Source organism: Pseudomonas sp. Z4-7 (assembly GCF_051131965.1).
GTDB lineage: Bacteria > Pseudomonadota > Gammaproteobacteria > Pseudomonadales > Pseudomonadaceae > Aquipseudomonas.
On sequence record NZ_CP071642.1, the window covers coordinates 1860001 to 1917671 of the forward strand.

A 57671-nucleotide genomic window follows, 5' to 3' on the forward strand; every position below is an offset into this window, starting at 1 on the left:
AGACAGACACGTCGAGCAGGTACGAAAGTAGGTCTTAGTGATCCGGTGGTTCTGTATGGAAGGGCCATCGCTCAACGGATAAAAGGTACTCCGGGGATAACAGGCTGATACCGCCCAAGAGTTCATATCGACGGCGGTGTTTGGCACCTCGATGTCGGCTCATCACATCCTGGGGCTGAAGCCGGTCCCAAGGGTATGGCTGTTCGCCATTTAAAGTGGTACGCGAGCTGGGTTTAGAACGTCGTGAGACAGTTCGGTCCCTATCTGCCGTGGACGTTTGAGATTTGAGAGGGGCTGCTCCTAGTACGAGAGGACCGGAGTGGACGAACCTCTGGTGTTCCGGTTGTCACGCCAGTGGCATTGCCGGGTAGCTATGTTCGGAAAAGATAACCGCTGAAAGCATCTAAGCGGGAAACTTGCCTCAAGATGAGATCTCACTGGGACCTTGAGTCCCCTGAAGGGCCGTCGAAGACTACGACGTTGATAGGCAGGGTGTGTAAGCGCTGTGAGGCGTTGAGCTAACCTGTACTAATTGCCCGTGAGGCTTGACCATATAACACCCAAGCAATCTGTAGACTCGAAAGAGGCCAGATTGCGGTGTGTGAAGACGCAATGAACCGAAAGTTCGAGTCAAAACCCACAAACTATCGCATACCCATTCGCTGGAACGTGACCGCAAGGCACGCGCTGGCTACCGAATTTCTTGACGACCATAGAGCATTGGAACCACCTGATCCCATCCCGAACTCAGAAGTGAAACGATGCATCGCCGATGGTAGTGTGGGGTTTCCCCATGTGAGAGTAGGTCATCGTCAAGATTAAATTCCGAAACCCCTATCTGCTGACGCAGGTAGGGGTTTTGTTTTGCCCGCAAGAAAATTGACCTGAGGACATCCTCTTCGACACCATCAATCAAGCCCCACGTACCGGGCAGCTCAGGTCTCCTTCTTCGCAGTTGAGGTACGTCTTGAACGCCTCTACTCGCGCCTTCGTCAGGGCTGTAATGCAGTCATTCTGAATCATCGGATAGACGCTCCCCCCTTCGGCACCAGAAGCAGAAAAGCTGCATTCGGCGTCACGGAAGTCAATCCAGGCTCGCTGTGCCTTGACCAGCAATTGCTTGGCCTCGGCATTGTCTTTCAAACGCGCTGTGATCTGTTTGTACAGACTGTTCAGTTCCTTGTCGGCGGCCTTGGTCTCTTGGGCTGCACACTGGTTTATGTCGCCTTGGGTCGTGGCGTTGGTACAAACGTCAGCCTGGACAGCGCCAATGAACAACAGCGGAATCAGGGGCAGCAACAAACGGGTGTACATCATCAATCTCTCCATGAGGGGTAAAAACTGCTGGAGGAGTGTAACCAAACAAGGCGTTGATACAACTTTACGGTTGGCCTTGTGGTCTTACAGGCCTAATGTTGAACACAGGAGGTGACGACCCATGCATCTATCTGATCGTATCGAAAGAAAGATCTTGTTGAAGGCGCCGCGTTCGCAGGTCTGGCGAGCCATGGCCAATGCTGAAGCCTTCGGCCAATGGTTTGGCGTGGATCTCGCGGGCAAGCGGTTTGTCGCCGGTGAGCGCACCCAAGGGCAGATTACCTATCCGGGTTATGAGCATCTTGTGTGGGATGTCCTGGTGGAGCGTGTCGAACCCGAGCGAGTGTTCTCGTTTCGCTGGCATCCTTACGCTGTGGAGCCGCAGACCGACTATTCCCAAGAGTCCGAGACGCGTGTGCTATTCGAGCTTGAAGACATGGGCGGTGGCACTCTGCTGAAGGTAGTGGAGTCGGGGTTCAATGACATTCCCGAGGCGCGTCGACTCAAGGCTTTCCGAATGGACAGTCGTGGTTGGGATGAACAGATGGCCAATATTGAAGAGTATCTGAACAAGCCATGATGGATCCCAAGGACCAAACGCCGGTTACCTGACCGGGCTAAGGGTTTCCGGAAGGGGTGATATGGCGAATGTCTTACACGGCTTGGTAGCTATGTCCTCTGTTTCACTTTGGATCCGACGCGTAATCTAGCCTCATCCACTGAAGCACAGGAAGTGCTCAGGATCAGGGACGATCGACCTTGCAAGGATGGCTACCGACAGGGAGTCGTAATGGTCTTGGAAAAACCCGCTTCGGCGGGTTTTTTTTCGCCTGTAGAAAAGTAACAGTGGCGCATAGCGAAACGCTTACGTTGCGACGCTGCTTTCTCGTCTTTTTCTGCCTATTGATCCCCTCTAATCTATATCCATCCACTGAGTACAGGGAGTGCTTGGGGTCATGGATGATGGGACCCGGCATGGAGTGCCTGACAGGAAGTCAATCTGGTCCTTGAAAAACCCGCCTAGGCGGGTTTTTTTTCGTCCAAAGAATAGCGCCATCATGCCAGGCGCCGTCCCATGGTGCGGTCAGCGCCATCAGCAGCGAGAGTCTGGTCACCGGGAGTACGGTCAGCGCCATCAGCAGCGAGAGTCTGACCGCCAGGAGTGCGATCCGCGCCGTCTGCTGCTACTGACTGCGAAGGCTCAGGCGACTGGGTAAAGAATCGATCCTGTTGCTGGCTTGGCAATGCGAAAGCGCTGGCGCTCAGGACAAGGCTGGTAACGGCGATCAGGGAATTGAAAGTTTTCATGGCAATGACTCCGGTCGTATCAAAGGGTTGAGTGCCGGGTCGTTCAGATGTCGAAATCTGCTGAACCCGTTGCAGCCCGGACGGTTGTCTTGCTGCATGGGTTCAGAGTAGGGGCGAGGTGGCTAGGGTCGTTAGTCGGATACTGCCCTCGGTTTGCCTGATCCTGTTTGTATGCAGAATCAGGCGCTGCTCGCTTGCAACGCCTGGGCGCGAAGGCGAGCGACGTCCTTGCTCGGTGAGGCGCCGAATAGACGGCTGTATTCACGGCTGAACTGCGAGGGGCTCTCGTAGCCCATTTTGTAGCCGATTGACGAAACATCGCTGTTCTCCGCCAGCAGCAGTCGTCGGGCTTCCTGCAGGCGTAACTGTTTCTGATACTGCAGCGGGCTCATGGCGGTCACGGCCTTGAAGCGATGATGCAGTGCCGAGGGACTCAGATTGATCATCTGCGCCAGGCTGTCGATGCTCAATGGTTCGGCGTAGTGGGTGTTAAGCCACTCGATGGCGCGGCTGATGCGGTGGGTCTGGGTGTCAGGAATAGCGATTTCGTGCAGCCGCCTGCCCTGGGCGCCCCGCAACAGTCGATAGAAAATCTCTTTCTGGGCCAGTGGCGCGAGGGTGGCGATGTCGTCCGGGCTGTCGAGCAGTCGCAGCAAACGCAGCATTGCGTCGAGCAGCGGCTCGTCGATGCGGTCCAGGAACAATCCGCGATCGGCTCTTTCGCTCGGTACGCCAATTGGGCTGGCATCGGCGATCAACTGGCAGATCTGTGCCGGGTCGATGTCCAGGCGTATGCACAGGTATGGTTGCTCGGGGCTGGCCTCGATCACCTGGCCGGCCAGCGGCAGCGTCACCGAGACCACCAGGTAATTGAGCGGATCGTAAACATAGCGCTCGTCAGACAGCGTGACTTCCTTGCGCCCCTGGACAATCACGCACAGCCCGGGCTTGTGCACAACGTGCAAGGCCTCGGTGGGTTGATCGCTGCGGATCAGGTGCAAGGCCTCGATGGCCGTTGCGTGGACACCATATTCCGGTGCGAAGCGCTTCATCAGGTTCGCCAGCTCGGCGCGACGCTGATCTACGCCGTTAATGGGCGTGATGGTGATGGACGTGGATACCGACATGCCGATCAATCTCCCTGACCAATTTAATGGATCGCGCTAGTAAAGCTGATTGCGGCCGTAACGACCAGAGGCGTTATCGTTACAGGATCGTGCAAATGCGCAGGAGAATCCGGCTAACCGAAGCGCCTGACACCCTCCTAATCTGGACCTGTCAAAACGCTCCCACCGGGGGCCAACGCATCCAGACGAGGAAACCATCATGTCCGATATTCAAAACAAAGTAGTGGTCATCACTGGCGCCAGCAGCGGGATTGGTGAGGCGGCAGCACGGTTGTTGGCGGCCCGCGGGGCTTGCGTGGTGCTTGGCGCCCGGCGCGTGGAGCGCTTGCAAGCGCTGGTGCAAGAACTTGAAGCCGCCGGTCACCGGGCTGCCTGCAAAGCCGTGGACGTGACCCGTCGCGACGATGTCCAGAGCCTGATCGATTTCGCCGTCGAGAAATTCGGCGGGCTTGATGTGATCATCAATAACGCCGGCGTCATGCCGCTCTCCAAGCTTGAGGCGCTGAAGGTCGAGGAATGGGACCGCATGATCGACGTCAACATCCGTGGCGTGCTGCACGGCATCGCCGCCGGCCTGCCGTTGATGCAGCGCCAGCGCAGCGGACAATTCATCAATATTGCCTCCATCGGTGCGTACACCGTCAGCCCGACTGCCGCTGTGTACTGCGCGACCAAGTTTGCCGTACGGGCGATTTCCGAAGGCCTGCGCCAGGAGGTGGGTGGGGATGTCCGCGTGACGGTGATTTCCCCCGGCGTGACCGAGTCGGAACTGGCCGAAAGCATTTCCGACGAAGGCGGACGGGCCGAGATGCGCGAGTTCCGCAGGATCGCCATCCCCGCCGAGGCCATCGCTCGGGCAATTGCCTATGCGATCGAGCAACCGGCGGACGTGGACGTCAGCGAACTGGTAGTGCGGCCGACGGCCAGCCCATTTTAAAACCTGGCGACCACTAAGAGACGTCCCATGAGAAAGGCATTTGGAGATCAGGACAAATTCGTCGGCCTGTGGGTGACGGCCGATGGCGTGATTCGCCATCGGTTGCTTCCGGGCGGGCGCTACGACGAAGCACGTGGCACTCGCGAGAGTGCCTACGAGGGCGACTATTGGCTGCAGGACGACCATATCGAATACCACGACGATACGGGTTTCACCGCCGACGGTGATTTTCGCGATGGCGTGCTGTATCACGCCGGAATGGTCCTGTATCGCCAGGAGGAATAGGCCATCCAAGCCAGGCACCGGATTGCTGTGTCTGGCTGAACCTGCCGCTACGCTGATTCCAAGCGTGCCGCAGCCCGCTGGGTGATCTGCGAGCGCACGCGGAACGATTCCGCCGAACGCCGGTTGGCCTCTTCGAGCACCAGCGTCGGCGCGGTGTCCGGAGAACCTGCGGCGAACGGCGGAGCAGGTGCGTATTCAAGCTGCAATTGGACCAGCTCGGCGGTGTCCTGGTCGAACAGCTCGGCCGCCAGGGTCAAGGCAAAATCGATTCCCGCGGTGATGCCACCACCGGTAAGCAGATTGCCGTCGCGGACCACACGGTCCTTGACCGGCGTCGCCCCGAGCGGCTGCAACAAACTGTGGAAGGCCCAGTGGGTGGTGGCGCGTTTGCCGCGCAACAATCCCGCCGCGCCCAGTACCAGCGCACCGGTGCACACCGAGGTGATGTATTTGGCATGAGTGGCCTGGCGCTTGATGAAGGCCAGGGTCTGCTCATCTTCCATCAACGGACCGACGCCGCTACCACCGGGGACACAAATGACGTCGAGCTTCGGACAGTCCTCGAAGGTGGTGGTTGGCAGCAGGACCAAGCCCGTGCTGGAGGTAACCGGCGCCAGGTCTTTCCAGATCAAATGCACTTTCACATTTGGCAGCGAAGCCAGCACGTCAAAAGGCCCGGTGAGGTCCAACTGCTGAACCTGGGGAAATAACAGAAAACCGATCTGCAACGTCATGTCGCTTGCTCCTTTGGATGATTGCCCGAGAGGGTGGACGGTTTGACTTTAGACTCGTAGGATCTGGCGTATTCGCCAATAAGCCCTCGAATCACGCCAATATGCCAAACACAGCAAAAACCGTTCATGTGCTGGCCTTCGCCAACGTACAAGTGCTGGATGTCACCGGGCCTCTGCAGGTCTTCGCGTCGGCCAATGATCTGGTTCGCGGGCAAGGCTTGCCGGCGCCGTATGCGCCGACTGTTATTGCTGCGGGTGGCGGGGCGGTGATGTCGTCGGCGGGGTTGGCGCTGATGGCCGAACCACTGCCCAGCGAGGGCAGTGACACCTTGTTGATTGCCGGCGGTTGGGGCGTGTACGAAGCCGCGAGAGATCCTGCGCTGGTGGCCTGGGTCAGGGATCAGGGAGCGCGTTCGCGAAGGGTCGCATCGGTGTGTACCGGGGCGTTTCTGCTGGCGGCCAGTGGCTGGCTGGACGGACGCCGGGTGGCGACCCATTGGACCCGTTGTGAACAGCTGGCCCGGCAACATCCAGAACTGCAGGTCGAACCCAATCCGATTTTCATCAAGGATGGTTCGGTCTGGACCTCGGCTGGAGTCACGGCCGGCATTGACCTGGCGTTGGCGCTGGTCGAAGAGGACCTGGGCCGGGCGATGGCGCTGGAAGTCGCGCGGCATCTGGTGGTATTCCTCAAGCGCCCCGGGGGGCAGTCGCAGTTCAGCGCTACCTTGGCGTTACAGGAGCAGGGCGGTCGTTTCGATAAACTGCACGCCTGGATCGCCGAAAACCTCACTCGCGACCTGGGCTTGTCGAGCCTGGCCGCCGAGGCCGGTATGAGCGAGCGCAGCTTTGTCCGTCATTACCGCGCCGAGACCGGCCAGACCCCGGCCCGTGCGGTGGAACTGATCCGCGTGGAAACTGCCCGGCGGCTGCTCTGCGACAGTGGGGTGCCGATCAAGCGCGTCGCCCTGCAATGCGGCTTCGGCAGCGAAGAAACCTTGCGTCGCAGCTTTCTGCGGGGCATGGGCGTGACGCCCCAGGCTTATCGCGAGCGGTTTGCGCTCAGCCCTCAAGCAAATCCAGCAATGCCCTGAGCGTGGCTTCAGGTGCTTCCTGAGGAATGTTATGGCCGACGCCGGCCAGCACGCGGCGCTCGTAGCGTCCGGTGAAATGCGCGGCATCTTCGTCGTGCTCGGGCGCAGGTCCCACGCCGTCATCTGCGCCGCACAGGGAAATACTCGGCACGCTGATGGCCGGTTGCGCCGCCAACTGTTCCTCCATCCATTCAAGGGTCGGATCTCCCGGCGCGTACATGAAGCGATGGCGATAGGAGTGAATCACCACCTCGACAAAATCCGGGTTATCAAACGAAGGCGCGCTCAGCGGATACAGCTCCGCACCGCGCGCCCAGGTCGGCGACCACAGGCGCCAGAGCAATTGGCACAGCTCGCGTCGGTTCTGCTTCAGGCCTTCGACGCCTCGGTCGGTGTGGAAGTAATACTGATACCACAAGCGGTATTCGGTTTCCGGGTCCAGTGGCTGGGTCGATCGAGGAATATTCTGCAGGTTGTAGCCATCGCCGGTGACCAGGCAGCGAACGCGCTCGGGCCACAACGCGGCGACAATGCATGCGGCGCGGCCACCCCAGTCATAGCCGCACAGCGCTGCCTGGGGTATGTCGAGTGCGTGCATCAGGTCCAGCAGGTCCTGGGCCAGTGCCGCTTGCTGGCCGGAGCGGGCAATCGCGGGATTGTTGAACCGGGTCGGGCCGTAGCCGCGCAGGTACGGCACGATGACTCGATAACCGCGTTGGGCCAAGGGCGGGGCAACCTCGTCAAAGGCCCGCGGATCGTAGGGAAAACCGTGCAGCAGGATGATCGGCTCGCCGTTGGCGGGGCCGTGTTCCTCATAGGCGATGCGCAGCAGCGGCGTTACCGCAAAATTGATCCTGGGCGCAGATGTCATGTCGGTCTCCGGCTTCACTCGGTTGGGGTCAGGCGGGTTCCTGGTTCACATATTTGGCCCGGTCTGGCGTGAATGTCACGATCATGCTCGTGTTGGAGCAGGTCAGGGTGCGTTCCTCGGCCAGGTCGATGTCCAGGTCTTCGCCGCGCAGGCCCTGCCATTGGGCCAGGTACTTGAGGCAACCGAACTTGGCGGTCTTCTTCAGGCTGCGGCTGACCCCGCCTTTCCAGCCCAGCACCGGTAGCTCTCCGGCGAGACAACGTTGCGCCAGTTCAGGGAACCTCTGCGCCCGGTCGCGGCCGACTTCCCAGCATTTGATCAAGCCCTTGTCCGGGCCGTCCCAGAGTTCTTCGCGGCTCAGCCCGGTGCGGGGTTCGGTGGTGATGGGACGTTGGATATGCGTCATGGTCGGATCCTTGAGTCGGGTTCTTATCGGGCAGCTCCGCTGCACCCGTGAGTGCGTCGATCTTAGGAGAGGGGGACGGGGCTGGCAACCAGGTGTCACTCAAATGCGTTTGGCTTTGGCGAAAAGCAGATCCACCGTGGCGAGGGAGCTTGCTCCCGCTCGGCTGCGCAGCAGTCGTCGCTTTTCAATCCGGAATTTTTGGGGTCGCTGCGCAACCCAGCGGGAGCAAGCTCCCTCGCCACGGGGGACAATCCAAATTTCCCCTCACGGCTGCCAATGATTTTTCTCCCCGCTCAACCTGCGGTCCAGGAAACTCGCCGCGCTGATCAGCGCCAGATGGCTCAGCGCCTGGGGCAGGTTACCCAGGTGATAACCATGGCTGTCGAATTCCTCGGCATACAGCCCAAGCGGATTGGCGTAGCGCAGCAATTGTTCGAATTCCAGTTGGGCTTTCTCCACGCGGCCGGCGCGGGCCAGGCACTCGACGTACCAGAACGAGCAGGCGACGAACGAACCTTCGGTGCCGCTGAGACCGTCGATGGAGCCGTCGTCGGTGCGGTAGCGATAGACCATGCCATCGCGCACCAGGTCTTTCTCGATCGCGTCCAGCGTCGACAGCCAGCGCGGGTCGCGGGCACTGACGAAGCGCACCAGCGGCATCAGCAGCATCGAGCCGTCAAGGGCGGTGCTGCCCAGGCGCTGGACGAAATGCTGGTGTTCGTCGTTCCAGAAATTCGTCCAGATGTCTTCATAGATGGCCTGTCGAGTCTCGTCCCAACGGGCGAACGGGGCGGGCAGGGAGCGTTTGCTCGCCAGGCGGATGGCACGGTCCACCGCCACCCAGCACATCAGCCGCGAATGCAGGAAATGCTGCTCCTCGCCGCGCATTTCCCAGATGCCCACGTCCTTGTCCCGCCAGATTTCGCACACCTGGTCGACCACATCGACCGTGTGTTTCCAGCCCTGGTGGGAGATGGCTTCGCCGTATTTGTTGACCAGGTACACCGCATCCATCAACTCGCCGAAGATGTCCAACTGCACCTGCTGGTAGGCGAGGTTGCCGATGCGCACCGGTCGCGCGTTGCCGTAGCCGCTCAGGTGCGTCAGCTCGGTTTCCGGCAGTTCGAGCCGGCCGTCCAGGCCGTAAAGAATGTTGAGCTTGGTCGGTTGTTCGCGGCAGTCGCTGACCCGGCCGCGCAGCCAGCGCATATAGGCGTTGGCTTCGTCGACAAAGCCCAGGCGCATGAACGCGTAGACGGTGAACGAGGCGTCGCGGATCCAGGTGTAGCGGTAATCCCAGTTGCGTTCGCCGCCGCGTGTTTCCGGCAGGCCGAAGGTGGCGGCGGCGAGGATCGCGCCCTGTTTGCGCGAGGTCAGCAGCTTCAGCGCCAACGCCGAGCGGTTGACCATTTCCCGCCAGCGGCCACGGTAGTTGGATTGGCCGATCCAGCCGCGCCAGAACGCCAGGGTTCTCTCCAGGCACAGGGCACTGGTGTCGTCCACCAGGCGCGGGTCGTCGATGCCACCCAAGAGAAATTCAGCGGTCTGGCCTTGGCCCAGGGTGAACTCGGCCACCGCCGCCTGGCCATCCAGGGTCATGGGCTGGTCGGCGCACAGGCGCAGGCTCGGTTGCTGCGGGGCCTCGAAGATGACGTGATCGCCGTCCTGGCGCGCGGTAGTCGCGGCGCGTGAATAATCATGGCGCACCGCGCAGCGCATGCGAAACGTCGCGCTGCCGACCGTCATGCGCACTCGGCGCATCAAGACCGGCAAATCATCCTCGCTGTCGCCAATGGGCAGCAGATCGGTGATCTCCACCACCACGCCATCGCTCAGCCAGCGGGTCTGCAGGACATTGGTGTCGGGCAGGTAGATTTGCTGGCGACGGGCATCCGGCAAATCCGGAGCAAGCTGGAAGATGCCCGCTTCGGGGGTGTCGAGCAGCGAACAGAAGATCGACGGGCTGTCGAATTCCGGCCAGCAGAAAAAATCCACGCTGCCCCGATCGTTGACCAGCGCCGCCGTGCGCATGTCACCGATGATGCCGTGGTTTTCGATCGGGCTCTGCGGTTCGTCATGATCAGCCATTGCCGCGGAACCCCGGATAGAGGCTCATCCCGCCATCGATGAACAGCGTGGTGCCCACCACATAATCGGACAGGTCCGACGCCAGCCAGACCACCGCGTTGGCGACATCCTCCACATTGCCGACCCGGCCGTAGGGGATCAGCTGCAACAGCTCCTGTTCCTTGTCGCCCTCCATGGCCTCACGGTTGATGGCCGTGCGGATGGCGCCGGGGGCGATGCTGTTGATGCGGATGCGCTGGTGACTCGTTTCCTGGGCCAGGGTCTGCATGAGCTGATCGATGCCGCCCTTGGACGCCGCGTAATTGACGTGGCCGGCCCAGGGGATGCGCTGGTGCACCGAACTCATGTGGATGATCTTGCCGGCGGCCCGGGACACACCCTGGCGAATGCCCTGGCGGTTGAAAATGCGCAAGGCCGCGCGGGCGCAAAGGAACTGGCCGGTGAGGTTGACGTCGATGACGGTGTTCCAGTCGTCCAGGCTCATGTCGACGGCGGCGGCATCTTTTTGCAGGCCGGAGTTGGCGACCAGGATGTCCAGCGTGCCGAACGCGTCCAGGGTCTGGGCGAATAGCCGCTCGACGTCCTGTTCCTTCGACACATCGGCGCCGATGGCGATGGCTCGGCCACCGCTGTCGTTGATCTCGCGGGCCAGGTCTTCGGCGGGGCCGGCGCTGGAATGGTAATTGAGCACCACGGCGGCACCGGCCGCCGCCAGTGCCCGGGCCGAACCTGCGCCAATGCCGGAGCTGGCGCCGGTGACCAGAGCAACTTGTCGGGCAAGAGAAATCTGCATGGGATAGCACCTTGAACTGAGGGCCTTACTTGCTGACTGACGACAGGCGCGCAGAGTTCATTTGCAGGCGGCAGTCTTCACATATCACCCACAGTTTTGCGCTTTCCCCGGCACCGTCCTTTGTGGCAAGTTGCAGGCCCTTGTTGAGGCGGCGTCCCATGGCAAATCCTTATCGTGAACTGTTCAGCGCACCTGGCAGCCGTGGCTTCGTGCTGGCGGGAATGATCGCGCGCATGCCGATATCGATGACCGGGATCGGCGTGATCACCATGCTTGCGCAGCTCAAGGGCGGCTACGGATTGGCCGGCGCGGTGGCGGCGACGTTTGCCTTGGCGACGGCGTTCTGCGCGCCGCAGGTGTCGCGGCTGGTCGACCGTTTTGGCCAGGGACGGGTCTTGCCATTAGCGGCGCTGCTGGGTGGCGGGGCGTTGCTGATGCTGCTGTTGTGCACGCGCTTGCAGGCGCCCCAGTGGACGCTGTTCCTGTTCGCCGCCCTGGCCGGTTGCATGCCCAGCATGTCGGCGATGGTGCGGGCGCGCTGGACCGAGGTGTATCGCGGCCAGCCGCAGCTGCGCACTGCCTATGCGCTGGAGTCAGTGTTGGACGAGGTCTGCTTCATCGTCGGACCGCCGCTGTCGGTGGGGTTGTGCGTGGTGGCGTTCCCGGAGGCCGGGCCGCTGGCCTCGGTGTTACTGCTGGCGATCGGCGTGACGGCGTTTGTCCTGCAGCGCGGCACCGAGCCGCCGGTGCACCCGCATCAGGCGCATCACCAAGGCTCGATCATCAGCTCAAGCGACGTGCTTTTGCTGCTGCTGTTGATGGTCGCCATGGGCGTCATCGTCGGGGTGGTGGACGTAGTCAGCGTGGCGTTCGCCCAGCATCAGGGGCAACCGGCGGCGGCGAGCATCGTGCTGTCGGTCTATGCCATCGGCTCGTGCCTGGCCGGCCTGGCGTTCGGCGCGCTGCGCTCGAAACTGCCGTTGCCGCGATTGTTCCTGTACGGCGGCGTGGCGACGGCGCTAACCACGCTGCCGCTGTTGCTGGCGAGCAATATCCTCGGGCTGTCGCTGGCGGTATTTGTCGCGGGGTTGTTCTTCGCGCCGACGCTGATCGTCGCCATGGCCCTGGTGGAACGCATCGTGCCGCCGGCGCGGCTCACCGAAGGCCTGACCTGGCTGGTGACCGGGCTGAGCATCGGCGTGGCCATCGGCGCGGCCGGCTCGGGTTGGCTGGTGGATACGTATGGCGCGCGCAGTGGTTTCTGGCTGGCGATTGCGGCTGGGGCAGTGGTGCTGGGAGCGGCGGTGCAAAGTTATCGCCAGCAAAAATAAACGCACACCTTCTTGTGGCGAGGGAGCTTGCTCCCGCTGGGTTGCGTAGCGACCCCAAGGTTTGCGCCTGCTGCGCAGTCGAGCGGGAGCAAGCTCCCTCGCCACGAAAGCAAACTTCGGACGCTACCAACCCCGCCCCGAATTCACCCAGAAATTCACTGACAGCGAGGTGGACACCGACTCCACCTGATGAAACCAGCCCTCCGGCAAAAACAGCAAATCCCCAGCCTCCAGCGTCACCCGCAGGAAGGTCACGTCGCGGGCGTGGGGGAAACGCTCGTAGTCCGGCGCGTCCGGGTTGAAGTCGCAACCGTCCAGCCCGCCCTGGGGCGCGGTCGACCAGGTGCCCAGGGCCTCGCGGTGGTGGGGGGCGGCGAGGGTGAAGGTTTTCTGGCCCCAGACCTGGGCGAACAGGTTGTCGGTGTCGTCGCGGTGCAGCGGTGTGAGGGTGCCCTTGGGGCCGATCCAGATGCGCGGCGGAATGAACAGTGACGGATCGAAGTAGGGCGGGTACTTAATCAGCTCCATCAGCTGCGCCGGCAGTATATTGTTGCCCATGTAGGCTGGCGGCTCGCCGTCTGCACCCTTGGCGGCCGGGTTGTCGAGGGACTCGATGAAATCGGCCATGGAGGTCGAGCGGAAATCCCGCTCCGTGGAAAAGGTTTTTTTCACGTAGTCGCCGTGGCGGGTGATGCCTTGCAGCTGGGCAAAATGAACCAGGGATTCTTCCCGGCTGAGCTTGAACAAGGGCCAGTCCTGCAGCGCGTCGCTGATCACCAGCGGAATGCCATGGGGCAGGTAGCGTGCCTGGAAATCCCTCACCGACAGTTCGCTGCGCGGCCGCCGCTCGACGCTGCGTTGGGTCGGCAGGCTCGCGGTGAGGGTTTCGCTGAAGCGCGGCGGGGTCGGGTAGCGTTTGTTCATGTCGACCTTTTCCGCCGGGCGGCTGCCATTGCGGGCGTGATCGATGATCTGCGGCAGCAACGTCGCCAGGCCCATGTTGCCACCGATCTTCAGGCGGCCGCTGGCGAACAGTTCCTCGACATTGGCCAGGCCGGCCATGATCCCGAGAAAGTCCTTTTCCGCGATTTCGATGGTCACGTCGGGGCTGCTGTGCCGACCAGCCTGGGTGTGGCTGCTGGCTTTGACCTCGGACCAGTACGCCTGATGCGGGCCGAACACGAATTGGAAAACGCCGTCGATACCAACGGCGCCGGCGTTGGCGAACAGTTTGCCCAGGATGGTTTGCAGGTCCACGGCGGTCACTCTTGTGGGTTTTGGTCTTAGCAGGTAACGAGGGCCTGGATCAGAAATTTAGCCCTCGCGCCTGACCATCGCCCTAGCGTGTCGCGACGATGAACACCCTCGGGAACGGCAGCAGGACCGACCCATCGTCCAGGGCCGGATAGGCCTGTTCGATGGCCTTGAGGTATTGCTTCAGATAGTCCTCGCGCTGCGCTTCGTCCAGCGGCTCGAGGAATGGCCGCAGGCCGCTGCCCTTGAACCACTCCACGACCCCCGAGGCGCCACCGGCCAGCGGGTGATGGTAGGTGGTGCGCCACACATCGACGCGGGTGCAGTGGGGTTTGAGGATCGAGTAATAAGTGCTGGCATCCTCCACCTCGGTCCGCGAATCCGCCGCGTCGGCCAGTTGACTGGCCCAGGGGCCGCTGGCGGCAATGTCACGCATCAAACGGTGGGACGGTTGGTGCAGGGTGTCAGGCATCTGGACTGCCAGGCTGCCGCCAGGGGCGAGTTTGTCCACCAGCGACGGCAGCAGGGTGGCGTGGTCGGGCAGCCATTGCAGCACGGCGTTGGCGAAGATCACGTCGAAGGGGCCGCTTTCGTTCCAGCGCCCGATATCGGCGGTGTCGAATGTCACGCCGGGCAAGCGCTTACGGGCGGCTTCGACCATGTCGGCGGAACTGTCCAGGCCACGAACCGTTGCGTCGGGAAAGTGATCGACCAGCAGTTCGGTGGAGTTGCCGGGGCCGCAGCCCAGGTCGATGACCTGACGCGCCTGTACCGGCGGGATGGCCGCCAGCAGATCGCGGGACGGGCGGGTGCGTTCCTGTTCGAACGCGACATATTGTCGGGCGGACCAGCTCATTGTGTTCTCCTTAAGGGCAGACCAGGCCATCGGGCGTGCAGTATAAGACGCATCCGGGCGAAGGGCCGGTGACTAATTCTCCATGGCCCGGCCTCGTTATTCCTTTAATACAAACGATCGGAGAAAACCGCAGTGACCCAACTGACCCTGCTGTGTCTGCCGTATTCCGGCGCCAGCGCGATGGTTTACAGCCGCTGGCGGCGCAAGGTGCCGCAGTGGCTGACGGTGCAGCCGGTGGAGTTGCCGGGGCGTGGGGCGCGTTTCGCCGAGCCGCTGCACACCGACATGGGGCCCTTGGCCAAGCAATTGGCGCGGGAGCTGGCTCTGACCCTCCAGGCCCCTTACGCCTTGTTCGGCCACAGCCTGGGCGCGCTGCTGGCCTGTGAAATCGCTCATGCCTTGCGTGAGCTGGGCTGCCCGGAGCCGGTAGCGCTGTTTGCCTCGGGCACCGCGGCGCCGACGATGCGCGCCGACTACGACCGGGGTTTCGCCGAGCCGAAAACCGATGCCGAACTGATCGACCAGCTGCGTACCCTCAACGGTACCAGCGAAGAGGTGCTGGCCAATGAAGAGCTGATGGCTTTGACCTTGCCGGTACTGCGCGCGGACTTCCTGCTCTGTGGCCGCTACCAGCCAAGGCTTCGGTCACCGCTCAACTGCCCCGTGCACGTACTCGGCGGCACCGCCGACAAGGCCACCACCGAACAGTTGATCGGCTGGAGCCGCGAAACCAGCGGCAGCTTCTCCGTGGATATGCTGGCGGGCGGGCACTTCTTCATCCACGAACACGAGGCCAGGGTGCTGCGGCTGATCAAGGATCAGCTGAGCGTGCATCACCGGCGACACGGGTTGGCGATCAGCGCATAACCGATTCAAGACCCGCTTTTGTGGCGAGGGAGCTTGCTCCCGCTGGGCGGCGAAGCCGCCCCAAAAGAGATGGCGCATTAAGCCAGGCAGACCGCATCAGCCGGTTTACGACTGCTGCGCAGCCGAGCGGGAGCAAGCTCCCTCGCCACGGTTTTTCTTCATTCCTGACACTTGTTCCCAATCGCTAATTTTTCCGGTTTGCATTCGTTTCATAGGGACGACTTGCCTTTGTGCCTCTGTGCCCACTGATTCCGGATACCCCAGAAATGAATGCTGAAGACGCCTTGAAACTTGCTCGCCGGTTTATCGGGTTGCCCCTGGACAAGCGCCAGATGTTCCTGGCAGCGCTGGACAAGGAGGGCGTGGATTTCAGTCGCTTCCCCATTCCCCAAGGCGTCGAAGCCGACGACCGCCAGGCCCTGTCCTATGCCCAGCGCCGCATGTGGTTTCTCTGGCAACTGGACCCCGACAGCGGTGCCTACAACCTGCCCGGCGCGGTGCGGCTCAAGGGCGCGCTGAGCCTGTCGGCGCTGGAGCAGGCCTTCGCCAGCCTGGTGGCCCGCCATGAAACCCTGCGCACAGTGTTCCAGCGCCAGGCCGACGACAGCCTCCTGCAAGTGCCCACCCATGCGCCGCTGATGATCGAGCAACAGGACCTCAGCGGCTTGCCGGCAGGCGAGCGCGAGCAGGCAGTGCGCCAAGCCGCCGAAGCACAATCGATGCGCCCCTTCGACTTGTCGCGCGGCCCCTTGCTGCGGGTCGAACTGCTCAAGCTTGATCAGCAGGAGCACGTGTTGCTGCTGACCTTGCATCACATCGTCTCCGACGGCTGGTCGATGAACGTGCTGATCGACGAGTTCATCCGCTGCTACGACGCCCACGAGGCAGGCGTGGCCCCGCAATTGGCCGACCTGCCGATCCAGTACAGCGACTATGCCCTGTGGCAGCGTCGCTGGCTGGAGGCCGGCGAGCAGGCGCGGCAGCTGGCGTACTGGCAGGCACAACTGGGTGATGAACATCCGGTGCTGGAGTTGCCCACCGACCATTCGCGCCCGGCGATGCCCAGCTATCGCGGCAGCCGCTATGAATTCGCCGTCGACGCCGCATTGGCGGAGCAACTGCGCAGCACAGCCCAGCAGCAGTGCGTCACGCTGTTCATGCTGCTGCTCGGCGCGTTCAATGTGCTGCTGCATCGCTACAGCGGCCAGTCCGATATCCGCGTCGGCGTGCCGATCGCCAACCGTAACCGGGATGAGGTCGAAGGGCTGATCGGCTTCTTCGTCAACACCCAGGTACTGCGTACCGAACTGGATGGCCAGCTCCGTGTCGACGAGTTGCTGCGCCGGGTCAAAGAAACCGCGCTCGGCGCCCAGGCCCATCAGGACCTGCCGTTCGAACGCCTGGTCGAAGCGCTCAAGCTGGAGCGCAGCCTCAGCCATACGCCGTTGTTCCAGGTGATGTACAACCATCAGCCGCACGTGGCGGACGTCACCACGATCCGCACGGCGTCCGGGCTGGAACTGGGCATGATCGAATGGCAGGCGCGCACCACCCAATTCGACCTGACCCTGGACACTTATGAAAAGGCCGGCACGCTGCACGCGGCGCTGACCTACGCGAACGACCTGTTCGAGGCGCCGAGCATCGCGCGCATGGCCCGGCATTGGCTGCGATTGCTCACGGCGATGATCGCTGATCCGTCCCGGCGCATCGGCGAACTGCCGCTGCTCGACGCTGACGAACACGCCACCCTGGTCCACGGTTGGAACGCCACGGCGCAACGCTACCCGACCGAGCACTGCATGCATCAACTGATTGAAGCCCAGGTGGCGCGCACCCCGGACGCACCGGCGCTGGTATTTGGCAAGCAAACCCTGAGCTACGCCGAGCTCGATGCCCGCGCCAACCGACTGGCTCACCTGCTGCGTGAGCGCGGCGTGCGGCCGGACAGCCTGGTGGGGATCTGCGTCGAGCGCTCGCTGGAAATGGTGGTGGGCCTGCTGGCGATTCATAAGGCCGGCGGCGCCTATGTGCCGCTGGATCCTGAGTACCCGCAGGAGCGCCTGGCCTACATGATCGAGGACAGCGCCATCGGCTTGCTGCTGACCCAGCGCTCGCTGTCGGCGGCGCTGCCAACCGACGGCGTCGAGGTGATCGAACTCGACCAGGCGGCCGGCTGGCTCGACGGCTACAGCGACCATCGTCCCGACATCACGCTTGATCCGCTGAACCTGGCCTACGTGATCTACACCTCCGGCTCCACCGGCAAACCCAAGGGCGCTGGCAACAGTCACGCGGGGCTGGTCAATCGCTTGTGCTGGATGCAACAGGCCTATGCCTTGGATGGCAGCGACGCGGTGCTGCAGAAAACCCCGTTCAGCTTCGACGTGTCGGTGTGGGAATTTTTCTGGCCGCTGATGACCGGAGCCCGACTGGTAGTCGCCGCGCCGGGCGTGCACCGCGATCCGCTGCAACTGATCGAGACCATCAAGCGCCATGGCATCAGCACGCTGCACTTCGTGCCGTCGATGCTGCAGGCGTTCATTCATGAGCCGGGCGTGGAAAGCTGCCAAGGCTTGAAGCGCATCGTTTGCAGCGGTGAAGCGCTGCCGCTGGACGCGCAACACCAGGTCTTCGCCAAGCTGCCGAACGCCGGCCTCTACAACCTGTACGGCCCGACCGAAGCGGCCATCGACGTGACCCACTGGACCTGTGTCGATGAAGGCGCCGATTGCGTGCCGATCGGTGTCCCCATCGCCAACCTGCGCACCCATGTGCTCGACGCCGATCTGTCGACGGTGCCGTGGGGCGTGGCGGGCGAGTTGTACCTGGGCGGGGCGGGGCTGGCGCGCAGTTATCACCAGCGTCCGGCGCTGACCGCCGAGCGTTTCGTGCCGTGCCCGTTCCATGCCGGCGCACGGCTGTACCGCACCGGTGACCGCGTGCGCCAGCGCGCCGACGGTGTGATCGAATACCTCGGCCGTCTCGATCATCAGGTCAAGTTGCGCGGCCTGCGCATCGAGCTCGGTGAAATCGAAGCCCGCCTCATGCAGCATCCGCTGGTGCGCGAGGCCGTGGTGCTGGTCCAGGACGGCAAGCACCTGGTGGGTTATCTGGTGTTGGAAAACAGCGAGCCGCACGAGCAGTGGCAGCAGGACCTGAAGGCTTGGCTGCTGGCGAGCCTGCCGGAATACATGGTGCCGACCTATCTGATGCCGTTGGCCAGATTGCCCGTCACCGCCAACGGCAAGCTCGACCGCAAGGCCCTGCCACAACCGGACGCCGCGCCCCGGCAAACATTCGTCGCCCCGCAGGATGCGCTGCAAGTTGCCCTGGCCGAAATATGGCAGGACGTACTCGGCGTGGAGCGCGTCGGCCTCGAAGACAACTTCTTCGAGCTGGGCGGTGACTCGATCATTTCCATCCAGGTGGTAAGCCGCGCGCGGCAGGCCGGCATCCGCATTCATCCCCGTGATCTGTTCCAGTACCAGACCGTGCGCAGCCTGGCGCTCGTCGCCACTCGTGACAGCCACAGTGCTGTGGATCAGGCGCCAGTCACCGGCGATGCTGTGCTCGGGCCGATCCAGCGGCAGTTCTTCTCCCAGGCGATGCAGGCCCGTGACCACTGGAACCAGTCGCTGTTGCTGACCGCCCGCGAGCCGCTGGATGCACAGCGGCTCGACGCGGCGCTGACCTGCGTCATCAACCACCACGACGCCTTGCGTCTGCGCTTTGTCGAAGACGCCGACGGTTGGCGGCAGGGCCACGGGCCGCTTGTGCAAAACGCCGATCTTTGGCAACGCGAAGCCCGATCCATCGAAGACCTCGCTGCACTGTGCGACGAGGCGCAGCGCAGCCTGAAGCTGCAGGACGGTCCGCTGCTGCGCGCCATGCTGGTGGACCTGGCCGACGGGAGCCAGCGGCTGGCGCTGATCATTCATCACCTGGTAGTGGACGGTGTGTCGTGGCGCGTGTTGCTGGAAGACGTGCAGCAAGCCTACGAACAATTGGCGGCGGGCGGCGCGGCCACGTTGCCGGCCAAGACCAGCGCGTTCCAGAGCTGGACCGCGCGGCTGAGTGCCGAAGCTTCGCGCTTCGACGATCAGTTGGCTTATTGGCAAGCCCAGCACCAGGGCGCGGCAGACATTCCTTGTGACCGTCCGCAGGGCAGCCTGCAAAATATCCACGGCGCGAAGATCGAATGGCGCCTGGACGCCGAGCTGACCCGGCAGTTGCTGCAACAGGCCCCAGCGGCCTATCGCACCCAGGTCAACGACCTGTTGCTGACCGCGCTGGCCCGCACCATCAGCCACTGGAGCGGGCAGCCGGGCACGCTGGTGGAACTGGAAGGCCATGGCCGCGAAGAGCTGTTCGACGACATCGACCTGACCCGCACGGTCGGTTGGCTGACCAGCCTGTTCCCGGTGAAGCTCACGGTTACCGACGACCTCGGCGGTTCGATCAAGACCGTCAAGGAGCAACTGCGCGGCGTGCCGGACAAAGGCCTGGGGTATGGCGTGCTGCGGCATCTGGCGGCGCCTTCGGTACAAGCGACATTGGCCGGTCTGGCGCAACCGCGCATCACCTTCAATTACCTCGGCCAATTCGACCGCCAGTTCGACGAAACGGCGCTGTTGCTGCCATCCGGCGAAGGCAGTGGAGTCGCCCAGGACCCGACCGCGCCGCTGGCCAACTGGCTGACCGTGGAAGGCCAGGTACATGGCGGCGAGCTGGCGCTGAGCTGGGGGTTCAGCCGTGAAATGTTCGACAGCGCGACCGTGCAGCAACTGGCCGATCAATACGCCCTCGAGCTCAAGGCGCTGATTCGACACTGCGTCAGTCTGGCGACGCCGCAAGCGACGCCGTCGGACTTCCCGCTGGCGCAAATCAGCCAGGCGCAGCTCGACCATCTGCCGGTGGCGGCTGGCCAACTCGACGATATCTACCCGTTGTCACCGATGCAGCAGGGCCTGTTGTTCCACACGCTGTACGAGCAGGCGGCGGGCGAGTACGTCAACCAGCTGCGGGTGGACGTGCAAGGCCTGGATGCCGAGCGATTCCGTGCGGCGTGGCAGGCCACCGTCGCTGCGCAAGACATCCTGCGCAGCGGCTTCGTCTGGCAGGGCGAATTGCCGCAGCCGTTGCAGATTGTCCACAAGCAGGTGCGCCTGCCGTTCACGGTGCTCGACTGGCGCGAGCGTGCCGAGCAGAGCCAGACTCAGGCCCGAGCCCTTGCCGCGCTGGCTGACGCAGAACGCGCGCATGGTTTCGATCTGAGCCAGGCACCGCTGTTGCGCCTGGTGCTGGTGCAGACCGGTGCCGAGCAATGGCATCTGATCTACACCCATCACCACATCCTGATGGACGGCTGGAGCAATTCGCAGTTGCTCGGCGAGGTCATGCAACGCTACAACGGCCACGCGCCGGGCCGCAGCGCCGGACGTTATCGCGATTACATCGCCTGGCTGCAACGCCAGGACGGCCAGCTCAGCCAGGACTTCTGGAGCGAGCAACTGGCCGCGCTGCAAGAACCGACCCGGCTCGCCCGCGCGGCCTCGGGCGATGCAGGCCAGAGCGGCCATGGCGATCACTTCCTGACGCTGGATGCGCCACGCACCAAGGCACTGGAGACCTTCGCCCGCCGGCAGAAAGTTACCGTCAACACGCTGGTGCAAGCGGCGTGGCTGCTGTTGCTGCAACGCTATACCGGGCACCAGACCGTGGCATTTGGCGCGACCGTGGCCGGGCGGCCGGCGGATCTGCCCGGTATCGAGCAGCAGGTCGGCCTGTTCATCAACACCTTGCCGGTGATCGGCACGCCGCGCCCCGACCAGACGGTCGGCCAGTGGCTGCAAGCGGTGCAGGCGCAGAACCTGAGCCTGCGGGATTTCGAGCACACGCCGTTGGCGGACATCCAGCGTTGGGCCGGGCAGGGCGGGGAGGCGCTGTTCGACAACCTCCTGGTGTTCGAGAACTACCCGATCGCCCAAGCCTTGCAGCAGGGCACCGACAGCGATGTCACCTTTGGCGACGTGGCCAATCTTGAGCAGACCCACTATGCCCTGAGCGTGGCGGTCACCCTCGGTGAACAACTGGCGTTGCACTACAGCTACGAGCGTCGACAGTTCGCCGACGAGGTCATCAACCAGATCAGCGCTCACCTGCTGCACCTGCTTGAGCAGTTCAGCCAGGACGCCGAACGCAGCCTGGGCGAAATCGCCTTGGCCAGCGTCGCTGAACACGCGCGGCAACAGGCCGACAATCACCCGCAGCCTTATCCGGTGGACATCGCCGTGCATCAGCGGATCGCCGCGTTGGCGACCGAGCGCCCGCAACGCACGGCGGTGATCTTCAATGGCCGGCACTTCAGTTACGGCGAGATCGACCGGCGCGCAAACCAACTGGCCCATGCCTTGATCGCCCGTGGCGTCGGCGCCGAAACCCGCGTCGGCGTGGCCCTGCCGCGCAGCGAAAACGTGATCGTCGCGCTGCTGGCGGTGCTCAAGGCCGGCGGCGCCTACGTGCCGTTGGACATCAGCTATCCCCGGGAGCGCCTGGCCTACCTGATGGAAGACGCCGGCCTGGCCTTGTTGATCAGTGACACCTCGGTGGCGGCGCAATTGCCAGTGGCCGAATCGCTACCGCTGCTGGAGCTGGATCGGGTCGATCTGCGCGAGCTGCCGGTCGGTGCGCCGCAGGTGCGACTCGATCCGCAGAACCTCGCCTACGTCATCTACACCTCCGGCTCCACCGGCAACCCCAAGGGCGTCAGCGTGGCCCACGGTCCGCTGGCGATGCACTGCCAGGCCATTGGCGAGCGTTATGAAATGCGCGACAGCGATTGCGAGTTCCATTTCATGTCGTTCGCTTTCGACGGGGCCCACGAGCGCTGGCTCACCAGCCTGACCCACGGCGCCTCGCTGCTGGTTCGCGATGACAGCCTGTGGACCCCCGAGCAAACCTACAACGCCATGCGCGAGCACGGCGTGACGGTGGTCGCGTTCCCGCCGGTGTACCTGCAACAACTGGCCGAGCACGCCGAGCGTGAAGGCAACCCGCCGAAGGTGCGCATCTATTGCTTCGGCGGCGACGCGGTGGCCAACGCCAGCTTCGAACGGGTCAAGCGCGCCTTGCAGCCTGAGTACATCATCAACGGCTACGGCCCGACCGAAACCGTGGTCACGCCGTTGATCTGGAAGGCCGGCCGCGAGGTGGCTTGTGGTTCGGCCTACGCGCCGATTGGCAGCCGCATCGGCGACCGCAGCGCCTACGTGCTCGATGCCGACCTGAACCTGCTGCCCCAGGGCATGCCCGGTGAGCTGTACCTGGGCGGCACCGGCCTGGCCCGGGGTTACCTGAACCGTCCGGGGCTGACCGCCGAGCGTTTTGTCGCCGACCCGTTCAGCGCCGGCGGCTTGCTGTACCGTACCGGCGACCTGGTGCGCCAGCGCGCCGACGGCACCTTCGATTACCTCGACCGTATCGACAATCAGGTGAAGATCCGCGGTTTCCGCATCGAGCTGGGGGAAATCGAAGCCAGCCTGCAAGCCCTCGACGGCGTGCGCGAAGCGGTGGTCGTAGCCCAGGAGGGGGCTGCCGGCAGCGGCAAGCGCCTGGTGGCCTACGTCGTGGCTGATCAATGGGGGCCGGATGACTTCGCAGAGAATCTGCGCGAACAACTCAAGGCGACCTTGCCGGCGCACATGGTCCCGGCCTATCTGCTGTTGCTCGAACGGCTGCCGCTGACCCCCAATGGCAAGCTCGATCGCAAGAACCTGCCCAAGCCCGACGCCAGCCAATTGCAGCAAAGCTACAGGGCACCGCGCAGCGCGCTGGAGCAGCAACTCGCGGTGATCTGGCAGGACGTGCTCAAGCTTGAGCGGGTGGGCCTGCGGGATAACTTCTTCGAACTGGGCGGCGATTCCATCGTCTCGATCCAGGTGGTCAGCCGCGCCCGTCAGGCCGGGATTCACTTGACGCCCAAGGACCTGTTCCAGCACCAGACGCTTGAGATGCTGGCGACCGTGGCCCGCCAGGGCGAAGCCGCACAAGTCATCGATCAGGGCCCGGTGACGGGTGAGCTGGCGCTGTTGCCGGTGCAACGAGTGTTCTTCGAGCAAACGGTGCCGCAGCGTCATCACTGGAACCAGGCGGTGCTGCTCAAGCCGACCGAGCCTCTGGAGGCGTCGACTCTGAACCAGGCGCTGAGCGCGCTGGTGCTGCATCACGATGGCCTGCGCTTGAGCTTCACGGAGCAGGGCGAAGGCTGGAAGGCGGCTTACCGTCCTGCGGACGTTCACTGCGAAGACCTGCTCTGGACCGTGGACGCACCTGATGCCCCGGCCTTGCACAGCATCGCCAACGAAGCCCAACGCAGCCTCGACCTGCAAGACGGGCCGCTGCTGCGGGCGGTACTGGCGACCTTGGGCGATGGCAGCCAGCGCCTGTTGCTGGCGGTGCATCATCTGGTGGTTGATGGCGTGTCGTGGCGCATTCTGTTCGAGGATCTGCAACGCGCCTACCGACAGCTGTCCAGCGGCGCAGCGTTGCAGCTACCGGACAAAACCACCTCAGCGCAGGTCTGGGCCGAGCGCCTGCAAGACCATGCCCGCAACCCGGCGCTGCAGCAGCAACTGGCCTTCTGGCAGGCCCAGCTCGAAGGCATCGATGCGCGCTTGCCGATGGATCATCCACAGGGCGGCCAGCAGAACCGCCTTGCGCTGACGGTGCGTACGCGACTGAACGCCGCTCTGACCCGACAACTGCTGCAAGACGCGCCCAAGGCCTATCGCACCCAGGTCAACGACTTGCTGCTGACGGCTTTGGCGCGGGTCATGGTGCGCTGGACCGGCGCCGACAGTGCGCTGATCCAGCTCGAAGGCCACGGCCGCGAAGCGCTGTTCGACGACGTCGACCTGACCCGCACCGTCGGCTGGTTTACCAGCCTGTACCCGGCCCGACTCACGCCGCAGGCCGACCTTGGGGATAGCCTCAAGCAGATCAAGGAGCAATTGCGGGCGATTCCCGACAAAGGCCTCGGTTTTGGTGCCTTGGCGCATCTGGCGGATGACGCTACGCGGTCGATTCTGGCGCGGCTGCCGACGCCAGGCCTGACCTTCAACTACCTGGGCCAGTTCGACGCCAGCTTCGACGCAGCCGACGGCGCCTTGTTCGTGCCGGCCAACGAAGCGGCCGGCGATGAGCTGGACGCTGAAGCACCGTTGTCGAATGTGCTGGCGTTGAACGGCCAGGTGTTCAATGGCGAACTGAACCTGGGCTGGACCTTCAGCCGCGAGCAGTTCAACGAGGCGACCATCCAGGTCTTGGCCGACGAGTATGCGCTTGAGTTGCAGCGGCTCATCGAGCATTGCTGCCAGGGCGGACATCACGGCGTGACGCCATCGGACTTCCCGCTGGCGAGCCTGAGCCAGCAACAACTGGACGGGCTGCCGCTGCCGACGGCGCAGATCGTCGACCTGTATCCATTGTCGCCGATGCAGCAAGGGATGCTGTTCCACGGCGTGTATGGCGACGCCACCGGCGACTACATCAACCAATTGCGCTTGGACGTGGAAGGGCTGGACCCGCAGCGTTTCCGCCAGGCCTGGCAAGCGGCGGTGGACGCCCACGACATCCTGCGCACGCGGTTTGTCTGGCAAGGGGATCTGCCGGCGCCGGTGCAGGTGGTCAGCAAATACCTGGAGCTGCCTTACAGCGTGCAGGATCTGCGCAGCGATCCGTTGCCTGTCCAGACCTTGCAGGCCCTGGCCGATGCCGAACGCGAGCAACTGGACCTGAGCGCGTCGGCACTGATACGCCTGATGATCGTGCGCCTCGACGAACAGCGTTATCACCTGATCTACAGCCACCACCACATCCTCATGGACGGCTGGAGCAATTCGCAGTTGCTCGGCGAAGTGCTGCAACGCTACAGCGGCCAACCCGTCACTGTGTCCGGCAGCCGCTACCGCGACTACATCGCCTGGCTGCAATGCCAGGACGCGGCGGCCAGCGAAGCGTTCTGGAAACCGGCGCTGCAACAGCTGGAGACGCCGACGCGATTGGCCGACGCGGTGGCCAAACCGGCCGACATGGGGAGTGGTTACGGCGATCATATCCACGTGCTGGACGAAGCGTCGACCCGTCGCCTGGAAGCTTTCGCCCGTGCCTCTAAAGTCACCGTCAACACCCTGGTGCAAGCGGCGTGGCTGCTGCTGTTGCAGCGCTACACCGGAAAAACCACCGTGGCTTTCGGCGCAACCGTGGCCGGGCGTCCGGCGGACTTGCCCGGCATCGAGCAGCAGATCGGCCTGTTCATCAACACCTTGCCAGTGATCGCCAGCCCTCGGGCCGAGCAGACCTTGGCCAGCTGGCTGCAAGCGGTGCAGGCGCAGAACCTGGCCCTGCGCGAATTCGAGCACACCGCGTTGCTGGATATCCAGCGCTGGGCCGGGCAGGGCGGCGATGCGCTGTTCGACAGCCTGCTGGTGTTCGAGAACTACCCGATCGCCCAGGCGCTGGAGCAGGGCGCGCCGGACGGTTTGCGTTTTGGTTCGCCAGTGACCCAGGAGCAGACCAACTATCCATTGACGCTGCTGGTGGGGTTGGAGCGGCAATTGTCAGTGCACATGAGTTATCAGCGGGCGAGCTTTGCTCAGGATACGGTTGAGCGGCTGGCGGCGCATCTGGCGCAGTTGCTCGGGCAGATGACTACTCAAGGCGAGCGCTGCCTGGGTGAATTGTCGATGCTGGAATTCGATGAGCATCAACGCTTGACCCACGACTGGAACCCGGTCGATGCGCCGTTCGAACAGGACCTGTGCATTCATGAAGTCATTGCGCGCCAGGCCGACGCTTCGCCGGATACCCTGGCGGTGACCTTCAATGAAATCCGCCTTAGCTACAGCGAACTCGACGGCCGCGCCAATCGCCTGGCCCACAAACTCATCGAACTGGGCGTCGGCCCGGAAGTGCGGGTCGGCGTGGCGATGCCGCGTTCCGAGCAATTGCTGATCGCCTTGCTGGCGGTGCTCAAGGCCGGCGGCGCGTACGTGCCGCTGGACCCGGATTATCCGGCCGAACGCGTGGCCTACATGCTTGAGGACAGCCGCGCGCGGGTGTTATTGACCGAGCAGGCGGTGGCGCAGACGCTGACGGTTCCGGCGGGGACCGAAGTGCTGATGCTGGACCGGATTGAGTTGAGCTCATATCCCTTCAACGCACCGGGCACAACGGTCACCCCAAACAACCTCGCCTACGTCATCTACACCTCCGGCTCCACCGGCAAACCCAAGGGCGTGGCCATCGCCCATCGCAACGTGCTGGCGCTGATCGACTGGTCCAGAACCGTCTACAGCCGCGACGACATCCAGGGCGTGCTCGCTTCCACCTCGGTGTGCTTCGACCTGTCGGTGTGGGAGCTGTTCGTCACCCTCGCCAACGGCGGCTCGCTGATCATCGCCCGCAACGCCCTGGAACTGCCGCACCTGCCGGCCCGCGATCAGGTGCGCCTGATCAACACCGTGCCCGCGGCGATCGCCGCGTTGCAGCGCAGCGGCGAGATCCCGGACAGCGTGCGCATCATCAATCTGGCCGGAGAGCCGCTGAAGCAGAGCCTGGTGGATGCCCTCTACCCGACACCCAAAACCTGTGGGAGCGAGCTTGCTCGCGATAGCGGTGGGTCAGTCGATGAGGGGCTAACTGCCAGGACGCCATCGCGAGCAAGCTCGCTCCCACAGGTGGTGGGTGAACAGGTGGGTGGGGTTGAGCATGTTTATGACCTGTATGGCCCCTCGGAAGACACGACCTATTCCACCTGGACCCGCCGCTCCCCCGGCGGCACGGCGAACATCGGTCGCCCGCTCAAGCACACCGCCAGTTACCTGCTGGACGCCACCCTGCAACCGGTGCCGCAAGGCGTCTCGGCGGAGCTGTACCTGAGCGGCGCGGGCATCACCCGGGGTTACCTCGGGCGCGCCGCGATGACCGCCGAAAAGTATGTCCCCAATCCGTTCTCGACCACCGGCGAACGCCTGTATCGCACCGGCGACCTGTGCCGCTATCGCGCCGATGGCGTGCTCGAATACCAGGGCCGACTCGACCATCAGGTGAAGATCCGCGGCTTCCGCATCGAGCTGGGGGAAATCGAGGCGCGGCTGCTGCAACAAGCCGAGGTAAACGACGTCGCCGTGCTGGCCCAGGAAGGGCCGGGCGGGCAGCAGTTGGTGGCTTACGTGGCGGCCTCGACCGACGCCGATACCCTGCGCGATCAACTCAAGGCCAATCTCAAGGAGCACCTGCCCGACTACATGATCCCGGCCCACTGGCTGTTCCTCGATCACCTGCCATTGACCCCCAACGGCAAGCTCGACCGCAAGGCACTGCCGGGCATCGAGGCCGGGCGCTCAGAAAACGCTTACGAAGCACCGGTCAGCGACCTTGAACTGCAAGTCGCAGCGATCTGGGCCCAGGTGCTCACCGTCGAGCGCGTGGGCCTGCACGATCACTTCTTCGAGCTGGGCGGCCACTCGTTGCTGGCGGTCACCGCCGTTTCACGCATGGCTCTCGAACTGGGGTTGAGCCTGACCCCGCAGCTGTTATTCCAGCACCCCGTCCTGAAGGATTTCGTCGCCCGACTCGACAGCAGCGACGGGCCGATCAACGAACAGAAACTGAACAAGCTGGACGCCCTGCTTGATGAAATGGAGGAAGTCTGATGGACAAGAGTGTTGCTTTGAGGGTTGCCAAGCGCTTTATCACTCTGCCGCTGGACAAACGCCGGCTGTACCTGGAAAAGATGCTGGAAGAGGGCGTCTCGCCGGCCAACCTGCCGATCCCCGAGGTGCGTTCCGGGTTTGAACATGTTCCGCTGTCCTACGCCCAGGAGCGCCAGTGGTTCCTCTGGCAGATGGACCGCCACAGCTCGGCTTACCACATCCCCAGCGCCTTGCGCCTCAAAGGGCAATTGGACGTGCCGGCGCTGGAGCGCAGCTTCAATGCCGTGGTCGAGCGCCACGAAAGCTTGCGCACCACGTTCGCCGAGCACGGCGAGCAAACCGTGCAGATCATTCATCAACATATGCCCTTGAGCATCGCGGTCGAGGCGCTGCCCGCCGGTTCTACGGTCAGCCAGGACGAACGCATCAAGGCCTGCGTCGAAGGTCAAACCGCGCGTCCGTTCGATCTGCGCCGAGGGCCGTTGCTGCGGGTTTCGCTGTTGAAAATTGCCGAAGACGACCATGTCCTGGTGCTCATCCAGCACCACATCATTGCTGATGGCTGGTCGATGCAGGTGCTGGTGGATGAACTGGTCCGGCACTACGCCGCCGACATTGGCGGCCAGCCGCTGGCCTTGCCGGACCTGCCGGTGCAATACGCCGACTACGCCATTTGGCAACGCCACTGGCTGGAGGCCGGCGAGCGTGAGCGGCAATTGGCCTATTGGGTCCAGACCCTCGGTGACGAACAACCGGTGCTGGAACTGCCGTTCGATCATCCGCGCCCACCGGTGCAGAGCTTTCGTGGCGCGCGCCTGGATTTGACCCTGAGCGCGGAACTGGCCACCGCGCTCAAGCAGTTGGCCCAGCGTGAAGGCGCCAGCCTGTTCATGGTCTTGCTGGCCTCGTTCCAGGCGCTCCTGCACCGCTACAGCGGGCAATCGCAGATCCGCGTGGGCGTGCCGACGGCCAACCGCAACCGGGTCGAGACCGAAGGGCTCATCGGCTTTTTCGTCAACACCCAGGTACTCAGTGCCGACGTTGACGGGCAATTGCCGTTTGATCAGTTGCTCGCCCAGGTCAAGCAATCGGCGATGGCGGCACAGGCCCATCAGGACTTGCCATTCGAGCAATTGATCGAGGCCCTGCAACCTGAGCGCAGCCTGAGCCACAGCCCGATCTTCCAGGTCATGTTCAACCACCAGAACGCCGACGCCACTCGAAGCCGGCAGATGCACCTGCCGCAGCTGCGGGTCGAGGATCTGGTATGGGAAGGGCGCACCGCCCAGTTCGACTTGACCCTGGGCACCTATGAAACCGAGCAGGGCATCGCTGCGGAACTGACCTACGCCACCGACCTGTTCAATGCGCAGACCATCGAGCGCCTGGCCGGGCACTGGCAGAACCTGCTGCACGGCATCGTCGATGCGCCACGCCAGCGTATCGGCGAACTGCCGCTGCTCGACCTGGCGCAACAGCAACTCACGCAGCAGCAATGGCTGCGGGTCGCCGACCACACTGACGAAGCCGTTTGCGTGCACCAGCGCATCGCCGAACAGGTGCGCCGCAACCCCGAGGCGCTGGCGCTGACCATCGACGACCAGGCCCTGAGCTACGCACAACTGGACGCGCGCGCCAACCAATTGGCCCATCGCCTGATCGACCTGGGCGTGATGCCCGGCCAGTTGGTGGGCATCGCGGTCGAGCGCAGCGTCGAGATGATTGTCGGCCTGCTGGCGATCCTCAAGGCCGGCGCCGCCTATGTGCCGTTGGATCCGGCGTACCCCGAGGATCGCCTGGCCTACATGATCGAGGACAGCGGCATCGGACTGCTGCTGACCCAGGCCCGTTTGCAGGCGCGCTTGCCGATCCCGCCAAGTCTTCGGACTCTGTTGCTGGACCAGCCGGACGCGGCACTGCAAGCAGCCCCGCAAACCTGCCCGGTGGTGCCGCTGACTGGCGAACACCTGGCCTACGTCATCTACACCTCCGGCTCCACCGGAAAGCCCAAGGGCGTGATGGTGCGCCATGGCGCCCTGAGCAATTTCATCCACAGCATGATCGCCGAGCCGGGTCTCGTGCCCGGCGACCGCATGCTGTCATTGACGACGTTCTCTTTCGATATTTTCGGCCTGGAAATCTACGGGCCTCTGTCAGCCGGGGCCGGCGTGGTGCTGACCGGCCAGAACGTGCACCAGGACCCGCAAGCGGTGCTGGCGCTGATCGAACAACACGATGTCAGCGTGCTGCAAGCGACGCCGTCGAGCTGGCGTATGTTGATCGATCATGAGCAGGCTTCGCTGCTGGCCGGGCGGACCTTCCTCTGCGGCGGCGAAGCGTTGCCGCTGGAACTGGCGCAGCGCTTGCTGGCGCTCTCGCCGAACGTCTGGAACCTCTACGGCCCGACCGAAACCACCATCTGGTCGGCGCTGCATCCGCTGAGCCCGGAGCGCGACCGTCCGTTCCTCGGTAAACCGCTGGACAACACCGCGCTGTACATCGTTGGCAGCGACCTGACCCTCAACCCGCCCGGTGCGCCGGGGGAGCTGCTGATCGGGGGCGCCGGCCTGGCCCGTGGTTATTTTCAGCGTCCGGCGCTGACCGCCGAACGCTTCGTGCCGGACCCGTTTTCCGCCACGGGCGAGCGCCTGTACCGCACCGGCGACCTGTGCCGTTATCGCGCCGAAGGCGTGGTCGAGTACCTCGGCCGGATCGACCATCAGGTGAAGATCCGCGGCCTGCGTATCGAGCTGGGGGAAATCGAAGCCGCGCTGCTGGCCCAGGACCGCGTGCGCGAAACCGTGGTGGTGGCCCACGAAGGCCCGACCGGCGCGCAATTGGTTGCCTACGTGGTGCCCGCCAGCGGCGCAGTGCCGGAGCCGGACGCGCCGTTGCGCACCGCACTCAAGGCGGCCCTCAAGGCGCAGTTGCCGGAATACATGGTGCCGGCGCACCTGTTGTTCCTGGCGCAACTGCCGCTGACGCCCAACGGCAAGATCGATCGCAAGGCCTTGCCGGCGCCCGAGGCCAGCGATTTGCAGCAGGCCTACGTGGCGCCGCGCAGCGAGGTCGAGCAACAGGTCGCGGCAATCTGGCAAGACGTGCTCAAGCTTGAACGCGTGGGGCTGGAAGACCATTTCTTCGAACTGGGCGGGCATTCGCTGCTGGTGACCCAGGTGGTCTCGCGGGTCCGTCGGGTGCTGGGCATCGAGGTGCCGCTGCGCAGCCTGTTCGAACACAGCACGTTGCAGGCGTTCGTCGCCGCCTTCGATACCACCACTGGCGAACAGGCCCCGGCCATGACGCCGGTGCCTCGCGACGCGCCGTTGCCGTTGTCCTTTGCCCAGGAGCGCCAGTGGTTCCTCTGGAAAATGGACCCCGACGGCGCCGCCTACAACATCCCCACCGCGTTGCGGATGCGCGGCGCATTGGACAAGGGCGCGCTGCGCAAGAGCTTTGCCGCACTGGTCCAGCGCCACGAAAGCTTGCGCACCGCATTCGTGGAAGAGGATGGACGCACTTGCCAGGTCATTTGTGAGCAGGGCGAAGTCGACTATATCGAGGAGCGTCTGGAAGGGCGTGATATCCAGGCCTTCCTTGAACAGCAGACGCAACGCCCGTTCGATCTGCTGAACGACGCGCTGCTACGCGTGGCGCTGTTGGAAGTGGCCGAGGAGGATCACCTGCTGGTGCTGACGCTGCATCACATCGTCTCCGACGGCTGGTCGTTACAGGTGATGGTCGATGACCTGATGAGCCTGTACTCGGCTTTCGTCCAGGGTCAACCGGCACAGCTGCCGCCCTTGGCGGTGCAATACGCCGACTACGCGGTCTGGCAGCGGCAATGGATGGCGGCCGGTGAACGCGACCGCCAACTGGCCTACTGGTCGGCGCAACTGGGCGGCGAACAGCCGCTGCTGGAACTGCCCACCGACCACCCGCGCCCAGCGCAACAAAGCCTGCGCGGGGCACGCCTGTCGATCGTGCTGGATCGCGCCTTGAGCGATGACCTCAAGGCCCTGGCCCGGCAAGAAAACGTCACCCTGTTCGTGCTGTTGCTCGGCTCGTTCCAGGCATTGCTGCATCGCTACAGCGGCCAGGCCGACATCCGCGTCGGCGTGCCGATCGCCAACCGCCAGCGACTGGAAACCGAGCGGCTGATCGGGTTCTTCGTCAACACCCAGGTCCTGCGCAGCGAGTTCCATGGCGACCTGACCGGCGCCGCTTTGCTGCAACAGCTCAAGCAGACGGCCATGGCCGCGCAGATGCACCAGGACCTGCCCTTCGAGCAACTGGTGGATGCCCTGCAGCCGCAGCGCAACCTGAGCCACAGCCCGCTGTTCCAGGCGATGTTCAACCACCGCAACGAAACCGCCTCAGTGTTTGCCAAGGCCTTGCCGGGGCTCGACGTCGAACCCGTAGGCTGGACGCAGCGCACCGCGCAATTCGACCTGAGCCTGGACACCGTCGAAAGTCCCCAGGGCCTGCACGCTGCCCTGACCTACGCCACCGACCTGTTCGAGCCGGCGACCATCGAACGCATGGCCGCGCATTGGCTCAACCTGTTGCGCAGCCTGGTGCAGGACCTGCACCGCCCGGTGGCGCAATGGTCGCTGCTGGACGAGGACGAGCGTCGACACATGCTCATCGACTGGAACGCGACGGCCCGGCAATACCCGCTCGACCGCAGCGTCCAGGCGCTGATCGAGGAACAGGTGCGCCGGACCCCGGATGCGCCTGCATTGGTCTTTGGCGGGCAGCGCCTGAGCTACCGCGAACTCAACGCCCGGGCCAACCGCCTGGCCCATCGCTTGATCGACCTGGGCGTCGGTCCCGATGTGCTGGTGGGCATCGCCGTCGAACGTTCCGTGGAGATGGTGCTCGGGCTGTTGGCGATCCTCAAGGCCGGCGGTGCCTACGTGCCGTTGGACCCTGAGTACCCGCAGGATCGCCTGGCCTATATGTTCGAAGACAGCGGCATCGGTTTGCTGCTGACCCAGCAACACCTGCTTGATGCTTTGCCGATTCCGCAAGGACTGCGCAGTCTGCTACTGGACCTGCCCGCTGAGGAGTCGCATGCCGGTTGTGAGGAGAATCCCGACGTCAAGGTGCACGGCGAAAACCTGGCCTATGTCATCTATACCTCCGGTTCCACCGGCAAGCCCAAGGGTGCGGGCAATCGCCATTGCGCCCTGGTCAACCGGCTGTGCTGGATGCAGCAGGCCTATGGCCTCGATGCGACTGACAGTGTGTTGCAGAAAACGCCGTTCAGTTTCGACGTGTCGGTGTGGGAATTTTTCTGGCCGCTGCTGACCGGCTCGACGCTGGTGGTGGCCGCGCCGGGGGCCCATCGCGACCCGGCGCAACTGATCGAGCTGATCACCGCGCAGCGCATCACCACGCTGCACTTCGTACCGTCGATGCTCCAGGCGTTCGTGCAGGACCCGCGCGTGGCCGAATGTACCAGCCTCAAGCGGATCGTCTGCAGCGGTGAAGCGCTGCCGGTGGATGCCCAGCAGCAGGTGTTCGCCAAACTGCCGAACGCCAGCCTGTACAACCTCTACGGCCCGACCGAGGCGGCCATCGACGTGACCCACTGGACCTGCGTCGAGGAGGGCCGCGACAGCGTGCCGATCGGACAGCCGATCGCCAACATCGGCACCTACATTCTCGACGATGAGCTGTCGCCGGTACCGGTCGGCGTGATTGGCGAGCTGTACCTGGCGGGCGAAGGGCTGGCGCGCGGTTACCATCGGCGCGCGGCGTTGACCGCCGGACGGTTCGTCACCGCGCCGTTCGGCGCTGGCCAGCGCTTGTATCGCACCGGCGACCTGGCGCGTTATCGGGCTGATGGCGTGATCGAATACGCCGGCCGAATGGACCATCAAGTGAAAATCCGTGGCTTGCGCATCGAGTTGGGCGAAATCGAAGCGCGCCTGGCCGAACACGAGGCGGTACGCGAAACCGTGGTCCTGGCCCAGGACGGCACGTTGCTGGTGGCCTACGTGGTGCCGGCGCGCGCCGAGCTGCTGGTCGCCGATGACGCCGTTCGCCAGGCGCTGCAAGTGCGCCTCAGGGAACATCTGAGTCAGTCCTTGCCCGACTACATGGTGCCGCAACACTGGGTGTGGCTGGAGAAAATGCCGGTCAGCCCCAACGGCAAGCTTGAGCGCAAGGCCCTGCCGAAGGCCGATCCGAGCGCCAGTGCGAAGAGCTACAGTGCCCCGGTCAGCGCCGTGGAAAACGCTTTGGCCGCGATCTGGCAAAGCGTGCTCGGGCGCGAACGCGTAGGGCGGACCGACAATTTCTTCGAGCTGGGCGGCGATTCGATCATTTCCATCCAGGTGGTGAGTCGCGCCCGTCAGGCCGGGATTCATTTCAGTCCCAAGGACCTGTTCCTGCACCAGACCATCCAGGGCCTCGCCGGGGTGGCAACGACCGGAGACAACGGGCCGGTGATCGATCAGGGCCCGGTGGTGGGGCAGACGGTATTGCTGCCGTTCCAGCAGTTGTTTTTCGAACAGGCCATGGCCGAGCCTCATCATTGGAACCAGTCGGTGTTGCTCAAGAGCTTGCGCGCCGTGGATGCCGCGCATCTGGAGCAGGCGTTGCAGGCTCTGGTCGAGCATCACGATGCGTTGCGCCTGGCCTTCGTCTGCGAGGCAGGCACCTGGACCGCTCGCCACAATACCCTGGCCGAACAGCGCACGCTCTGGCAGCGCTCGCCGCTGTTGTGGACCGCCGAGGTGGCCGATGCGCCGGCCCTTGAACGCCTGGCCGAACAAGCCCAACGCAGCCTCGACCTGCAAGATGGAGCGCTGCTGCGCGGGGTGCTGGCGAGCCTGGCCGACGGCAGCGAGCGACTGTTGCTGGTGATCCATCACCTGGCGGTGGACGGCGTGTCCTGGCGTGTACTGCTGGAGGACCTGCAACAGGCGTACGAGCAGTTGCAGGCCGGCCAGACGCCAGCGTTGCCGGCCAAGACCACGGCTGCGCAGACCTGGGCGCAACGGTTGCAGGCGCATGCCGGCAGCGCGACGTTGCAGTCCCAGCTGAAGTATTGGCAAGAGCAACTGCAAGGCGCCGGTCATGACTTGCCTTGCGACCATCCAGAGGGCGATTTGCGCAGGTGCCACGCGACCCAGGTCCAGACGCGGCTGGACAAGGACCAGACGCGACGCCTGTTGCAGCAAGCGCCGGCGGCTTATCGCACCCAGGTCAACGATCTGCTGCTGACGGCCCTGGCCCGGGTGATCGGCCGCTGGACTTCCCAGGCCTCGACCTTGATTCAGCTGGAGGGCCATGGCCGTGAGGCGCTGTTCGAGGATGTGGACCTGAGCCGCAGCGTCGGTTGGTTCACCAGCCTGTTCCCGGTGCGCCTGGCCCCGACGGCCACCACCGAAGGTTCGATCAAGGCGATCAAGGAGCAACTGCGGGCGATCCCAGACAAAGGGCTCGGCTTCGGCGTGTTGCGTTACCTGGGCGATGAACCGACGCGGCGCACCCTCGCGGCGCTGCCGGTGCCGCGCATCACATTCAACTATCTGGGCCAGTTCGACAGCGGCTTTGCCGACGACGCCGACGGCCTGTTTGTCCCGGCCAGCGAATCGGCGGGCACGGCGCAGAGCCCGTTGGCGCCGCTGGACAACTGGCTGACGCTCAACGGCAGCGTCTATGCCGGCGAGTTGAGCATCGACTGGACGTTCAGCTCGCAAATGTTCGATGAGGCGACGATCCAGGCGCTGGCCGAGGATTACGCTGGGGAATTGCAGGCATTGATCGACCACTGTTGCGAGCCGCGGCACCACGGGTTCACGCCGTCGGACTTCCCCCTGGCCGGATTGCAACAGCAACAGTTGGACGCCTTGCCGCTGGTGGCGCGCGACGTGGAGGACATCTATCCGCTGTCGCCGATGCAGCAGGGCATGTTGTTCCACACGCTGTACGAGCAGCAGGCCGGCCACTACATCAACCAGATGCGCGTGGATGTCGAAGGGCTGGACGTCGAGCGCTTCCGCCAGGCCTGGCAAGCGGCGACCGATGCCCACGACGTGCTGCGCAGCGGTTTTGTCTGGGAGGGTGATTTCAAGCGTGCATTGCAGGTGGTGCACAAGCGCGTAGCGGTCGCGTTGCAGCTGCATGACGCACGTACGCAGGCTGACCTGCCTGAGCACCTGAATACCCTCGCAACGGCCCAGCGCGAGCAAGGTTTTGCCCTCGATGCGGCGCCGTTGTTGCGGTTGGTGGTGGTGCGCGTGGCGCAGGAGCGTTATCACTTGATCTACACCAGCCATCACATCCTGATGGACGGCTGGAGCAATTCGCAGCTGCTCGGCGAAGTGCTGCAACGCTACAGCGGCCAACCCGTCACTGTGTCCGGCAGCCGCTACCGCGACTACATCGCCTGGCTGCAACGCCAGGACGCGGCGGCCAGCGAAGCGTTCTGGAAACCGGCGCTGCAACAGCTGGAGGCGCCAACACGACTGGCCGATGCGGTGGCCAAACCGGCCGACATGGGCAGTGGTTACGGCGATCATATCCACGTGCTGGACGAAGCGTCGACCCGTCGCCTGGAAGTTTTCGCCCGTGCCTCTAAAGTCACCGTCAACACGCTGGTGCAAGCGGCTTGGTTGCTGCTGTTGCAGCGCTACACCGGCAAAACCACCGTGGCTTTCGGCGCAACCGTGGCCGGGCGTCCGGCGGACTTGCCCGGCATCGAGCAGCAGATCGGCCTGTTCATCAACACCTTGCCAGTGATCGCCAGCCCTCGGGCCGAGCAGACCTTGGCCAGCTGGCTGCAAGCGGTGCAGGCGCAGAACCTGGCCCTGCGCGAATTCGAGCACACCGCGTTGCTCGACATCCAGCGCTGGGCCGGGCAGGGCGGCGACGCGCTGTTCGACAGCCTGCTGGTGTTCGAGAACTACCCGATTGCCCAGGCGTTGGAGCAGGGCGCGCCGGACGGTTTGCGCTTTGGTTCGCCAGTGACTCAGGAGCAGACCAATTACCCATTGACGCTGCTGGTGGGGTTGGAGCGGCAGTTGTCAGTGCACATGAGTTATCAACGGGCGAGTTTTGCTTCGGATACGGTGGAGCGGCTGGCGGCGCATCTGGCGCAGTTGCTTGGGCAGATGACTGCTCAAGGCGAGCGCTGCCTGGGTGAACTGTCGATGCTGGAATTCGATGAGCATCAACGTTTGACCCATGACTGGAACCCGGTCGATGCGCCGTTCGAACAAGACCTGTGCATTCATGAAATCATTGCGCGCCAGGCCGACGCTTCGCCGGATGCCCTGGCAGTGACTTTTGCCAACACGCGCCTGAGCTACAGCGAACTGGACGGCCGCGCCAATCGCCTGGCCCACAAACTCATCGAACTGGGCGTCGGCCCGGAAATGCGGGTGGGCGTGGCGATGCCGCGTTCCGAGCAATTGCTGATCGCCTTGCTGGCGGTGCTCAAGGCCGGTGGCGCGTACGTGCCGCTGGACCCGGATTACCCGGCCGAGCGCGTGGCCTACATGCTTGAGGACAGCCGTGCGCGGGTGTTGCTGACCGAGCAGGCGGTGGCGCAGACGCTGACGGTTCCGGCGGGGACCGAAGTGCTGATGCTGGACCGGATTGAGTTGAGCTCATATCCCTTCAACGCACCGGGCACAACGGTCACCCCAGACAACCTCGCCTACGTCATCTACACCTCCGGCTCCACCGGCAAACCCAAGGGCGTGGCCATCGCCCACCGCAACGTCTTGGCGCTGATCGACTGGTCCAGAACCGTCTACAGCCGCGACGACATTCAAGGCGTACTGGCGTCAACCTCGGTATGCTTCGACCTGTCGGTGTGGGAGCTGTTTGTCACCCTCGCCAACGGCGGCTCGCTGATCATCGCCCGCAACGCCCTGGAACTGCCGCACCTGCCGGCCCGCGATCAGGTGCGCCTGATCAACACCGTGCCTTCGGCGATCGCCGCGTTGCAGCGCAGCGGCGAGATCCCGGAAAGCGTGCGCATCATCAATCTGGCCGGTGAGCCGCTGAAGCAGAGCCTGGTGGATGCCCTCTACCCATCACACCTCACCTGTGGGAGCGAGCTTGCTCGCGATAGCGGTGGGTCAGTCGATGAGGGGCTAACTGCCAGGACGCCATCGCGAGCAAGCTCGCTCCCACAGGTTGTGGGTGAACAGGTGGGTGGGGTTGAGCATGTCTACGATCTGTATGGCCCCTCGGAAGACACCACTTATTCCACCTGGACCCGCCGCACCGCCGGCGGCACGGCGAACATCGGTCGCCCGCTCAAGCACACCGCCAGCTACCTGCTGGACGCCAACCTGCAACCGGTGCCGCAAGGCGTCTCGGCGGAGCTGTACCTGAGCGGCGCGGGCATCACCCGGGGTTATCTCGGGCGCGCGGCGATGACCGCCGAGAAATACGTGCCGAACCCGTTCTCGACGACAGGCGAACGCCTGTATCGCACCGGTGACCTGTGCCGCTATCGCGCCGATGGCGTGCTCGAATACCAGGGCCGACTCGACCATCAGGTGAAGATCCGCGGCTTCCGCATCGAGCTGGGCGAAATCGAGGCGCGGCTGCTGCAGCAAGCCGAGGTAAGCGACGTCGCCGTGCTGGCCCAGGAAGGGCCGGGCGGGCAGCAGTTGGTGGCTTACGTGGCGGCCTCGACCGACGCGGACACTTTGCGCGATCAACTCAAGGCCAATCTCAAGGCACACCTGCCCGACTACATGATCCCGGCCCACTGGCTGTTCCTCGATTACCTGCCGCTGACCCCCAACGGCAAGCTCGACCGCAAGGCCTTGCCGAGCATCGAAGCCGGGTCTTCACAGGGCGGTTACGAGGCGCCGGCCAACGAGCTGGAGCACCGGATCGCCGGCATCTGGCAAGAAGTGCTGGAAGTGGAACAGGTCGGGCGCAACGACCATTTCTTCGAGCGCGGCGGTCACTCCTTGCTGGCGACGCAGGCCGTCTCCCGGCTGCGCAAGCTCACGCGTTATCCGCTGAGCCTGCGCGACCTGTTCGACCATCCGCAACTCAAGGCACTGGCGGCACTGATGAGCGAGACCGGCGACGGCGCGGAGCGGGCCGGCGATTCCAGCCAGGTCCGACTCAAGGCCCATGGGCCACGGCAATCGGCACCGCTGTCGCTGGTGCAGCGGCGGTTGTGGATCGCCGAGCAGCTGGCCGGCGGCACCTCGGCCTATGGCATGCCCATGGCGCTGCGGTTGTGCGGCGAGTTGTCGGTCGAGCGGCTGATGAGCAGCTTTGCCGAAGTGACACGCCGTCACGCCGTGCTGCGCACCGCGTATGTCCAGGATGACGAAGGCGATCCGCTGGCGCTGATTGCCGATGAGGTCCGGCTGGATTTCCCGCTAGTCGATCTGTCCGACCTGTCGCCCGGTGCCCGGCAGGAGCAAGTGGCCCAGGCGATCCTGGACAACGCCAGTACCCCGATTGATCTGGAGCAGGCGCCATTGCTGCGCGGGCGGATCCTGCGCCTGGGGCCGACCGAGCACGTGTTGTTGTACGCCATGCACCACATCATTTCCGATGGCTGGTCGATGGGGCTGTTGATCAATGAACTGGTGCAGATCTACGAAGCGTCCCTGCGCGGCGAGCCCATGCCGCTGGCGCCGCTGGAGGTCCAGTACCACGACTTCGCCTTGTGGCAGCAGGCGCTGGAAGACCAAGGCGTGCTGGCGCGCCAGGGCGATTATTGGAAGCAGCGGCTCGACGGTTACCACGGGCGTCTTGATTTGCCTTTGGACAATCCACGCGGCCAGACGGCCTCCTTTGCCGGCGATGCGCTGCAGTTCGAGCTGCCTGCCGGGCTGAGCGCGGCGTTGCGCCGGGTGTCGAGCGCGGCCGGCGTCACGTTGTACAGCACGTTGCTGGCGTCGTTCCAGGTGTTGTTGCATCGCCTCTGCGACGCGCAGGATCTTGTCGTCGGCGCTGACGTGGCCGGGCGCGAACAACCCGAGCTGGAGCGCTTGATCGGCTTCTTCGTCAACGTCCTGCCGTTGCGTTCGCACTTTGCCGCCGATGTCGGCTTCAACCGGTTCCTGGCGCAGACCCAGGACCATCTGCTCGGCGCGCTGGAACATCAGGACCTGCCGTTCGACCAGATCGTCGAGGCCGCGGGCGTGCCGCGGCACAAGGGCATGAACCCATTGCTGCAGGTGTTGTTCGTGATGAACAACGTGCCGGTGCGCACGCGTTCCATGGCCGGCTTGAGCGTCGAGTTCCTGCCGGCGCTGCAGAACCATTCTAAATTCGACATGGCATTGTTCGTTGACGAAGAAGAAGGGCAATTGCGCGGTAATTGGCAATTCGCCACAAGCTTGTTCGGACATGAGCGCATCCAGTACCTGATCCGGGCCTGGACGGCCCTGCTGGAACAGATCGTCGCTGATCAGGACATTCAATTGGGAGCTATCAGCATGCCAGTCGACAACGTGGCGACAGCCGCCACGCCTGCCAACGTCCCGGGGCCCAAGGCCGACAAACTGGGCAAGTTTCTCAAGCGTTCGGCGACCCCGGCCGCGCGGCCACGTCCGGCGTTGGTGCGCGAATCGCTGGTGGCGGCGCCCCAGCGTTTCCCGCTGATGCTGGAGCCCGGCGAGCCGCACCTGGACGTCATCGAGTGGATCCGGCAGAACCGGCCGTTGATCGAGCAGAAGCTGGCCGAGCACGCCGGCATCCTCTTCCGTGGCTTCGAACTGGACGGTATCCAGGGCTTCGAAGCGTTCGCCGAAGCGATCCAGCCGGGGCTGTACGGCCAGTACGGCGACCTGCCGAAGAAGGAAGGCGGCAAGAACACCTACCGGTCCACGCCGTACCCGGAACGCAAGATGATCCTGTTCCACAACGAGAGCTCCCATCAGGACCGTTGGCCGCGCAAGCAGATGTTCTATTGCGAGCAGGCCGCACCCGTGGGCGGCGCGACCCCGGTGGTGGATTGCCGCCTGATGTACGAAAAGCTGCCGGCGGACCTTCGCGAGAAGTTCGAGGACAAGGGCTTGCTGTACGTGCGCACCTTCACCGACAAACTCGACGTGTCGTGGCAGCACTTCTTCAAGACCGAAGATCGCCTTGAAGTGGAGGCCCGTTGCCGGGCCGGCGGCATCCAGTGGCGCTGGCTCGATAACGATGAACTGCAGACCCGCACGCCGGGGCCGGCGATCATCACGCACCCGATCACCGGGGAAAAATCCTTCTTCAACCAGGTGCAGCTGCATCACATCCATTGGCTGGAGCCGGACGTGCGCCAGGACCTGTTGTCGATGTACGGCCTGGAGCGCATGCCCCGGCACGTGTACTACGGCGACGGCACGCCGATCGAAGACGAGGTGATGGCGCGTATCGGTGAGTTGTACGAAGCCTGCGCGGTGCGTTTCGACTGGCAGAAAGGTGACGTGATCCTGTTGGACAACATGCTCGTGGCCCACGCCCGCGACCCGTACGAGGGGCCGCGCAAGATCGTCGTCGCCATGGGCGATATGTACGACCACGCTAGCCTGGAGCGTCCAGCGGGCGCCGGGCGATCGGTCCGTGGCGCATTCAATACCGAGGAAAGCGGAGCATGAACGAGGTGACGATGGACACGCAGGAAGCGGGTTTTGCCCTGACGCCCGAACAGCAACGGGCACTTGAGCAACTGTCGGGCACGGTGACCTGTGGCGAGGCCTTGCGTTGGCTGAATGTGGTCATTGACGATGATCTCGACCCGCAGCGATTGCAGGTCGCCTTCGACACGCTGGTGGCGCAGCAACCGATGTTGCTGGCGCGACTGACCAAGGTCGGCGGTTTCCACGGTTTGCGTCAGGTGGCCCATGCGGGACGTTTCCCACTGACGATACAGGCCAGCGAACAACCGGCCGAGGAAGTCCGGGCGCAGATCAGCGAGACGCTTGGCCGGGCTTTTGTGCTTGGCGAATCGGCCAGCGTCCAGGCGGTGCTTTATCGTCTGGCGTCTCGGCAATGGCAATTGCTGCTGGGCGTCGCCCGCCACAGCGCTGATGCGCCGTCGATGAACCTGCTGCTTGAACAGCTACGGCAGGCTTACGCCGGCGATGGGGCGGAGGAAGAAGCGCCCGGTGAGTTTGCCCAATACCTGGAGTGGCGCAGCGAAGTGGTGCTGGATGAAGATGCCGGCACTGCAAGAAATTACTGGCAGCAGCATTTGCACGGCCTGCAGACGGCGATCGACACGCCGTGGCTGGCTGCGCGTCGTGCCGGTGGTGGAACAGCCGATGCGCAGATTTCGCTGATCTTCGAGCCGGCCCGACGCGACGCCTTGCAGCGGTTGGCCGAGCAGCTCGGCCAACCGCTGGCGACGTTGCTGCAAGGCGCATGGTGGGTGCTGCTGGGACGCCTGGGTGGTCTTGAGCAAGCGCTGGTCGGCGTGCGCCACGACAGCCGTGGCGACTATGACTACTTCGCCAATGCCTTCGGCGTGTTCGAAAAGAACCTGCCGCTTTGCGTTCCATTGCCCGCCGACGCGCCGTTCAGCGAGTGGCTGGCGGAGCTGGCGACGCGTCTCGAAGCCCATCGCACCTGGCAGGAATACTGGACGCCGGAACTGGCGTCGGAGGCGGCGTATCCGGCCTATGGCTTCGCGATTGCCCCGGCAAATCCTGTTCGCAGCAGCGCTGGCCTGACGTGGGCGACTGAGCCCTTGCCTGGGCGGGATGCGTTCGAACTGCTGCTGCAGATTCAACTGGACGACACCCAACAACTGGTTGCGGTCGACCTCTGCTACGCCCGCTCGGGTTATTCGCAAGCCGCGGTCCGCAGCGTGCTCGAACAATACGAGGTGCTGCTGGCCTCGATCCTCGTGGCTGCGCACACGCCACTGGCGCAGCTCAACTTGCTCGGCGACACCGAGGAGCAGCGTTTGCGGGCGATCAACCCGGCGATGCAGGCATTGGTGGATAACCGCTACCTGCCGCAGCGCATCGCCGAGCTGGCGCTGCAGACGCCGGACGCCATCGCCCTGAGCGAGGCTGGTCAATCGCTGAGCTACGGTCAGCTGAAAGATCAGGTCGAGCGCGTCGCGCAGGGCCTCACGGACCAAGGCCTGGGCGAAGGGTCGATTGTCGCCCTGGCCTTGCCGCGCTCGGCGGAACTGGTGACCGCGATGCTGGCGAGCTGGCGCATCGGCGCGGCTTATCTGCCGCTGGATATCCAGTGGCCCCAGGCCCGTCAGGCGTTGATGCTGGAGCAGGCCGGTGCCGCTGTGTTGCTCACCGATGCAACACATTTGCCTGCCTGGCAGGCGCAGCCGTTCAAGGCGCTGGCAATCGCCGAGCTTGATCGTTCTTCAAACACGCCGTTGCCGGCCCTCACGACCAAGGGCAATGACATTGCCTATGTGCTGTTCACCTCAGGTTCCACCGGCGTGCCCAAGGGCGTGGTGATCGAACATCGGCAATTGCTCAACTACACCGCCCAGGCCAGCCAGGCGTTGGGGCTGAGCCGGTGCAAACACGTAGCTTTGAGCTCTACCGTGGCGGCGGACCTGGGCAATACGGCGCTGTTTGGCGCGTTGTTCAATGGCGCGACCTTGCATTTGGCCAGTGATGAACAGATGCAGGACGGCGCGCTCTTTGCCGGGTTCCTGCGAGAACAACAGATCGACTGCCTGAAAATTGTCCCGTCGCACCTCGCGGCGTTGCTCGACAGTGAGCAGGCGATGCTGCCGCAGCTGCTGGTGCTTGGCGGCGAGCCGATTGCGCCGACGCTGGTCGAGCGTATCGCCCGGTTGCGCAGCGATTGCCGGGTGTTCAACCACTATGGGCCGACCGAAGCCACGGTCGGAGTGATGATCCATAGGTTGGCGCTGGATGGCGCTGCCGATGATTGTTCGGCGCTGACCCAGGTGCTGGGCAATAACCAGGTCTACGTGCTGGACGCTGACAGGCGCCTGGCGCCGGTGGGTGTGCTGGGCGAGGTGTACCTGGGCGGTGCGCAGTTGTGCCGGGGCTATGTGAATGCCGAGGCGGACAAGCAGACGTTCATCCCGAGCCCGTTCGACCCGGCGCAGCGCCTGTATCGCACCGGCGACCTGGCGCGTTATCGCCCGGACGGCGGGATCCAGTTGCACGGTCGCCGCGATCAACAGGTCAAGGTGCGCGGGTTCCGCATCGAACTGGCGGAAATCGAGGCCGAGCTACTACGTGTATCGCAGGTGGCCGAAGCGCTGGTATTGCCCGCCGAGCAGGGCTTGTTGGCATTTGTCGTGCCTCGGCAAGGCCTGTCTTCGGGCGTGCTCGATGCCGTGCGCGCCGAACTGAGCGCGCGCCTGCCCGGCGTGATGGTGCCGCAGCAGCTGCAACTGATCGAACGTTTCCCGCGGCTGGCCAACGGCAAGATCGATCGCAAGGCGTTGCAGCAGTTGGCGGTCGTGATCAGCGATGAAGAGGATGCCGCGCCCCGCGATGCACTGGAGCAACTGCTGGCCGCGCGCATGGCGCAATTGCTTGGGCTTGAACGATTGGGCATCGAGCGCGACTTCTTCGCCGCCGGCGGCCATTCGCTGCTGGTGATCAAGCTGGTGGCCGGCATTCGCAAGTTGTTGCAGTGCGACATCCATCCTGGGCTGGTCTTCGATCATCCGACCGTGGCGTCCCTGGCCATGGCCTTGCGAGCGGTGGAGGGCAGTCCGGGGCAACTGGAAAAAATCGCTCAGGTGCGTTTGCGCATGGAAGCGCTGAGCCCCGAGGAAAAGGCCCGGCTGACCGAACAGGCTCAACAGCTGCAAGCCGCCAAGGCCGCGCAAGGCCGCTGAAAGGGAGACCGTTCCCACGCTCCGCGTAGGAACGATCGCTTCAATCAACAAGAGGCCGATGCCCGTTCGCATCGGCTTTTTTTTTGAGCTTTTACGCAAATGATAAAAAAACTCATTCCGGTTTTTCCCAGGTGCTGCGTCTTACTAAGGTATGCGGGCAAATCGGCTCGGGCAGGGCTGCCCAGGCGCCGGTTGTGTCCAGGAAAAATTTAGCTGTCGTCCAGTCGGATGACCGTACCCGGGGAGGGGTCGGTCAGCGGTACACCGTGCTGGCGAGCGGCAGGCCCTTCGGCCCCCATGGACTTTTCACTTCTACCAATAATAGAGAGCACGATGTCGGCAATTCATGAGTTGAAACCGCTGTTCAAGGCACTGGTCATGTCCCGCGGCCTGCGTTCGCGCCGGGTGTTGACGGGCCTGGGTCTGGTCTGCGTGTTGCCATTGAGCGCCCAGGTGATGGCTGAAAACGTCAGCATCAACATCCCTGCGCAACCGCTGCCGCAGGCATTAAAAGCGTTCGGCGAGCAGACCAACCAACAAGTGATCTATAACGCCGACGAACTGGCCGGCCTGAAAAGCAATCGCGTCAGCGGCAAGATGAGCCCGCAAGCGGCCATCGCCGAATTGCTCAAGGGCACCGGCGTGCGCCACAGCCTCGAGGGCAATACCCTGATGCTGGTAAAGGGCTCCGGCGCAGGCCTGGAACTGGGCGCGACCACCATCAACGCGCAGCAGCCGGAGGCCACCACCGAAGGCAGCAACTCGTACACCAGTAATGCCGTGACCATCGGCAAGGGCACTCATACCCTGAAGGAGATTCCGCAGTCGATCACGGTGATGACGCGCAAGCAGATGGATGACCAGAACCTTGTCAGCCTCAAGGACGCCGTCAACCAGACCACCGGCGTCGTCGGCCTGCAGGGCGTCGGCCAGGGCATGATCCTCTCGTCGCGCGGTTTCCAGATCGATGACTGGCAGTACGACGGTGTGCCGATCCCGCGTAACACCTACTCGCTGGGCAACTGGGCGACCCAGGACCTGATTTTCTTCGACCGCCTGGAAATCCTTCGTGGCGCGTCCGGCCTGCTGCAAGGCACCGGCAGCCCCGGCGGCGCCGTCAACCTGGTGCGCAAGCGTGGCCAGAGCGCCCCGACCGTGACCCTGACCGGCAAGGCCGGCTCCTGGGACCACTACGGCCTGCAACTGGACGCCGGCGGCCCGCTGAACGAGGCCGGCAACATCCGCGGTCGTATCGTCGCCGACGAAGACCAGAGCAATTCCTTCGTCGATCATGCCTGGAACAAGACCCACTCGCTCTACGGCTCGCTGGACATCGACCTGAGCGAAGACACCACCCTGGGCTTCGCGGCCAGCCAATCCAATGGCGAGTCGCGCGGCAACATCCGCGGTCTGCCACGCTACGCCGATGGCTCGATGCCGGACGTGTCGCGCTCGACCTACACCGGCGCGCGCTGGAACCGTTCCGATATCGACGTCACCACGCTGTACGCCGACCTGGAGCATCGCTTCAACGAGGATTGGGCGTTCAAGGTCGGTGCCGTGCAGATGACCGAAGACAACCAGGCAAAAAACCAGCGCACGCAAAGTCCTGGCGGCCTGCTACCGGATGGCAGCCGTGTGCAATATGCCGACTTCGTGACTGACTTCCAGTCCACCAAGGTGGGTCTGGACATGAACCTGGTCGGCAAGTTCGAAGCCCTGTCGATGGAGCAGGAGGTCATGCTCGGCGGCAACTACTCCCAGCTGGAGACGGACGACAAATACGCCCGGACCTTCAACAGCAGCACCGACAATATCTTCGACCTCGACAACAACCGTCCGGACATCAGCTATGAGGGCCTGATCAACAGCCCGGGTGGCATGGGCACACTGAGCAAGTACGACATTCGCCAGAAAGGTATATACGGTACCTGGCGCGTCAAGCCGGTGGACGATCTGACGCTGATCCTCGGCTCCCGGGTCAGCTGGTATGACTTCAGCTACAAGTCGAAAACCGAACGGGCGGCCGGTATCACCCCCAACGCGCCGAGCACTGGAAGTGAGACGGGGGAGGTCACGCCATACGCCGGTATCGTCTACGATTTGAGTCGTGAGTGGGCGGTGTACGCCAGTTACACCGACGTGTTCCAGCCGCAGACCAACGTTGATGCCAACGGTTCCGTGCTCAAGCCCGTCATCGGCACCAACTATGAAGTGGGTCTTAAAGGTGAATTGATGGACGGTCGGGTCAATACTTCCCTGGCTGTCTTCCGCTACGACCATGAAAACCGTGCGGTTAATGACGGCGGTTCGGGATGTGGTGGCTTCGGTTGCTCGACAGCCTCGGGCAAGGTGCGTAGCCAGGGCATCGAGGCCGAGATCAGCGGTGAAGTGATAGACAACCTGCAGCTGTTCGCGGGCTACACCTACAACACCACCAAGTACTTGGAAGACCCGACCAACGAAGGCAGTGTCTTCAGTACCTGGACGCCGAAACACATGCTCCGGGTGTGGGGCAACTACCAGTTCACCGGTGACTGGAACCGGGTCAATGCCGGCCTGGGCTTCACCACTCAAAGCCATACGCAGGTCTTCGACCTCAACTATGACGTTCCGGGTTATACCGTGTGGAATGCCCGCGTCGGCTATCAGTTGACGCCGGAGATCGGGTTGGCGGTCAATGCCAACAACCTGTTCGACAAGACGTATATCACGCCGGCTTACAACCAGATCAACGGTAACAACAACTTCGGTGATCCGAGGAATCTGATGTTTACCGTGAAGTACACGCCGCAGTTTTGATTTTCGGCGGCAACAAAAAACCGACCCGCCTTTCGCGGGTCGGTTTTTATGGGGTTAATTTCGCTGGAAACGCAAACCCCTTGGCGAGGGAGCTTGCTCCCTCGCCAAGGGGTTGTCTTTTCCTCGGGACAACGGCTATTTGCTTGTGGAAATGGAGGCCTGGGCACATCCGCCGTCGATGCAAGATGACCCAGCGCCTTCGCGAGCAGGCTCGCTCCCACACTGGATCTCCAGTGAATAAAAAAACCAGCGACACCACAGATCCCATGTGGGAGCGAGCTTGCTCGCGAAGAGGCCGGTCCATTCGACATCTTCTTCGACTGTGCCACCGCCTTCGCGAGCAGGCTCGCTCCCACAGTGGATCTCCAGTGAATAAAAAAAACAGCGACACCACATAACCCATGTGGGGCTGGACACGCCACTTAAACTGCCGAGTTATATCCCTTGCGCCACGCTCGTCAGTAACACCTCAACCAACGAATCAAGCAACCCCTCATCAAAGATCATGCCCCGATGGCGCAACGGAGAATGCACCGAGCACTGCAACTCGCCAGTCAAGCTATGTTCCCTGACCAACGCCTCGCAAAACGCCAGCTCTTGCGGTGTTTTCTCCGCCTCGGTCCACCAGCAGCTGGGACGTACCCGTACCGGCTTGAAAGTGAACCCTTCAAAGGCCTCCAGCAACCGGTCATGCACCGAAAACGCCTGGGCATTCATGACCTCTTCCTTGACGCTCTGCACGACCGACAGCAAGTCGCCTCGCTCAGGCTCGATCTGGCCGGCGGCCCACTCGTGGAAGGCCTTGACCGAGCTGTCAGGGTGTTCCCGTCGAAAGGCCGCGGTGCGTTCCGTAAGAGCAGGGAACAGCAGATCGAAGTACTCGATTGCCTCATGCAGATCCTGCGAGGCCGGGTCGGTTTTTTTCTCCGCAAGCAGTTCCCGATGACGCGGCAATGTCGCGGGATACAGGTGCTCGGGAATCGTACTGTCCACCAGCCCCAGGAAACCCACCGTATGACCCTGGCTTTCCAGGGTTGCCGCGATGTCCAGGGCAATCGCCCCGCCCAGGGACCATCCCATCAGGTAATACGGACCCTCTGGCTGAGCCGAGACGATTTCCTGGCTGTAGTCGGCAATCATCTGGTGCCAGGCCTCGGGGCCCGCATGGGGTTCGCTGAAGCCGCGGTGCATGACGCCGAAGGTGCGTGCGCGATTTTGCAGTTTGCGCGCCAGTGGCTGGTAGCAGAAGACGATGCCCCCGCTGGGGTGCAGGCAGAACAGCTGCGGTGCGCTGACGGGCGCGTTGTTCAGGGCGACGAGGCACTGCGTCTGCTCGCGGTGTTTTTGCGAAATGAACCGGGCCAGTTCGGCGATGCTCGGGTTGGCCAGCAGTTCTTGCAGGCGCACCGTGTGGTTCAGGCGTGCCTTGAGGTTGGCGATGAGCTCGATCGCCAGGATCGAATGCCCACCCAGCTCAAAAAAACTGTCGCTGATACCCACGCGCTCGACCTTCAGCGACTGTTGCCAGAGTTGCACCAGGGCCTGTTCCAACTGTGTGCGGGGCGCCACGTAGGTCGAATGCCGGAGGTCGGCGTCCGGTTCCGGCAAGGCCTTGCGATCGAGCTTGCCGTTGGCATTGAGGGGCAAGTGATCGATGAGTAACAGATGGCTGGGCACCATGTAGTCCGGCATCTGCGTTTTCAGCGCAGTCAGCAGGCCTTCGCGCAACTCGGCCGAGGCCGGTTGCGTCGGGATGACGTAGGCGATCAATTGCAGGCCGCCCGGGCCTTCATGGGCCAACACCACGCAATCGCGGACCGCCGAGAGCATTTGCAGGCGCGCCTGGATCTCGCCCAACTCGATGCGGAAGCCGCGGATCTTGACCTGGTGATCGAGGCGTCCGATGTATTCGATGCTGCCGTCGCTGAGGTAGCGGGCCAGGTCCCCGGTGCGGTACAGGCGTCCGCCCGGCAGTGGGTCGAACGGGTCTGGAATGAAACGGCTGGCGGTCAGGTCGGCGCGCTGGTGGTAACCACGGGCCAGGCCCGCGCGACCGACATACAGCTCGCCGATGCAACCCTTGGCCACCGGGTTCAGGTGCGCATCGAGCAAATACCAGGACAGATCGACGATGGGCTCGCCGATGGGGCTGGCGGCCTCGCCATGCAAATCCTGCAACGACAGCGGCCGCCAGGTGACATGCACCGTGGTTTCGGTGATGCCGTACATGTTGATCAATTGTGGTGTCTGGTCGCCGAAACGTTCGAACCAGGGGCGCAGGCTCTGCACATCAATCGCTTCGCCACCGAAAACTACCTGCCGCAGCTGGTGGACGAGGGGCTGCCAAGGCTCGCATGCAACTCGCAGCAATGACTTGAATGCCGATGGGGTCTGGTTGAGCACCGTGACCTTTTCCTGGCAGAGGAGGGCGTAGAAATCCTCGGGCGAACGGCTTACGGCGAGGGGCACGATGACCAGTCGACCGCCATGCAGCAGGGCACCGAAGATCTCCCACACGGAAAAATCGAAGGCGTAGGAGTGAAACAGGCACCACACGTCCTGCTGGTCGAAACCGAACCAATGGTCGGTGGCCTGGAACAATCGGCTGACGTTGTGGTGCGCGAGCAGTGCGCCTTTGGGTTTGCCGGTGGAGCCGGAGGTGTAGATCACGTAGGCCAGGTTGTCCGGATCCATCGGCACGTGCGGATTGTGTTCGGGACAGGTGCTGACGGCATCGACCGGATCCAGTAACAGGCAGTCGACGCCGGCGGGCAGCGCCAGCGAATCAAGCAGGTGGGCCTCGGTCAGGATCTGCCTGACGCCGCTGTCCTCGATCATGTAGGCCAGGCGATCGGCCGGGTAGGCCGGGTCCAGCGGTACGTAGGCGCCGCCGGCCTTGAGAATCGCCAGCAGGCCGATGATCATCCGTGGCGTGCGTTCGACGGCGATGCCGACCAGTACGTCGGGCCCGACGCCTTGTTCGATCAAACGATGGGCCAATTGGTTGGCGTGTCGATTGAGCTCGGCATAGCTCATGTGCTGCCCTTCGAACGTCAGGGCTATCGCCTCTGCGGTGTTGGCGGCGTGGGTTTCGATCACCTGGTGCAGGCACTCTTCCTGGCGCAACCGGGTCGGCCGGCGGTTCCAGTCGTTCAGGGTCAGCCGCTGTTCATCGGCGCTCAACAATGGTAGCTCGCCGAGGGCGCAGCCGGGCGTTTCGATCAGGCCGCGCAGCAGGTTCTGCCAATGCTCGGCCATGCGCTCGATGGTTTGTGTGCGGTACAGGTCACGGCTGTATTCGAAGGTCGCCACGGTCTGCTGTTGTGAATAGTCGACATCCAGCGACACGTCGAACTTGGCCTGGTTTTCGCCGGTGTCGAGAAACTCCAGAATAAATTGCTCCGGACTTGGCAGCGACGCCGCCTGTGATCCGGTGCGCCAGTTGAACAGGACCTGAAACAGCGGGTTGGCGCCCAATTGATCGAGCATCAATTCCAGCGGGTAATCGGCATGCTCCAGCGCGGCGAGGGACTGCGCGCGCAGATCGCGGAGAAAATCCAGCGCGCTGCGGGTCGAGTCGATCCGCGCCCGATACACCTGGCTGCTGACAAAAAAACCTATCAGGTCCTGGCTTTCATGGTTGTTGCGGTTGGCGTTGGGAACGCCGACGGTGAAGTCGTTCTGGCGGCTGTAGCGGGCCAGCAGCAATTGCCAGGCACCCAGCGCTACCACGAACGGCGTCAGCCCCTGGCGTTGGCAGAACGTGTCGAGCGCCTGGACCATCGCCGGGGCCAGCGCCACCTGCACACGGCCGGCCATGTGTGTCTGGCTCGCGGTGCGCGCAAAGTCCTGTGGCAGTTCCAGTGTGGGCAGGTCGTGGCCCAGGTACTCGCTCCAGTATTCGCCGCCGCGCCGGCAGGCCAGGCTCTGCAAGTACCCGCCGCGTTGCCACGTCGCGTAGTCGGCGTATTGCAGGGGCAACGGCGGCAGCGGTGACGGATCGCCCAGCAAGCCCTGGGCATAGGCCTGGGTCATGTCCTGCATGAGGATCGTGTTGGACCAGGCATCGGACACGATGTGATGCATATTCAGCAACAGCACATGTTCCGCAGGGCTCAGCCTGAGCAGTGTGGCCCGCATCAGCGGCGCCTGGGTGAGATCGAACGGTTGCCGGGCGTGTTGCTCGATGCGCTGCGAAAGCGTCGGCTGGTCGAGCCCGGCAAGGTCTTCGCGATGCAGGACCAGGCAGGCGTTGCGCTCAACCACCTGGGTGGCGGCGCCGTCGATTTCGAGGAACGCGGTACGGAGGATGTCGTGCCGGTCGATGACCCGATTCAGCGCTTGCTCCAGGGCAGCGGCATTCAGCTCGCCCGTCAGGCGCAGGGCACGTGGCAGGTTGTAGGCCGACCGGGTCGGGTCGCGCTGTTGTTCCAGCCACAAGCGTTGCTGGGCGAAAGACAAGGGCGCGCGGTCCAGCCGGCTGCGGTTGGACCGCGCGTGCAGATCGTCGGCGGCGTCATCGAGCAGCAGCGCCAGCAGATCATCATCTAGCAATTCGTTCATGGTGTTCTCGCGGTAGACAGCATTGCGTCGGGCAGGCTCAGGCGAAGGCTGCCGGGACCTTTTCAGTGACGACCTGACCGGCCTGCATCCGCACCAGCTGATCGGCGATGTCGAAGTAACGGTCGTCGTGGGAAATGACGATGATGGTCTTGCCCAGGGCCTTCAGCTCCGGCAGCAGCTCGGTGTAGAAGATCCGCCGGAACACCGGGTCCTGGTCGGCGGCCCATTCGTCGAAGACCAGCACCGGGCGTTCTTCCAGCCAGGCGTTGAGCAGGGCCAGGCGCTTGCGCTGGCCGGTGGAGAGATCAGTGGTGCTGAAGACACCGTCGCGAATGCTGACCTTGTGGGCAATCTCCAGGCGCTCCAGGTAACGATTGGCGGTCCCCGGCACTTGCTGGTCGCCTTGCACCAGTTCATCGAACAGGTAGTAGTCGGCAAAAATCGTGGTGAACAACTGGCGATAATCGTCACGCTGCGCAGCCAGCACCGGCTTGCCATCGAGCAGAATTTCACCGCCCTGGGGCGCATAGAGGCCCAGCAGCAATTTGATCAGCGTGGTCTTGCCGCCGCCGTTCTCGCCGACGATGAATACGATCTCGCCCTGGGCGATGGACAGGTTGACCGGTCCCAAGGCGAAGGCCTGGCTGCCGTCGACCGCCGGGAAGGCGTAGTGCACGTCACGCAATTCAAGCTGCTGGATCGTCGGCTTGGGCACGTTCTTATCGTTGAGCAGCAGGTGCGGCTCCGGCGAGGAGAACTGCTCGGCCAATTCCGCAATGCGCTTGAATGCAATGTTGGCGCGGCTGATCACCGGCAAGGTCATCACCAGGTATTCCAGCGGACCTTTCATATACAACAGCACCAGCACAAAACCGCTGAGCACCGCCTTGTCGATGCCCAGCCACAGCGATTGCAGGGCCAGGACCAGACCAATGACCACAAAAAACAGCATCGAGCCGAAGGTCTTGGCGACCACGAAGGTGTTGACCGAGCGGATGTTGGTATCGCAGATCTGCTCGGCGGTGGCTTCGATGCGCTGGCTGAACATGCGTTGGCGACGAGGCCGATGGATACGCAATTCCTTGGCGCCGGCGGCGATCGCGCTGTAGTGCTTTTGCAGGGCGTCTTCAGCCTCGCGGGCCGCTTCGAAACCGCGAATGCCACGGGCTCGCGCCACGTACTGGATGACCGTGCCGATCACCAATGCCACCAGCAGCAGCGCAAACATCGGCAATGACAGGTAGGCCAGGTAGGCCAGGCAGCCGAGGGTGACGGTGAAGGCGATGGCCAATGGCGCAAAGGAGAAAGCGAAGTTGCTGACCATGTTGACGTCGTGGGTCAGTATCGGGATGAGCCGATGACTGCGAAAACGCTCGATCTGTTCGATCGGTGCCAACAGGACTTTCTGGCCGAGGGATTTGCGCAGGCTGGCGATGATGTTCTGGCCGACATGGTTGGTGCCGATGTCCGACAGGATCGAGGTCAGCAGCGCCGCCGCGCAAAGCCCGGCGAAGGTGCCGAGCATGTGTGGCGAGGGCCCGGCATCGGCGTTCAGCGCGTCGTTGATGGTCGCCAGCAGGGCGGTGATGCTCAGGCCACCGAGCATGCCCAAGAGGATGGAGCCTACGACAATCAGCCGGAAGGGTTTGAGCAGGATGAACAATTCGGTGATCACCCCGCGTTGTGGTTGGCTCATGGAGGTTCCCTGCTAGATAAAAAGGGCGAAGGCCATCGGGGGCATTCACCGCATGGGCTGGAGGACGGCGGCACGCCGGTTGGGGCGCGCCCACCTATGGAACGATTGGAGGGGAAGGGGATTTAACGAGGAACCGCCTGACACACATTATTGTGGCGAGGGAGCTTGCTCCCGCTCGGTTGCGCAGCGACCGCAAAATCTCGGGGCCGCTGCGCCCGAAGCGTCGGACCGGCCCAGCGGGAGCAAGCTCCCTCGCCACAAAAGCGTGTCCGGCAGGTTGAGCTACATCTCCCGGGCGACCCGGAACCCCAGCCAATCGCCGCGGGCATCGGAGAACACCGCGTTGCGGTTGCCCGAACGGGAGAACACCGGTGCTTCGCCCCAATCGTTGCCACGGATGCGCCGCACTTTGCAGTTGCCCGTCAGTGCGGCGCTGCCGCCGCCTGGAGCATTGAGGTAGTTTTCGTTGAAGCAATCGGCGGTCCATTCGTAGACGTTGCCGTGCATGTCGTATACGCCGAAGGCATTGGGCGCGAAGCTGCCGGCCGGCGCGGTGAAGTTGTAGCCATCGGCGGCGCCGTAGGTATTGGCGTGCTGGGCGATGCTGTAGTCCTTGCCTTCATCGAACGGGAAGGGAAACGGGCCATCGCTGCCGCCGCGCGCTGCGTATTCGCGCAGGGACTCGCTGACCAACCGATACGGCTTGCCGGTTTTTTTCGACAGCCACGCCACGTAGGCGCTGGCCTCGGCGAAATCCATGCACACCGCTGGGTGCCGGTCGGTGTATTGCTTGCGCGGATCGCTGCCCTGGTAATCCGGGATGCCGGCCTGGCACGCGCGGCCGGGGCGCTTGTCGCCGTCAGGCATCACGTAGCCGCTGTCGCGCAGGTAGGCGAACCACTCGCCTTTGAGCACCTGGAAGCGGCTGATTGCCACCGGCTTGTCGAACGTCACCGGGTGCATCGGGCCTTCGTCGGGCTCGCGGCCGACCTCGTTGTCCGGCGTGCCCATCTGGAAGGTGCCGGTGGGCAGCACGACCATCTCCGGGCAGTCCTTGCAGTCGCGAAATACCTGGCCCGGTTGCGAGGCCTGGGCATGGGAGGGCAACAGGGCGGTGAGGGCCAATGCCGGAAGCGTCTTCAATAAAAATCGGTTCATCGATTGCTCTCGATCAGTCATCAGAGTGTTTTGCTCAACAGCGCCATGAAGCGGTCGATTTCCACTTCGGTGTTGAGCAGCCCCGGCGCGGTGCGGATCACCGGCCCGGCATCGCGGTGCACGGCGTCGGCGATGACGCGGTTTTGGATCAGGTAGGCAGCGATCTCATCGCTTTTGCGATTCTTGACCCGGAAGAAGGTGAAGCCGGCCGACAGCTCCGGGCTCGGTGGCGTGACCAGCTCGATCTGCGGCAGCGCCAGCAGTTGTTTCTTCAGGTAGCTGTTCAGCGCGTGAATGCGCGCCTTCACCTCGGCCTTGCCCAGTTGCAGATGCAGCTTGAAGGCCTCGTCCGCTGCCCAGCGATGCTCAAAGGCGTGGTAGCCGCCCGGGCTCATGGTGGTCGAAAACGCCGTCGCCTCGGAGAAGGTCGGGATGATCGGCGTGACGTACCTGACTTCTTCGCTGCGGCTGCACACCACGCCGGTGCCCCGGGGGCCGAACATCCATTTGTGGGTGCCGGCGATGAAGAAGTCGCAATTCATCTGCGGGAAATCCAGGTCTTCGACACCGAAACCGTGCACGCCGTCCACCACATACACGATCCGCTGCTCATCGCCGCGGCCCTGGTTGTGCTTGTCCACCAGGGCGCCGATCTTGCCGATCGGCAGCTTCACGCCGCTGCCCGAGTGCACCCAGGTCATGCCCAGTACGCGGGTCTCGGGGCGGATGTTGCGGTCGATGGCCGCGAGGATTTGCGCCTCGCTGGCGTCGCGGGCGTTTTCGAACAGCTTGATCTTGCGCACCCGGGTGCCGTCCCGTTGCTTGCGCAAGTCGAGGATGGTGTGGGTGGCATAGTGTTCATGGGCGGTGGTGAGGATTTCCTGTTCGGGCCGTATATGGACGCCGCCATAAATCATCGCCAGGCCTTCGGTGGTGCTGCCGGTCAGGGCGATCTGTTTCGGTGTCGCTTGCAGGTAGCGCCCGGCCCAGGTCCGCACGTTTTCCTCGCGCTCTTCGGTGACGCCCAGGTCCCAGTCCATCAACAACCCCGGGTTTTTATCGAGGGCGGCGCGGTGGCGTTCGATGGCCTCGCGCACCGGACGCGGGTGAGTGGTGATGAGGAAATTGGAGAAATGCAGGTAGTCGGGGTCCTGGTTGAACAACGAGCGCAGTTGCGCCCATTTGTCCCGGGGCAGCGGCGACAATGGATCTGCAGCGGAGATGGACGGCAGGCTGGCGGCAAACGGCAGGCCGGCCGTCAGGATCCCGGCTTGCTTGAGAAAGGTACGGCGTTCGTTCATCGCTGGGCCGCCTTCTGCGTCGCGGCAATCGCTGGCTGGGCGGCTTTCTGCACCTGGTCCCAGACGCGCAGGAAGTTGCCGCCCCAGAGTTTGGCGATGTCGGCTTCGGAGTAGCCGCGCGTCAGCAGTTCGGCGGTCACGTTGCGGATGTCGCCGACATCTTCCCAGCCCTTTACGCCGCCGCCTTCGTTGAAGTCCGAGCTGATGCCGACGTGGTCGATACCGATCTTGCGCACGGCGTAGTCGATGGCATCGCCCAGGTCCTTGAGGCTGGCCTTGGGTTCCTCTTCGAGAATGGCGTAGAGCTGGCCGGCGTATTCGCCGAATCGCTGTTCCGGCCACGCGGCGATGATCGGATCGCCGGGCATCAGCGCCATCGCCAGGTTGGGCAGCGGCGGCAGGTCGAAGCGCTCGCGCAGGTCGTTGAGTTTGTCCTGGGTCTTTTGCGTCAGCGGCCGCAGGTACTGGGAGAAACCGACAATCTGCACCACGCCGCCGCTGGCCTTGATCAGCTGCATTTCCTTGTCGCTGAGGTTGCGCGGGATGTCCACCATGGCCCGTGGCGCCGAGTGAGAAGCCACCAATGGGGTGCGGCTCAGTTGTGCGACTTGCTCCAGGGCCAGGGTCGACATTTGCGATACGTCAATGATCACGCCCAGGTCATTCAGGCGTTTCACCGCTTGCTTGCCAATGTCCGAGAGGCCGCCAAGGGCGTCGGGCGAATCGTTGAAGAACGGCAGCGGTCGCGAAGAATCGGCCCAGTCGTTGTTGCCGATGTAGCTGAAGCCGAACATGCGCATGCCCCGCGCCGTCCATAGGTCCAGCAGGCTCAGGTCGTGGCCGAGGGGATAGGCATTGAGCATGCTGATGAAAATCGCGAACTTGCCTTCGCCGTGCAGGCGGCGAAAATCATCCGGGGTGTAGGCGATGGCGACCTGGTTGGGGAAACCCCGGACCATGCCGGTGATGATCTTGTAGCGCACTTCCTGCTGGTTGCGCGCTTCCTCGACGAAGCCGGCGGTGGGCTTGTGCGGCGCGTTGGGGCCGTTCCACAGTTCGGGCCAGCCGAATATGGTCAGCGCGGCGCCGGAGAGGTGACCGCGATTGGCTTTCACCAGGTCGAACTGGCCGTTGCCGTCCTTGTCCGCTTCATTGCCGGCGGTGCCAAAATCCAGCGGCACGGTGATGTGACTGTCGAAGGACAACAGGCGCTCGTGCAGCTCCCGGGCTTCTTTCATCACCTTGACCGGGTAGCCGGGATTGTCCCGCCACCAATGGTCCCAGGCCGCGAGCCCGCCACCGACGACCAGCGCCAGGGCCAGGGATACGCCGGTGAAAAGAGTCTTTTTCGAACGTGGTGTGGTCATTGCCGATC

At 63.6% G+C, this 57671-nt stretch carries 25 protein-coding genes and 2 rRNA genes (1 of these 27 running past the window's edge); 12 read left to right on the forward strand and 15 right to left on the reverse strand.

Features of this window, described 5'->3' with window-relative positions:
• Both J3P91_RS08450 and rrf read left to right on the forward strand, forming a co-directional pair.
• A 23S ribosomal RNA gene (locus J3P91_RS08450) occupies positions 1–553 on the forward strand (it extends 2339 nt beyond the left edge of the window).
• Positions 554–702: 149 nt separating this feature from the next.
• A 5S ribosomal RNA gene (rrf, locus tag J3P91_RS08455) occupies positions 703–818 on the forward strand.
• Positions 819–912: 94 nt separating this feature from the next.
• Here the strand turns inward: rrf and J3P91_RS08460 are convergent.
• Entirely contained in the window at positions 913–1314 is a 402-nt protein-coding gene (locus J3P91_RS08460; protein WP_434605037.1) for a lysozyme inhibitor LprI family protein, read from the reverse strand.
• A gap of 124 nt (positions 1315–1438) precedes the next feature.
• On the opposite strand from J3P91_RS08460, the gene J3P91_RS08465 reads away from it, so the two are divergent.
• Positions 1439–1897 carry an SRPBCC family protein gene (locus J3P91_RS08465; RefSeq protein WP_434603372.1) on the forward strand — a complete coding sequence of 153 codons (459 nt, stop codon included), beginning with the start codon at positions 1439–1441 and terminating at the stop codon, positions 1895–1897.
• A 476-nt stretch (positions 1898–2373) separates the two neighbouring features.
• Here the strand turns inward: J3P91_RS08465 and J3P91_RS08470 are convergent, their stop codons facing one another.
• Together J3P91_RS08470 and J3P91_RS08475 are read right to left on the reverse strand one after the other, a co-directional pair.
• On the reverse strand, positions 2374–2625 hold the full coding sequence (locus J3P91_RS08470) for a hypothetical protein (RefSeq protein WP_434603375.1): 252 nt from the start codon (positions 2623–2625) through the stop codon (positions 2374–2376).
• A gap of 179 nt (positions 2626–2804) precedes the next feature.
• On the reverse strand, positions 2805–3752 hold the full coding sequence (locus tag J3P91_RS08475) for an AraC family transcriptional regulator (protein WP_305495957.1): 948 nt from the start codon (positions 3750–3752) through the stop codon (positions 2805–2807).
• 199 nt (positions 3753–3951) lie between these two features.
• Here J3P91_RS08475 and J3P91_RS08480 point away from each other — a divergent pair, with 199 nt between their 5' ends.
• A complete protein-coding gene (locus tag J3P91_RS08480) occupies positions 3952–4689 on the forward strand; it encodes an SDR family oxidoreductase (RefSeq protein WP_434569275.1) in 738 nt (245 codons plus the stop codon).
• Positions 4690–4716: 27 nt separating this feature from the next.
• Positions 4717–4974, forward strand: a complete 258-nt coding sequence (locus tag J3P91_RS08485) for an Atu4866 domain-containing protein (protein ID WP_434569274.1) — start codon at positions 4717–4719, stop codon at positions 4972–4974.
• A 47-nt stretch (positions 4975–5021) separates the two neighbouring features.
• Here the strand turns inward: J3P91_RS08485 and inhA are convergent, their stop codons facing one another.
• Positions 5022–5708 carry an isonitrile hydratase gene (inhA, locus tag J3P91_RS08490; RefSeq protein WP_434603377.1) on the reverse strand — a complete coding sequence of 229 codons (687 nt, stop codon included), beginning with the start codon at positions 5706–5708 and terminating at the stop codon, positions 5022–5024.
• A gap of 101 nt (positions 5709–5809) precedes the next feature.
• On the opposite strand from inhA, the gene J3P91_RS08495 reads away from it, so the two are divergent.
• Positions 5810–6802 carry a GlxA family transcriptional regulator gene (locus tag J3P91_RS08495; protein WP_434603379.1) on the forward strand — a complete coding sequence of 331 codons (993 nt, stop codon included), beginning with the start codon at positions 5810–5812 and terminating at the stop codon, positions 6800–6802.
• Here the strand turns inward: J3P91_RS08495 and J3P91_RS08500 are convergent.
• The 4 genes from J3P91_RS08500 to J3P91_RS08515 form a co-directional block, all read right to left on the reverse strand.
• Entirely contained in the window at positions 6771–7673 is a 903-nt protein-coding gene (locus tag J3P91_RS08500) for an alpha/beta fold hydrolase (RefSeq protein WP_434603381.1), read from the reverse strand. The genes J3P91_RS08495 and J3P91_RS08500 overlap by 32 nt on opposite strands.
• Before the next feature lie 28 nt (positions 7674–7701).
• A complete protein-coding gene (locus J3P91_RS08505) occupies positions 7702–8079 on the reverse strand; it encodes a hypothetical protein (RefSeq protein ID WP_434603383.1) in 378 nt (125 codons plus the stop codon).
• Positions 8080–8343: 264 nt separating this feature from the next.
• Positions 8344–10167 carry a glycoside hydrolase family 15 protein gene (locus tag J3P91_RS08510; RefSeq protein WP_434603385.1) on the reverse strand — a complete coding sequence of 608 codons (1824 nt, stop codon included), beginning with the start codon at positions 10165–10167 and terminating at the stop codon, positions 8344–8346.
• Positions 10160–10960 carry a glucose 1-dehydrogenase gene (locus J3P91_RS08515; protein ID WP_434603387.1) on the reverse strand — a complete coding sequence of 267 codons (801 nt, stop codon included), beginning with the start codon at positions 10958–10960 and terminating at the stop codon, positions 10160–10162. Before J3P91_RS08515 ends, J3P91_RS08510 begins: the two co-directional genes overlap by 8 nt.
• A 158-nt stretch (positions 10961–11118) precedes the next feature.
• Between J3P91_RS08515 and J3P91_RS08520 the strand changes: the two genes are divergently transcribed.
• A complete protein-coding gene (locus J3P91_RS08520; protein WP_434603390.1) occupies positions 11119–12291 on the forward strand; it encodes an MFS transporter in 1173 nt (390 codons plus the stop codon).
• 123 nt (positions 12292–12414) lie between these two features.
• On the opposite strand, the gene J3P91_RS08525 is transcribed toward J3P91_RS08520, so the two are convergent.
• Both J3P91_RS08525 and tam read right to left on the reverse strand, forming a co-directional pair.
• Positions 12415–13548, reverse strand: a complete 1134-nt coding sequence (locus tag J3P91_RS08525) for a cupin-like domain-containing protein (RefSeq protein ID WP_434603392.1) — start codon at positions 13546–13548, stop codon at positions 12415–12417.
• 82 nt (positions 13549–13630) lie between these two features.
• Entirely contained in the window at positions 13631–14401 is a 771-nt protein-coding gene (gene tam / locus J3P91_RS08530; protein ID WP_434603394.1) for a trans-aconitate 2-methyltransferase, read from the reverse strand.
• A 132-nt stretch (positions 14402–14533) separates the two neighbouring features.
• On the opposite strand from tam, the gene J3P91_RS08535 reads away from it, so the two are divergent.
• From J3P91_RS08535 to J3P91_RS08555, 5 genes are all read left to right on the forward strand, one after another.
• Positions 14534–15268, forward strand: a complete 735-nt coding sequence (locus J3P91_RS08535) for a thioesterase II family protein (protein WP_434603396.1) — start codon at positions 14534–14536, stop codon at positions 15266–15268.
• A 266-nt stretch (positions 15269–15534) separates the two neighbouring features.
• Entirely contained in the window at positions 15535–27984 is a 12450-nt protein-coding gene (locus J3P91_RS08540; protein WP_434603398.1) for a non-ribosomal peptide synthase/polyketide synthase, read from the forward strand.
• The gene (locus J3P91_RS08545) at positions 27984–41573 is read left to right on the forward strand and encodes a non-ribosomal peptide synthase/polyketide synthase (RefSeq protein WP_434603400.1); all 13590 of its coding nucleotides are present in this window, start codon (positions 27984–27986) and stop codon (positions 41571–41573) included. The genes J3P91_RS08540 and J3P91_RS08545 overlap by 1 nt, the downstream gene beginning before the upstream one ends.
• Positions 41570–44776: a non-ribosomal peptide synthetase gene (locus J3P91_RS08550; protein ID WP_434603402.1), complete on the forward strand. Its 3207-nt coding sequence runs from the start codon at positions 41570–41572 to the stop codon at positions 44774–44776. Before J3P91_RS08545 ends, J3P91_RS08550 begins: the two co-directional genes overlap by 4 nt.
• A 333-nt stretch (positions 44777–45109) precedes the next feature.
• The gene (locus tag J3P91_RS08555) at positions 45110–47578 is read left to right on the forward strand and encodes a TonB-dependent siderophore receptor (protein ID WP_434603404.1); all 2469 of its coding nucleotides are present in this window, start codon (positions 45110–45112) and stop codon (positions 47576–47578) included.
• Between the two features lie 435 nt (positions 47579–48013).
• Here J3P91_RS08555 and J3P91_RS08560 read toward each other — a convergent pair whose 3' ends face one another.
• The 5 genes from J3P91_RS08560 to pvdM form a co-directional block, all read right to left on the reverse strand.
• Positions 48014–52141, reverse strand: coding sequence for an amino acid adenylation domain-containing protein (locus J3P91_RS08560; protein WP_434603406.1), 4128 nt, complete (start codon positions 52139–52141; stop codon positions 48014–48016).
• Positions 52142–52178: 37 nt separating this feature from the next.
• Positions 52179–53837: a cyclic peptide export ABC transporter gene (locus J3P91_RS08565; protein WP_434603408.1), complete on the reverse strand. Its 1659-nt coding sequence runs from the start codon at positions 53835–53837 to the stop codon at positions 52179–52181.
• A gap of 282 nt (positions 53838–54119) precedes the next feature.
• Complete coding sequence (locus J3P91_RS08570) at positions 54120–54995, reverse strand: formylglycine-generating enzyme family protein (RefSeq protein ID WP_434603410.1); 876 nt, start codon at positions 54993–54995, stop codon at positions 54120–54122.
• 20 nt (positions 54996–55015) lie between these two features.
• Positions 55016–56296 (reverse strand): pyoverdine-tailoring periplasmic protein PvdN, encoded by a 1281-nt coding sequence (gene pvdN, locus J3P91_RS08575; protein ID WP_434603412.1) that lies wholly within the window; start codon positions 56294–56296, stop codon positions 55016–55018.
• The gene (pvdM, locus tag J3P91_RS08580) at positions 56293–57663 is read right to left on the reverse strand and encodes a pyoverdine-tailoring dipeptidase-like protein PvdM (RefSeq protein WP_434603414.1); all 1371 of its coding nucleotides are present in this window, start codon (positions 57661–57663) and stop codon (positions 56293–56295) included. The genes pvdN and pvdM overlap by 4 nt, the downstream gene beginning before the upstream one ends.
• Positions 57664–57671 lie beyond the last annotated feature (8 nt).

Excerpts from the sequence above, each read along its gene's own strand:
- J3P91_RS08460 (WP_434605037.1), bottom strand. The coding sequence starts at position 1,314 with ATGTACACCCGTTTGTTGCTGCCCCTGATTCCGCTGTTGTTCATTGGC.
- J3P91_RS08465 (WP_434603372.1), top strand. The coding sequence starts at position 1,439 with ATGCATCTATCTGATCGTATCGAAAGAAAGATCTTGTTGAAGGCGCCG.
- tam (WP_434603394.1), bottom strand. The coding sequence starts at position 14,401 with ATGAGCTGGTCCGCCCGACAATATGTCGCGTTCGAACAGGAACGCACC.
- pvdN (WP_434603412.1), bottom strand. The coding sequence starts at position 56,296 with ATGAACGAACGCCGTACCTTTCTCAAGCAAGCCGGGATCCTGACGGCC.
- inhA (WP_434603377.1), bottom strand. The coding sequence starts at position 5,708 with ATGACGTTGCAGATCGGTTTTCTGTTATTTCCCCAGGTTCAGCAGTTG.
- J3P91_RS08545 (WP_434603400.1), top strand. The coding sequence starts at position 27,984 with ATGGACAAGAGTGTTGCTTTGAGGGTTGCCAAGCGCTTTATCACTCTG.
- J3P91_RS08540 (WP_434603398.1), top strand. The coding sequence starts at position 15,535 with ATGAATGCTGAAGACGCCTTGAAACTTGCTCGCCGGTTTATCGGGTTG.
- J3P91_RS08520 (WP_434603390.1), top strand. The coding sequence starts at position 11,119 with ATGGCAAATCCTTATCGTGAACTGTTCAGCGCACCTGGCAGCCGTGGC.
- J3P91_RS08505 (WP_434603383.1), bottom strand. The coding sequence starts at position 8,079 with ATGACGCATATCCAACGTCCCATCACCACCGAACCCCGCACCGGGCTG.
- J3P91_RS08560 (WP_434603406.1), bottom strand. The coding sequence starts at position 52,141 with ATGAACGAATTGCTAGATGATGATCTGCTGGCGCTGCTGCTCGATGAC.
- J3P91_RS08555 (WP_434603404.1), top strand. The coding sequence starts at position 45,110 with ATGTCGGCAATTCATGAGTTGAAACCGCTGTTCAAGGCACTGGTCATG.
- J3P91_RS08480 (WP_434569275.1), top strand. The coding sequence starts at position 3,952 with ATGTCCGATATTCAAAACAAAGTAGTGGTCATCACTGGCGCCAGCAGC.
- J3P91_RS08565 (WP_434603408.1), bottom strand. The coding sequence starts at position 53,837 with ATGAGCCAACCACAACGCGGGGTGATCACCGAATTGTTCATCCTGCTC.
- J3P91_RS08550 (WP_434603402.1), top strand. The coding sequence starts at position 41,570 with ATGAACGAGGTGACGATGGACACGCAGGAAGCGGGTTTTGCCCTGACG.
- J3P91_RS08475 (WP_305495957.1), bottom strand. The coding sequence starts at position 3,752 with ATGTCGGTATCCACGTCCATCACCATCACGCCCATTAACGGCGTAGAT.
- J3P91_RS08470 (WP_434603375.1), bottom strand. The coding sequence starts at position 2,625 with ATGAAAACTTTCAATTCCCTGATCGCCGTTACCAGCCTTGTCCTGAGC.
- J3P91_RS08485 (WP_434569274.1), top strand. The coding sequence starts at position 4,717 with ATGAGAAAGGCATTTGGAGATCAGGACAAATTCGTCGGCCTGTGGGTG.
- J3P91_RS08510 (WP_434603385.1), bottom strand. The coding sequence starts at position 10,167 with ATGGCTGATCATGACGAACCGCAGAGCCCGATCGAAAACCACGGCATC.
- J3P91_RS08495 (WP_434603379.1), top strand. The coding sequence starts at position 5,810 with ATGCCAAACACAGCAAAAACCGTTCATGTGCTGGCCTTCGCCAACGTA.
- J3P91_RS08500 (WP_434603381.1), bottom strand. The coding sequence starts at position 7,673 with ATGACATCTGCGCCCAGGATCAATTTTGCGGTAACGCCGCTGCTGCGC.
- J3P91_RS08515 (WP_434603387.1), bottom strand. The coding sequence starts at position 10,960 with ATGCAGATTTCTCTTGCCCGACAAGTTGCTCTGGTCACCGGCGCCAGC.
- J3P91_RS08570 (WP_434603410.1), bottom strand. The coding sequence starts at position 54,995 with ATGAACCGATTTTTATTGAAGACGCTTCCGGCATTGGCCCTCACCGCC.
- pvdM (WP_434603414.1), bottom strand. The coding sequence starts at position 57,663 with ATGACCACACCACGTTCGAAAAAGACTCTTTTCACCGGCGTATCCCTG.